Origin of the sequence: Rahnella sp. Larv3_ips, assembly GCF_003697865.1 — a bacterium.
GTDB classification, from domain to species: domain Bacteria; phylum Pseudomonadota; class Gammaproteobacteria; order Enterobacterales; family Enterobacteriaceae; genus Rahnella; species Rahnella rivi.
In genome coordinates, this window is sequence record NZ_MJIB01000014.1 from 464082 (window position 1) to 521752 (window position 57671).

Below are 57671 nucleotides of genomic sequence, written 5' to 3' on the forward strand. Positions count from 1 at the left end.
CACACCTCAGTCCCCTCCAACACAGGTGGTCTATCGATTTGATGACCACCGTTTTTTAGAGCTGGTCGGTTACAACTGTGAAGGAGCACTCTGGTTCACTGATACCAAATTAGTTATCCACTCTCAGGTTGAAGAGCAGTTTTATCGAATTTTTAGTAATAAATACGTGCATCCTTCAGAACGATATATCGCCATAACAATGTATGAAGGCTCTGGATTTTATATCTCGAAAGATTACGGCAGAACATGGGATATGGCGAGCTATGCACCAGGTAGTGGAGCTGTAAGATACGGTGCCTCAAACCCAGAACGCGAAGATATCGAATCATTCACCGTCGTCAACGATCAGGGCTTTATGCTCACAAAAGCCGGTGATATCTACATGAGCTCTAAGCCCTTTGATGACCCACGTCTCTCACCTGGCGGAAGCGGGATTGCATATACTTTTCTTGATCACCGCGGGAACTTAAAACAAGACCGGTTAATGCCAGGTAATTCTGGGTTAGATTGGGGCAGAGAGTATTTATCCTGGAATTCAGTGAATAGCCCTAAACCCTGGGTTATCGATGCCTTTAAACCTAACTGGCAGAATATTCCTAATAAAGTCCCCGAAGTCAAAAACTATACCGGATGGGACCATATGCGCTGTGACCCGAATTTAGGATTGGCTTCAAAATGATGCTTATTCAAAGAACTGGCATAGCCCTTATGGCGGCCTTAATCAGTGCATGTCAGGCAGCACCTCAGTCCCCTCCAACGCAAGTTGTCTATCGGTTTGATGATCATCGTTATCTGGAACTGACAGGATTCAATTGTCAGGGGGGATTACGGTATATCGATACTCAACGAGGTATCCAACATCAGATTTATGACGTTTCAGATGGGTATCGGATTTTCACCAAGAAATTTGTTCATCCTTCTGAACGCTATATTGCAATTACCTCATATGAAGGAGGCGGGTTTGCCATTTCAAAAGATTATGGGCAGACGTGGGATGGTGCTCGTTTTTCACCTGGTGGTGGAGCAATACGATATAAAGGCTCTAATCCTACTCGTGAAGAAATTGAGTCATTCACAGTAGTCAACGATCAGGGATTTATGCTGACCAAGTCCGGTGATATCTACATGAGCTCCAAACCCTTCGATGACCCACGTCTTGAGCCTGGAGGAAGTGGGATAGCGTATGACTATCGAGATTATCGCGGGAATATTAAACATGACAGATTAATGCCCGGTACTTCAGGATTAAAGTGGGGTACAGAGTATTTATCTTGGAATTCAGTCAATAGCTCCACACCTTGGGTTATTGATGCGTTTAAACCTAATTGGCAGGGCATTCCTGACAAAGTACCCGCAGTCAAAAACTATAGTGGCTGGGATCATATGCGCTGTGACCCAAATTTAGGGCTGACATCAAAATAAAATAGTGCGTTTGCGAAGCGTCTCGCTCACAGCGTGCGAACATTCTGCTATCAGGGAAGGTATAAGTGATGAAAGGTGTCATTCGCCTAGGCGATCCCCATACACACGGCGGCAACGTCAGCTCAGCATCTGGGGCATTATTTGAAGGTAAACCGGTGATGTTAGCCGGTGATACCGTCAGCTGTTCTCAACATGGCACAGTGCCAGTGAATCAGGGGCATCCGACCTGGAAAATGAACGGCAAAGCTGTGATTGTTGACGGTTGTGTTGCGCAGTGTGGTTGTACTCTCAAAACAACCCTGCCGAACGCCGGAGCACAATGATGAACTGGAGCCTCCCGGATATGGACCGCAAAACCCTGTCCAAACTTCCTGCCTGGTGGTGGTGGCTGGCGATACCGTCAGCATGTGTCGCACTCGCTGCTATCGCGTTGTTTTTCACCTGGCCGGTTCAGCGTGGATTTACCAACCTGCGGTTCTGGTTCTGGCTGTTACTGTTGCCGGTGTTGGTTTCCAGCGCAGTGATGGCCTTAGTGCTCAGTGCGGCTTTACAGGTCCGGCGTGAGACTGACTGGCGACATCTGTTTATTGACCGCAAATATGCCCACTGGCAGCACTGGGGACGCCGGTCTCTGCGGCTGGTGGCATTTCACTGCCTGACGCCGGAACCGGATATCGCCAGCCGGGAACTGGGTCTGGAGGGTCAGCCGCCGCAGGCCCCGGCGAAACCGGCAGAAATCATCCCCGTTCAACCCTTGCAGTTGGGCGAATCCCCATTGAAAGATATTCTCTCCCAGACGCTCGAACCACTGTCAGAGACGTTGCGTGCGCAGTCCTCTATCGAAATATGGTTGTATGCAAACACGCCGGAAGAACAGGCCACAAACGCGGTCGAACAGTACTGGTCTGCCAAATTAAAAAAACGCCTGCCCACTGAGAACATCCACTGGCAGAGCATTGCCCCGGACGCCGCTTTGCTAGACAACTGGTGTGATGAAGACATTTCCATCCCACGCCTGGTGATTGCCCTGCATTTGCTTGACGGCAAAAGCCAGGCCAGTGCCAGCAGCTCCGCCCTGCTCTTCCAGAGGTCTTCCGGGCCGGTGATAAAAGCCCCGCCTTTCCGCCCGGTATACCTGTTCCGCCCGCTGGTGACACAGTCGCACGACCTCGATGCGGACTTCCCGCGATTTCTTGCCGCCGGTCAAACCGAGGCCAAACGTCTGAGCCATTTGTGGGATGCCGGGTTGCACAGCCGGGAGCGCGGCGCCCTGCTGGCCTTACTGGATGAACACGACGTGATGCTGCCGGCCCAGGGGCGTCACGATCTGTCCCTGTTACTAGGCCCTGCGAGCCCGGCCTCCTTCTGGCTTGCCCTGTGCCTCGCGGCGCAGGGATGCGATTTAGGCCAGCGCGGCCAGCTGGTCGCCGCACAGTCCGGGGAGTCCATCAGCCTGGTTCAGCTCAGCACCCAGCCTGCTGCTCCCGTGGACATGCCTGTCGATACGATTTCACGCTATCCGCTGGCCTATCTGTCGGGAATTGTGGCTGTGATGCTGGCCCTGATATTACTCCCCGCCGACCGTGATACGCAGATGGGCATGCTGCCCTGGCTGGGCGGCGGGCTGATGGTGGTCGCGGCCTTACTGAGTTTCTCTGTCCCTCTGGCACTGCGCTTATGGCGTAAGCGGCTCGATGTGGAATGGCACCTGCTGGAACAACAACGTCATGACTAAAAGCCTTCACCTGATGCTGGTGGTGATGCTCGCCCTGGCCCTGAGCCTCCTGTGGCTGAACGCCGACGGAGAAACCCTCACCCACGGCGTGGCCTGGTGGGTAACCGGCGTCATCCTGCTGAGCTATTTTCTGCTGGCCCGCTACGCCTTCGCCCTGGAATTGCTCGATTTTAACCGCCCGCCCGAGGCACAGGACGACGCGCGCATCACGGCGTTTGATACCCTGCGTTTCACCCTGCGTCACCGCTATGGCTGGCACTGGAAGCACAAGCAGCCGTGGCTTTTGGTCACTGGTGAGGCGGCGATGGTGGAGAAAGTCGCCCCCGGCCTGACGCAGGCGCGCTGGTTGGAAAGCCAGAATGCCGTCCTTATCTGGTGTGGCGAAACTGATGCGCTGGATTTAGCCGCCGTGACGCAGTTGCGCAACATGCGCGGGCGCCGCGCCTTTAACGCCGTGCTGTGGGTCACCGATGTGACGGCTGAACCACAATACCTGTGGACTAGGCAGCCGGTGCCTAATCAGACGCTGCCAGCGGACAACAGCGACGCCGTCTATCGGCAGTTTATCGCGCTCGGGCGCACCCTCAGCTGGCGTCCGCCGGTGTTTGGCGTGTGCCTGAGTGAACCGCAGTGGGAACAGGACGACCGCCCGGTGCAGAGTATCGGCTGTCACTGGCCGGCTGGCACGCCGGTCTCACTTGATGACCAGCTCAGTCAGCTTGCCGCCACGCTCATTCCACAGGGCATTGCGCAGCTGAACGAGAACAAACACTGGGCCTGGCTGCTGCAGCTGTCAGGGGATCTGAAACACCACACCGGCGCGTTGCTCAGGCAGCGTTTTCAGACGTGGCTCGGTGAGCATCAGCGCGTGCTGGCCGGCGGCATCTTCTTTATGCCTGCTGCCCCTGAACCGGTTTCTGTTCAGCAACACTCCCACGCCTGCTATTTATCCCCCGCCTGGAACGGCGTTATCGCGCAAAGCCGGACGCAGCAGGGTCGCCGCGACCATCTGTCCACCGGTGACAAGCTGGCCATCGGCACGCTGATGCTGGCGGGGCTGTGGGTGCTCGGCATGGGAATATCTGCCTGTGCCAACCGCACGCTTATCGCCAACAGCCAGGCGCTGCTGCAGGCGACCCGCACGCCGGCCCCGATGTCCGACACGCTGACCCGCAGCGTCGCCCTGCAGGACAACATTGACCGCCTGCTGTGGTGGCAGCAAAACGGCTCGCCGTGGCTGCACCGCTTCGGCCTTGATCAGCGCGATGCGGTGATTGAAGCACTGTGGCCCGCCTATACCCGTCAAAGTCAGGCGCTGCTGATAACGCCTATGGTTAACGCGCTGAAAGACCGGCTGCAGGCGTTTGTGTCACTGCCGCCGGGCTCTGCCGAACGACGTCTGGCCGGGAAAGTGGCCTATCAGCAACTAAAAGCCTACCTGATGCTGCTGCATCCTGAACACGCCGATCCGGCCTTTATGCAGCCGGTGCTGTCTCCTCTGTGGACGGCGCAGGGCGGCGTGGCGCCCGGAGAATGGCTGGCCCGTTCGGACAAGCTGCTCGGCTTTTACCTGCAGCAGCTGCCGCGCCATCCGCAGTGGAAGTTGCCTGCCGATGACCAACTGGTGGCCAACGTGCGTACCATCCTGCGCAGCCAGAAAGGTATCAGTAACAGCGAAAACGCGCTGTATCAGCAGGTGTTGCTGAGTGTGTCGCCGCACTATGCCGACGTCACGCTCGACAGCCTGCTTGGAGAGTCTGCCGGCGGTCAGCTGTTCTCCACCGATAACACCCTGCCCGGCATGTTCACCCGTGAAGCCTGGGAGGGGGAAGTCAGCGACGCGATGGATAAAGCGGCGGCGGCACGCCACGTCACCTCCGACTGGGTGCTGGATGATAAAGGCGAACAGCAGCTGCTGACCAAAGACCAGCTGCAGTTCCGCCTGACCGAGCGCTACTTTGCCGATTACACCAGCGCCTGGCTTAATTTCCTCAACAGCATCCGCTGGAACACCAGCGACTCGCTGAGCACCTCGCTCGATCAGCTGACCCAGCTGGCCGATGCCCGTCAGTCGCCGCTGCTGGCCCTGAGCCGCACCCTGCGTTATCAGGGCGCCGCCGGCCAGCACCGCGAAGCGATGGGGGATTCCCTGCTGAAATCGGCGCAAAAACTGGTGTCGAAAACCACGCCGGACGCCGGATTCACCGGCGGCCGCAATGACCCGACCCGCGTGCTGAACGAGACCTTCGCCCCGCTGCTGGCCGTGTTACCGCCGGAGAGCCCGGCGGCAGGTGAAACGCAGACTACGCAAAACACCGCCGGCGTTTCCCTCAGCAACTACCTGCTGCAGGTGTCACAAACGCGATTACAGCTGATGCAGGTGGCCAATGCCTCCGACCCGCAGGCGATGGCACAAAGCCTGGTCAAATCTGCCTTCAGCAATGTTGACACCACGCTGTCGCAGGGGCGCCACTACGCACAGCTTCTGGCTGCCAGCCTTGGCGGAGAGTGGAGCAGCTTTGCCGATGCCGCGTTTATTCAGCCGCTGGAACAGGCGTGGAACGGCGTGATGGCTCCGGCGCAGCACGGGATCAACAATGCATGGCAGGTGCAGGTGCAGAATCCGTGGCAGGCGGAATTTGCCGGACGTTACCCGTTCGATAACACCAAAAACGACGCCGACTTCACCCAGCTGGCTCACTACCTGACGCCGGATACCGGCCTGATTGACCAGTTTATTACCCAGCAACTGGCCGGCGTGCTGGAAAAACAGGGTGACAGCTGGGTACCTAATCCGCTCAACACCCAGGGAATGAGTATCAACCCGGACTTCCTCAGCGCGGTTAACCAGCTTAGCCAGCTCGGCCGCCGCGTCTTCCCGCAGGGTAAACCCGGCGTGACCTTTGAGCTGCAGATCCGCCCAACCCGCAACGTGGTAGAAACTGACCTGCAGATAGACGACGCCACCCTGAAGTACTTTAACCAGCTGCCGGGCTGGCAGACGTTCCGCTGGCCAGACGCCGCAAGCTTACACCCGCAGGTGTCCCTGACGTACTCACCGGTCGCGGCATCAGGGAAAAGCGCCGACACCTTCCAGAGCTATTTTCAGGCGGACGGCGGCTGGGCCTGGCTGCGTTTACTCGATAAGGCGCAGGTTGAACAGCTCGACAGCAGCCGCTATCGCCTGAGCTGGCAAACCGCCACCAAAGAGACGCTGAACGTGGTGTTACGCACTCAAAGCGGCGGCGGCCCGCTGGAACTGCTCGCCCTGCGCCGCTTTAAACTGCCGGCCCAAATATTTACCTCTCCGGGCATGGCCACGGACAATGCGGAGGACACAACGCGCCATGACGCCCAATAATTTCCAGCGAGTAAGACGCGGCACCGTGCTGTTATTACTGCCCTTACTGATAAGCAGCTGCGGCCTGACGCAGCGCGTGGGAAACGGCGCTTCTGCGGTCGCAGATGCCGTGCTCTACCGTAAAATAGACATCTTGCATCTGAAGCTGACCTCCCGCGCCGCGCTCAACAGCAACGAAGGCGGCGAGGCGCTGCCGACGGTGGTGCGCGTTTATCAGCTCAAAGACCGTAAAACCTTTGATACGGCCAGTTATACCGCCCTGCTCAGGCAGGACAACACCGTGCTGGCCACAGACCTGCTCGACCGGCAGGTTGTCCAGGTGATGCCGGACGCAGGGGCGACGGTGGCCGTGCCGCTGGATGCCGACGCACAGTTTGTCGCCGTGGTGGCCCTCTTTATGGCACCGGATGTCACAAACAACACCTGGCGGCTGGTTCTCGAACGCAATGACCTCGATGACAGTAAAGACCGGATCGTTGAGCTCAATGACAACCGGCTGCAGCTCAGGAAAAATCAGTAATGGAAGACAATTTCTTAAAATATTTTGACGGCGAAATGCGCTATCTGAAGGAAGCCGGGCTGGAGTTTGCGCAAGAATTCCCGGAACTGGGACGTGCTTTAGGCCTGGACGGCACTCCGGTACCCCGCGATGACTCCGTCGAACGGCTGTTTCAGGGTTTTTCGCTGATGATGGCGAAACTGCGGCAGAAAATTGACGATGACATTCCCGAGCTGACCGAGCCGCTGCTCTCGCACCTGCTGCCGGTGATCAACCGCACTCTGCCCTCCACGGCGATCGTCGAACTGACACCCGCCGCGCCGGATCTGCATGTGCGGAAAGAGCTGTTACCCGCTGAAAGCGAGCTCTTTACACAACAGCTCGGCAATGATCGCCAGCGTTGTGCGTATCGCACAGTACGGGATCTGGAAATCCATCCATTTTCGCTGGAAACCGTCTCGTTATTCACCCTGCAGGAAGGCCAGCAGGCACTACGGCTGCGGTTCTCACTTCCCGCACTGATTGAAATTCGCCCCGCAGACTGGCAGAACATCAGCCTGTATCTCAACGGCGACCGCGTGCTGCAGTCGGCGCTGTCTCTGGCCCTCAGCCGTCAGGTGAAGCGGGTGAACGTTCGGTTCTGGCAGGAATCGACAGAGCTGAAACCGGCAGATGTGCAGTTTTTGCCGCGCTGGCAGGCAGAGAACGACGCCTCAATCTGGCCGGAGAGCGACAGCCCGGCCCTGTGCGGCGAAGTGCGCCCGTGGCTGGAGTATTTCACTTCCGCAGAACGTTATTTCTTTATGCAGCTGCGCGGGCTGGAGGCCCTGACCTTCCCGTCTGACACCACCTCCTTTGATATCGAGCTGACGCTCAGCGAACGCTGGCCATACGATTTAGCCGTACCGCCGGACGCCATCCGCATGCACTGTGTGCCGGTGATTAACCTGTTCCGCCTGCTGGCCCAGCCGCTGAGCGTAACCACCGCGGTCAGCGATTACCGCCTGCGGCCGCACCGGCTCAGCGACGGCCATACCGAGATTTATGCGGTCAATGACGTGGCAGAGGTCGCCGAAGACAACGCTGAATTCAGCTACGTGCCCTACAGCCAGTTTCGTCAGAAAGGCGGCATGCTGAAATACGCCAAAAACTGGCCCGACCGTTATTACCACACCCGCATGTACCGGGGGACATCCGGCCTGAACGAGACCATTTTAATGCTCGGCGGGCGCACGCACGAGGAACAGAACGGCCTGAAAATGCGGCTGAACATGACCTGCACCAACGGCGCCTGGCCGCGCATGGCGTTGCAGGAGAGCGTTTTCGACGGCGAAACCGCCCTGGGTAATCTTGAACTGAAGTGTTCAACCCGCTTGCGACCCACTATGCCGTATTACCCGCCGACCACTGAGCTTTATCAGTGGCAGGTGCTGTCTCTGCTGCATCCGCAGGCCATCGCCGGGCTGATGGAAATCGACACGCTGCGTCACGCGCTCAGTCTGCTGGACTGGACGCATGACCCGGACAACGCACGGCGTATTGCGGGCATTACACAGGTGAGCTATACGCCGTCTCACTACCCTGCCGAAGGCTGGCACGGCGTGGCCATCCGCGTAACGTTGGATGAACATCAGTTCTGTGGTCAGGGCGATGCCCTGCTGTTTTGCGAGATCCTGGAGCAGTTCTACACCCAGTACGCCGATATCCGCCGGTTCACACAGCTGACAGTGACGCTCAGTCAGTCCGGGACACAATGGGCATGGCCGGAACGACGCTTTACCCGGATTTTATTCTGATGATGAAAGATTACGAAAAGCGCCTGAAAGAATTCTGGCAGGACAGTGAAGGCAACGACCGGGCGCATGCGTTTAACTTCTACCGGTTCTGCCAGTTGCTGGAGAAACAACTCTCGGATAACAAACCGCTCGGCAGCACCTTTTCGCCGAAAAACGACGCGGTGCGTTTTCGTCCGCATCCGGGGATGGGTTTTCCGGTCAGCGAGCTAAAAGCCGTCGAAACAAATGCGGAACGCCCGGACGCGCCGCCGACGGTGCGCACCACCTTTATGGGGCTGTACGGCGTGGATTCGCCGCTCCCGACCAATTATATCGATGACATCACCCAAAGGCGCGAAGGGCATGAGGCGCTGGAAGCCTTTTTAGACATCTTCAACCACCGGATGATGACGCAGTTCTACCGCATCTGGCGAAAGTACAATTATCCCGCCACCTTTGAAGACGGCGGTACCGACAAAACGTCGCGCAGCCTGATGGCCCTGACCGGTATCACCGACAGCGGCGACGTGCCCGCCTCGCGGTTACTGGCGTTACTTCAACCGCTGGTCAGAACCACCCGCACAGCGGAGGGGATTGTCAGCGTGATCCGCACGCAGGCACCAAATACGCAGGTCACAGTAAAACCGCATAAAGTCACGCAGATGCCCGCCGGGAAACGGGCAAAGTTCTCTTTTTCAGAACAACAACGGCTGGGGGATCATCTGGTACTTGGCAGCATGTCATCCGATGCCAACTACTGCATTGGCGTGGAGATGTTTACAGAAGATCCGGCGGAAGCCAAAAGCTGGTTACCCGGCGGAGAGCTGCGTGAAGATGTGTTCCGGCTGCTGCGCGTCTATCTGGGGTGTGATTATGACGCCAGCCTGACACTCACTATTCCTATGAAGCTGGCTCCGTTGCCACGTCTCGGCGACCCTTGGTTACTGATGGGATATAACGTCGTAATGGGTTTACGTGAGGATAATCTGGAAGAAATGCCTGAGCGGGTGAAAATGAAACTGGGGCAAATCCGCAGTAAATAGGTGATGAGGCAGAAGCTGCCTCACCCCCATCACATTTGATGCATCATGTTGTATACTCATCGCCGACGGTTTCTTCTCTATTCCGGGTGCGCGCACTCTATTGCTACGGTGAACATTTGAATTATCCCATCAGCTCGATTAACCACGCCTACCTGGGCAGCAGCGTGTATGCCACGCTGCGCGAAGCCCTGATTAGCGGCCGTCTGAAACCTAACGATCGTCTGCGCATCCGCGAACTGGCTGAGCAGGTGGGCACCAGCGTCACGCCGGTGCGTGATGCGATTTTACAGCTGGCAAAAGAGCAGGCGCTGGAAATGCGCACGCCAAAAGATATCCGCGTGCCGCAGCTTGATGAGCAGCAATATCACGAAATTCGTACGTTGCGCCTCGAGCTGGAAGGCCTCGGCGCGGAGAAAGCAGCGCAGTCGGTGACCGTCTATGAGCTAGAGCGCATTACGCAAAACATTGAGGCCAACCGCAACGCCATCAGCAACGAAGATTTACCCGAAGCCTTGCGCCTGAACAGCGAGTTTCATCTGATGCTGGCAGAAAGTGCGCGGATGCCGTTGCTGAGTAATTTTATCGACAGCTTATGGATGCGCACCGGCCCGTTGATTGCTCAGGCTTACGCCCATTTTTCCCAGCGTATGGCTATCGAGCATCATCAGGAGATTCTGCTGGCGTTGCGTAAAGGTGATGGCGCGGCGGCGAAACGGGCGATTCAGGAAGATATTCTCGACGGCAGCCAGAAAATGGTCGAATTCCTGGCGGCCAGTCGTGAAGGGTTTGAATAACAGCACCGCGATCAGCGCGCTGATTTAGCGGTTACAACAGATCTCCGTAAGGCATGTGGTGCTCGGAAAGCATTCCGGTGAGCACCACATTGGCGGTACGCGTACCCTGTAAACGGTCATACATTTTGTACATTTTCTGCAAACCATTATCGACGGCGTGGATCACCGTTGGCGTAAACACATCCTCATTCCAGCGAATTATCATTCCCCCTGTATTTGGATCGAAAATAAAGATTTCATCGCCGGTGCCATAAAATGCGATGCCCATGTGATTCATCGGATATGTGCTGCGTTTTAAATAGGCGCAATTATCTCTGCGCTTGTTAATTTCTCCGACAGATAAAACCAGTAATACCAGACCACATCCCCTTACAAAGGGTTTTTCGGGAAGAATACATCGTGAATATTGGCTTTGCAGATGAAAAATTCTTTGACGAAAATCCTGAAACCCTGGTGGGATTGTATTATCTAAAATATTCCCCGACGCCCGTACCGCACTCAGGTACTCCTCTGCGTAATCAAACACTTGCCTGGGTGTCAGGGATGTGTCTGCCCCGTCAGCGCAATCAAGAATATGCGACACCAGAGCCACACTGAGCCCACAGCAAAATCCCCCCTGAGTTTGTAATTCGGACTGACGGCAGCGAAAACGATTAAACTCCTGAACAGACATTTCTCTCTCCTTTTAAAAATATACATTCACACAATTATTTTTATTCATTGGCAACATAGCTAAAACATATAGCTAAATAAGAAAAACTGAATAAGGAATACTTCATTAACTTATTCCAGAGAAGTTATTATACAGAAAATAATGGAATTATTATTTTCATATCAGATATTTTTTGAGACAGATCCCGCACAGGGAATAATGAATGAGTTGATAAACTCATTCATTTTAACGTTCCCAGAATGTTGCCAGGGCGACTTATTGCGCAAGATCATGGGCGGCTTCCCCGAGGACCTCTGCCAGCGTTTCCAGCAGCAGCGCCGCGTGCTCCGGCTGAAAGACCAGCGGCGGGCGTATTTTCAGTACGTTGGCCGACGGGCCGGTAGCGCTGATTAAAATCTGTTTACGCCGCATCGCGTTGACCACGTACGCGGCCTGTTCCGGTGCCGGGGTGTTGCGCTGATCGCTCACCAGTTCCACGCCGATGAACAGCCCCTCGCCGCGCACATCGCCGATCACCGGATAACGCGCTGCCAGTTTTTGCAATCCTTCGCGCAACAATGCGCCGGTTGTCTGCGCGTTCTGCTGCAACGCCTCACGCCGTAACACCTGCAAAACCGCATGCGCCGCCCGGCATGACACCGGATTGCCGCCGAAGGTATTGAAATAACGCTGGCGACGGCCAAACTCCGCGAAGAGTTCCGGTCGGCCAACCAGTCCGGCCACCGGATGCCCGTTACCCATCGGTTTGCCGAGGCTGACCAGATCGGGAAGCACGCCGTAGCGGGCAAATCCCCAGCGCGAACTGCCGGTGCGGCCAAACCCCGGCTGTACTTCGTCGGCGATGAATAATCCTCCGGCGGCGCGCACCTGTGCCACAGCGCGCTGTATCTCCTGCGGCGGCGGACTGAATATTCCGTCGCTGGAAAAAATGGTGTCCAGCAGCAGCGCCGCCGGTTTTACGCCGGCCTGCTTCATTTCCTCCAGCGCCCTTTCCACACCCGCGCCGAACGCGCCCGGATGACGGAAGGTGTCAGGTGCGTCAATCAGCCAGACAGTTTTTCCCTGCACAAATCCTTCGCCCAGCGAAGGCGACAGTTCAGCCAGCGCGCTGGTGACGCCATGATACGCCCAGCGGGTCACCAGAATGCCCTGCCCGCCGGTGACCAGGCGGGCAACGCGCAGCGCCAGATCGTTGGCTTCGCTGCCGGTGCAGGTCATGGTCAGGCTGCGCAACTCTGGCGGAAACTCGGTCAGAAAATCTTCGGCAAACTCGACGATGGCATCGCTCAGATAGCGGGTATGTGTGTTGAGCTGCGCGGCCTGTGCCGCAATCGCCTCAACCACCGCCGGATGACAATGCCCCACCGACGCCACGTTATTATACGCATCGAGATAACGACGCCCTTCGCTGTCATACAGCCAGACACCCTCTGCACGCACCACGTGCAGCGGCTCCTGATAAAACAAACGATAACCGCCGCCAAGCCACTGCTTGCGGCCTTCTGAAACCTGTTGCTGAGTGAGCATCCGCTGGCCTCCCGTTACATCAGTGATGAAGTGCAGGACTGACGGAAAATCGCGTCTGTCTGCGTAAAGGGTTGTTGCATCAGCCGTGAAAGGCTGCGCCACGCGTGCGTCTGATTGCGCAGGATATAGTCACGGTTCAGCGGATAAAGTACCGCACGGTGCTGGGCGATCAGCAAACTCAGCGCCAGCCGCGATGCCACCAGTTCCGGCAACACCTGAAGCTCAGCGTCGGTCAGCGGCTGCCGGGCGGTGTAGGCTGCAATCAGCGGGCGGCAATACAGAAACAGGTCGTCCCCGTTGCTGTCCAGCTGATAGGCCAGAGCGGTCGCCAGTTCATTGATAAGTGGAGCGTGAAGGGCATCGCCGAAATCGATGATACCGGCGATCCGCTGCGCATCGGCGCTGCACACCAGCACGTTGTGCGTGTTCAAATCGTTGTGGATCACCTGTCTGCGCAGCAAAGGGCTGGCAGGAACCACCTTTTGCTGATGCGTTTGCAGTACCCGCGCGATTGTGCGGCGTTGCTCCGCGTCAGTCAGGTGCGGCACCCAGCCCTGCATCCGTGACAGATCTGTGATATCCCACAGCAAATTTCGGTGCGCGCCCGCATGTTCAAAATCACTCAGCGCGATATCCAGACGCGCCAGCGTATCGCCCAGCGCCTGCATCAGTTTTTTGGATCGCGGCACCTGATACTGCGCCGTACCCGGCAGATAACTGACCGCGCGCAGGGTGAGGTTTTGCCCGCTGACGTTCACCTGCGGGGTGAGTTCTCCGCTGCGGCTCTCCTGCAAACGGGGAACCGGCAACGCGCTGTCGCGCAGCGCCAGATGGCTGAGGATGGCCGTCTGAAAATCCACTTCGACAGGCACTTCCGCCGGGTTAACAAAACGTAGCATGTATGCCCGGCCTGAAAGCGTGGTCAGGCAAAAATTGCTGTCGCGTTCGCCGCCGAGGATCTCCGCCGTGCCTTCCAGCCCGTAAACCTGCACCGCAATTTTCTCTGCCTGCAACGGCGTTACGCGCGGGACTTCTGTGGTCAGCAGTGAAGACGTCTCAGACATGTTGACCGCCGTTGACGTGGATCTCCGCCCCGTTGACGTAAGAAGCGCCGGAGGTGCAGAGGAAATAGATCAATGACGCCACTTCCTCCGCTTTGCCCAGACGCTGCAACGGCACGCTGCGTTCCACAATCTCTTGTGTGCCGGGCGAGAGGATGGAGGTATCAATTTCGCCGGGTGCGATAGCGTTTACGCGCACGCCGTGAGGCCCGAACTCGTGCGCCATCTCGCGGGTCAGCGTCGAGAGCGCCGCTTTAGAACAGGCGTAAGCCACACCGGCAAACGGATGCACTTTGCTGCCGGCAATCGAGGTGACATTGATGATGCTGCCCTGCGCCGCTTTCAGCTCATCAAACAGGCCGGTGGCCAGCATCGCGGTGGAGAAAAGATTGACGTTAAACACTTTCAGCCAGGTGGCGTAATCACTGTCGAGCACGCCGAGGCGACCGCCGGTGGCCGTTTTGGGTGACATCCCGGCGTTGTCTACCAGCGCATCCAGCCTGCCGCCGAGACGTTCTTTGATCATCGGCAGGGCATTCTGCACGCTGTCGATATCTTCCAGATCCAGATGAATATGGTTCAGAAAACCTTCTGCCCACGGACATTCATCCACCCAGTTCTGGCGCGAGGCCGTAAAAATCCGCCAGCCCGCCGCGTAAAAATGTTTGACCGTCGCGTGTCCGATACCCCGGCTCGCGCCGGTCAGTAACAATGTCTTTTTTTCGGTCATGGTGATTGCCTCGGTTGCTTTTGATATTTGATGCATCAGGAATAATCAAAAAAAGAGGACCTGTAAAGTCCTCTGATGAAAAAGTGGCTTAATGCGTGGCGCCGGAGTGACGCAGACGTTCGCCGCGACGGCGCAGCAGTTCCATCACCACCAGTAAAATCAGTGAGGCGCCTACCATCAGTGACGCCGCAGCGGCTATGGTCGGATCGAGATTTTCGCGGATTCCGGCGAACATCTGGATAGGGAGCGTTCTCTGGCGCGGGCTGGCGAGGAACAGTGTCACCACCACTTCATCGAATGACGCGGCAAACGCAAACAGCGCACCGGAGAACACGCCGGGGGCGATAAGCGGCAGGGTCACTTTGCGAAACACGGTCAGCGGCGAGGCCCCCAGACTGGCTGCGGCCCGCAAGAGATTACGGTCGTAGTTTTTGAGAATCGCCGTGACGGTGATCACCACAAAAGGCACGCCGAGCATGGCGTGGGCCAGCACCAGCCCGAGGTAGCTGTTGAGCAGTGAAATACGTGCAAAGAAGAAGAACATGCCGACCGCGATGATCACCACCGGCGCAATCATCGGCGAAATCAGGACAGCCATCACCAGTGATTTACCGCGAAACTCACCGCGCACCAGCCCGACCGAGGCCAGTACGCCCAGCACCGTCGCCAGAAGGGTCGCCAGCGGCGCAATCAGCAGACTGTTCCCCAGCGAACTCAGCCATTCATCCGAATGAAAAAAGGTGTGGTACCAGCGCAGCGAAAATCCGGTGAGCGGATAGCTGAGAAAAGACCCGGCATTAAACGACAGCGGCACGATGATCAGCACCGGCACAATCAGAAACAACAGGATCGCCGCGCTGTAGAAGTTGAAAAACCAGCGCCACAAACGCAGCAATAATGCCCCTTTCTGTCTCATTTGATGTTTCATTTTCGGGCTCCTTTAATGCGCGGCAACTTCCGCTTTGGTGCGCGTGACGCGGATATAAACGATGTACAGCAACACCACAATCACCAGCAACTGTGTGCCCAGCGCCGCAGCCATTCCCCAGTTCATCGTGCTGTTGGTAAAGAATGCCACAAAGTAGCTGACCATCTGATCGCCCGGCCCGCCGAGCAGCGCGGGGGTGATGTAGTAACCAATCGCCATCATAAACACCAGCAATGCGCCTGCGGTGACACCGGCATAGGTTTGCGGCACATACACCCGCCAGAAAGCAGAAAACGGATGCGCGCCCAGCGAAATCGCCGCCCGCACATAGTTAGGTGAAATGCCTTTCATCACCGCATATAAAGGCAGCACGATAAACGGCAGCATGATGTGGGTCATCGAGATGTAAACGCCCAGCCGGTTAAAAACCATGACCAGCGGCTGATCGATAATGCCGGTGCCGAGCAGTGCGCGGTTGATAAGCCCGCCGGACTGCAACAGCACAATCCAGCTGGCGGTGCGCACAATCAGCGACGTCCAGAACGGCAGCAGCACCAAAATCATCAGTAAATTGGCGCGCCCGGCGGGCTGTTTTGCCAGCCAGTACGCCAGCGGATACCCGAGCAGCACGCAGCACAACGTCACGACCAGCGCCATCCATAGCGTTCTGAGCAGCACATTGACGTACAGCGCCTGATCCGCAGGCAGCGCAACGATGTGGCCGGTATCGACATCGACCTTGCGGTCAAATGCCGACAACAAATAGAGAGAGGTGACGGGTTTTGCCGCACGCCGAAGGGTCTGCCAGGTGCTGACTTCGCCCCACAAAGGCAGGCTCTGGATTAACGTTTCGCGCACCGCGGTGCTGCCTGCCGGTACATGGCGTAACGTGCCGGTGATCAGGCTGCGGTAGCGGTTATCTTCGTAGCTTAAACGTTTGGCAATCGCCGCCATTTGTCCGCTGCTGCGGGCGTTGCGCAGGTCAGACACCAGGGCGTTGAATGTCGCTTCGTCGGGCACGCTGTTGCCATCCCAGCGCGATAACTGCGTCACCGTGCCCGGCAGGGTGTCCCCCAGTTCGGGGTTGGTGACACTTTTCACTAAAATCGACGCAATCGGAAACAGAAAGCTGACGATCACAAACAGCAGTAAAGGTGCAATCAGCAGTAAAGAGCGGCGGGTGTAAGCGGCCTCTGTTTTTCGCAGGCGTTGACGCAGGGTAGGACCCGATGTCCCGGCGTCCGGCACCGGTGTGGTCAGCATGTCGGTTTGGCTCATATTTTTCTCCCGCAGCGGGTGTTCTGATGTCGTGTTTCACAGGTGCTGAGCACAAAATCATGCGGGCTGAATCACGGCCGCGAGTCTCGCCGGTTCAGCCCGATAAATGAAGGGGAGTTACTTCGCAGCCCAGGCGTTGAATCGTTGCTCGAGATCTTCTCCGTGCTCGATCCAGAACTGAGTATCCACCTGCAATGCGCCTGCCAGGTTTTTCTCAGCCGTCGGGAGATTCTGCGCGTATTTTGCATCGATCATGCCGGTGACGGATTTTTCAGTCGGGCCGTAAGGAATGGTTTCGGCAAAGACTTTCTGATTCTCAGGCTTGTTGGCAAAGGCGATAAACTGTTCGGCCAGCTCTTTGTGTTTCGAGCCTTTGACGATCGCCCAGCTGTCCAGATCGTACAGGCTGTTTTCCCAGACCATTTTGAAGTCATGCCCTTCAGCCTGTGCGGCGCTGACGCGGCCATTATAGGCCGAGCTCATGACCACATCGCCGGATACCAGCCATTGCAACGGCTGAGCACCGGATTCCCACCACTGAATATTGGGTTTGATTTGGTCGAGTTTTTTGAAGGCACGTTCCACACCGGCCGGGGTGGCCAGCACGTTATAGATGTCTGCGCGTTTGACGCCGTCGGCCAGCAGCGCAATTTCCAGCGTAAATTTGGCACTTTTGCGCAGTGCGCGTTTACCCGGAAAATCTTTCACATCCCAGAAATCTGCCCAACTGGTTGGCGCTTTTTTCAGTTTGCTGGCGTCATAAGTCAGTACCGTTGACCACAGGAAGATGCCCGCGCCGCATTCGGTGACCGCGCCCGGTACGTACTGTGTTTTATCGCCGAGTTTGTTCCAGTCCAGAGGTTCAAACAGACCTTCATCACAGCCGCGGATAAGCTCCGGGCTTTCGACTTCCACCACATCCCAGCCGACTTGTCCGGTTTCGACCATGGCACGAATGCGTGCCATTTCACCGTTATATTCGCCCGGTTCGATGGTGCCCTTTCCGGCAGCGGCGAAGGGTTTGTAAAACGCTTTATCCTGCGCGTCCTTATTCAGGCCGCCAAATGAGATCACGGTCAGAGATTCGGCCTGAGCCTGAAAAAACAGACCGGCGAGGAGAGTGGTCAGTGCAATCTTCTTAAACATGCTGTGACTCCTGGTTAACTTAAAAAGTGCGGAAAGCGCTAAAGTAAACGGCGTGTTAAAATATGATGCATCATATTTTATTATGAAGCATAAACCATGCCATTCCTGTGGAGTCCGCCCGTGCGGCCTTACGCGCGATGCGCAATGCCGTACGGACAGGCTTTGTTGAGGCAATTTGTATTTTTTTTGCGCCTCATGACCACTCAGTTTCTTTTTATTGTTAAACCTTGCACAGCTTGTGTGCATCACTGCACGTTATCTGAACCCTTATCTGCGTCGGGGTGACGGATTACTCCGCCAGCTCGATGCACAGATATTTCATTTCCAGATAATCGTCCATGCCGTGACGTGACCCCTCACGCCCCAGCCCGGACTGTTTGATCCCCCCGAACGGTGCCACTTCGTTTGAAATCAGACCGGTATTAATGCCGACCATGCCATATTCCAGCGCTTCCGGAACCCGCCACTGGCGCGCCGCGTCACGGGTGAAAAGATAAGCAGCCAGCCCGAACTCCGTATCGTTAGCCATCGCCACAGCCTGCGCTTCGTCAGTAAAACTGAACACCGGCGCGACCGGGCCGAAGGTTTCTTCACGGGCAAATTTCATCGCTGATGTCACATTGCCGATCACCGTCGGCTGGAAGAAGGTTCCGCCCAGCGCGTGCGGTTCGCCGCCGGTCAGCAGCGTGGCACCTTGCGATAAGGCATCAGCAATGTGTTCGCGCACTTTCGCAATCGCATCATGATCGATAAGCGGGCCTTGCGTAACGCCGGTTTCAGTGCCGTCACCGACCTTCAGCTTTTGCACTTCTTCCACCAGCCTGGCGACCAGCGCAGGGTAAATCCCCTGCTGGACATAAATACGGTTGGCGCAGACGCAGGTTTGCCCGCTGTTGCGGAATTTCGACGCCATGATCCCCGCCACGGCGCGCTCCAGATTGGCGTCATCGAAGACGATAAAGGGTGCATTTCCGCCAAGCTCAAGCGAGAGTTTCTTCACCGTCTGCGCGCTTTGCGCCATCAGAATGCGCCCCACTTCCGTCGAACCGGTAAAGCTGAGTTTGCGCACCACCGGGCTGTCGCACAGCACTTTGCCGACATCGCGCGCTGAACCGGTGATCACCTGCAACACACCGGCCGGAATACCCGCCTCAATCGCCAGTTGTCCGAGTGCCAGCGCGCTCAGCGGCGTCTGTTCCGCCGGTTTGACGATCATCGCGCAGCCTGCTGCCAGCGCCGGTGCGGCTTTACGGGTGATCATTGCCGCCGGGAAATTCCACGGGGTGATCGCCGCGCACACGCCAATCGGCTGTTTCAGCACCAGCATACGTTGCGAGGCCTGAACAGGTGCCAGCACGCTGCCTTCGATGCGCTTCGCCTCCTCAGCAAACCATTCGATAAACGACGCGGCGTAGATGATTTCGCCCCGCGCCTCGGCGAGGGATTTACCCTGTTCTGCGGTCAGCAACGCGGCCAGATCGTCGGCGTGCTCCACCATCAGTTGCGCCCATTTCTGCATCAGCGCGGCGCGCTGTTTGCCGGTTTTCTCACGCCAGCCAATCTGCGCCTGCTCTGCGTAAACAATCGCCTGCGCCGTTTGCGCCGGGGTAATTTGCGGCACGCTGGCGATCACCGCACCGGTAGCCGGATTGATGACGTCTTCACGTTCGCCGTTTTCGCTGTCCAGCCAGTCGCCGTTGATCAGGCATTGCTGGCGCAGCAACCTGTGATGTTTCAGTTGCATAGGTTCCCTCAGTCAGCCAGTACGCGGGACAAAATCGCCAGTGCGGCTTTGAACTGAGCGTCGGGAATGGTCAGCGGATACAGGAAGCGGATCACGTTACCGTGTACGCCGCAGCTCAGCATCAGCAAACCGGCATCCAGCGCTTTGCGCAGATACTGTTTGGTCAGTTCAGGCGAAGGTTTTCCGGTGGCCGGATCGTTAAATTCAGCCGCCACCATAGAGCCGCGCGCGCGCACGTCCACCAGCGCCGGGCAGCTGGCTTTGGCTTTTTCCAGCACCTCAACCAGTTCAGCACCGAGACGGTTAGCACGATCGCACAACTTTTCTTCTTCGATGATATCCAGCACCGCCAGCGCAGACGCCACCGCCAGCGGGTTACCGGCATAGGTCCCGCCGAGGCCACCGGGTTCAGGCGCATCCATCAGCTCAGCCCGGCCAGTGACACCGGAAATCGGCATCCCGCCACCCAGGCTTTTCGCCATGGTGACTAAATCCGGTTTAGCGTCGCCGTAATATTCCATCGCAAACATTTTGCCGGTGCGCGCAAAGCCGCTTTGCACTTCATCGGCGATCAGCACAATGCCGTGACGGTCACACAACGCGCGCAATCCTTTGACGAATTCTTCCGGCGCAATGTTGAAACCGCCCTCGCCCTGTACCGGTTCAAACACTATCGCGGCGACCTGCTGCGGGCTGATGTCACTGCGGAAAATACGTTCGATGCTCTCCAGCGCCGCTTCTGTGCTGACACCGTGCTGCGCATTGGGGAACTGCGCGTGGAATACTGACGCCGGGAAAGGTCCGAAGCCCACTTTGTACGGCACCACTTTTCCGGTCAGCGCCATCGTCAGCAGGGTGCGGCCATGAAACGCGCCGGAGAACGTAATGATGCCAGGGCGGCCGGTGGCTGCGCGGGCAATCTTCACCGCGTTTTCTACCGCTTCAGCGCCGGTGGAGAAAAAGGTGGTTTTGGCTTTTCCCGCCACCGGAGAAATGGCGTTGATGCGCTCTGCCAGCGTGACAAAGCTTGCGTAAGGCACAATCTGATAGGCCGTATGCGTGAACTGATCGAGCTGTTTGCGGATGGCATCCACAATTTTCGGGTGACGATGGCCGGTATTGAGCACGGCGATCCCCGCTGTAAAATCGATGTACTCCCTGCCCTCTTCATCCCACAGCGTGGCATTTTCTGCTTTCGCTGCGTAGAAATCACACATGACGCCGACACCGCGCGGTGTCGCTTCTTTACGGCGTTTTTCCAGTTCGCTGTGACTCATCTCTTGCTCCTGCCTGAAGGCTGATATTTTGTAGGTTACGGGTAAAGGACATGTGAAATTTGTTATCCGCCCTTGTTTTTTATCCTGTCAGCGGCCCTATAATCCAGAACCAGTTCTGTTTATTTCGAGGATCCACTTTTGCGCTCTCTGCTTTCTGACCTCATTTTGCAACGGCTAAACGGCATTTCAGCGGCCTTACCCGGCACCCTGAATAAGCGGGTTTATCAGGCATTACAACAGGCTATCTTCGATGGCAGCATCAGCCCCGGCAGCCGTCTTCCTGCCTCCCGTGACCTTGCTAAAGAACTGGATATTTCGCGCAATACGGTGCTCGCCGCTTATGAACAACTGCAGGCTGAGGGATATATTCAGACCCGAACAGGCAGTGGGACATTCGTCACCGCCGATTTACCGAAAGACGGCGTCATTGCCGATAAAACGGCGACCCAATGTTCACCGGTTCGCAGCCACGTCACGCTCTCCCGGCGGGGGTCGCAACTGCTGACGCGCACCGGCGTAGCCTCACACCAGTGGGGCGCGTTCATGCCCGGCGTGCCGGATGTCACCCAGTTCCCGCATGATATCTGGCGAAAATTGCAAAACCGCCTGAGCCGCCGGCTGCATCCTGAGTTTCTCACCTACTCCCGCCATGGTGGCTGCCCGCCCTTGCAGCAGGCGCTGGCCGACTATCTGCGCGTCGCACGCTCAGTCGACTGCACTCCGGACCAGATCCTCATCACCGCAGGGACGCATCAGGCGCTGGATTTACTGGCGAAAATGCTGTGCGATCCCGGCGATGTGGCCTGGATTGAAGAGCCGAGTTACTGGGGGATTCGTAACGTATTGTCGGTGAATGGTGTAGAAACGCACCCGGTTGAGGTGGACGAGAACGGCATGAATCCGCCGGAATCCGCGCCCGAGAGCCGTGCGCCGAAGCTGATATGCGTGACACCGTCACATCACTATCCGCTGGGTTCGGTGATGAGCCTGGCACGTCGACAGAAGATTCTCGCGATGGCGCAGCAGCAGGGAAGCTGGATTGTCGAAGATGATTACGACAGTGAGTTCCGTTATTCCGGCAGCCCGATCCCTGCGCTGCAGGGGCTAAGCAGTGATGCGCCGGTGATTTATATCGGTACTTTCAGTAAAACGCTGTATCCCGCCATGCGCATCAGCTATGTGGTTTTGCCCCGCCCTCTGGCATCGCGCCTGAAAATCGCGCATTCCGAGTTATACCGGGGCGGCAACGGGTTAACGCAGCTGACACTCGCCGAATTTATCAGCGATGGACATTACGCCGCCCATATCCGCCGGATGCGGCTGATTTACGGTAAACGTCGCAGCGCGCTGACCCGCTTGATCGAACAGGAACTTGGTCCGGAATTTGTGTGTGAAAACAGTAACGCCGGGCTGCACCTGATCCTCTCACTGCCTGACGCGATTGACGATGTGGCCTTAAGCGCCGAACTGGAACAAAAAAATGTGCTCACCCGACCGCTCTCCGCCTACTACCTGCGCCCCGCTCCGCGGCGTGGTCTGCTGCTGGGCTACGGGTGCGTACCGGAAGAGGACATCGGCCCTGCTTTCGCACACATCGTTGACTGTCTTAAGCGCAGGCTGCAACGCCAAGGTGCAACTCGGCATGCTGAGAAGGTGAAAACTGAACCGGACGCAAACTTGCCTGATCCTGCATAACGCCGTTGTGAACGTGCTAGCAAAAAGCATTCGTAATTTAAAAATAGCAATAAAATTCATAAGCCTGCGAGATTTCTCTCAGGCTATTTTTTTGCGCTAATTTGTCCGAAATGACTTGTTTGGCTCAGATACGGGTGGTAAAGATTTTTAATAACACCGCGCAAACGATCCTTCAGAGGATGTTTTATGCACAATCCATGCCGGTTTCTGCTGTCGCGTAATCGCGTATTTTTATCTGTGGAGTGTCTGTGATGAGAACGTATGTGAGCTTCAAAAATATCAAGAAGAGCTACGATGGCGATAAACTGGTGGTTAAAAACCTCAATCTCGATGTTCACGAGGGTGAGTTTCTCACCTTGCTGGGCCCGTCGGGATCGGGCAAAACCACCAGCCTGATGATGCTCGCTGGTTTTGAAACACCGACACAGGGTGAAATTCTTCTGCGCGACAAGCCCTTGCACAACTTGCCGCCCCACCAGCGCGATATCGGTATGGTTTTCCAGAATTATGCGCTGTTTCCGCACATGACAGTGGCTGAAAACCTGGCGTTTCCGCTGACCATTCGCCGTCTGAACAAGTCTGACATCAAAGAGAAAGTCGACCGCATTCTGGACATGGTCAAACTGAAACCCCTGGCTGACCGCTATCCGGCGCAGATGTCCGGCGGTCAGCAGCAACGTGTGGCGCTGGCCCGCGCACTGGTATTTGAACCAAAGTTGGTTCTGATGGATGAGCCACTTGGCGCGCTGGATAAACAATTGCGTGAACACATGCAGATGGAGATTAAGCAACTGCACCACATGCTCGATCTCACTATCGTGTATGTCACGCATGATCAGAGTGAAGCGATGACGATGTCTGACCGGGTGGCGGTGTTTAATGACGGCGTTATCCAGCAGATGGACAGCCCGAGCGTAATTTATGAGAAACCTGATAATGCTTTTGTCGCGCAATTCATCGGTGAAAATAACAGCCTACTCGCCACGCATACATCAGCAGAAGGTATTTTTTACCGCGCATCACTTGATGACGGTACTGAGTTACGGGCTGTCAAAATTCGCCCAAGTTCGCCAGGCAGAAAAATCCTGTTATCAATTCGGCCCGAACGCATCACCGTAAATGATCATCAGCCGGGCATGGAAACGGTCAAAGCCAGAATCAAACAGTTTATCTATTTAGGCGATCACGTCCGCATGATCACGGAAGTGGCAGGACAAGATAATTTCATGGTGAAACTTTCTGCCGCCACGTTGCGTCCGCAATGGCAACCGGGAACTGAGGTTATGCTTTCATGGCAACCCGAGCACCTTCGTGCCCTCGATGTCATCACGCATTAAATCCATAGAGGTATCATCCCGATACCTCTATAATCTCAACATCTCAACATCTCAACATCTCAACATCTCAACATCTCAACATCTCAACATCTCAACATCTCAACATCTCAACATCTCAACATCTCAACATCTCAACATCCTGTAATTCTGTAATTCTGTAATTCTGTAATTCTGTAATTCTGTAATTCTGTAATTCTGTAATTCTGTAATTCTGTAACCAAGTTAATTCCATGCTCCTGGAATCCTTTGATTATTGAATCCACTGTTTTTAAACACCTTTAAATCCCATCATCTCAGGATGGTGAAATCTCAGGATTTAATTACAGAATCATCACATCCCCGGATACCACCATCGATCTGGCTACAGGATTCTGAAATCCCGAGATTAAATCCCTGAATCCTGCAATCCCAATACTCCCGCCTGATAATCTCATGATACTGTAATCATAGAATTGCATCCCAGGATATTATAATCCTCAACAAATCCCATAATCATTGAATCCCAACACCAGATAAGATAAAAATACATATATATTACATACAGATATGCATCATCAGTGAGAATCCTGAAATCTCATAATCACTCAACAATCCCAAGATTTCAGGATTATCGCATAATCATACAATCTCATAATTACGCCTTAAGGTTATGCTGAATGTAATGATATCAGCATCCTGGAATCTCAAAATCATGGTGGTTATCAGGATGTTATAATTCCAAGATTATCACGTAGCGACGGAATCCTGCCATCCTGACTATGCTGTGATTCCGTGCATTCCTGAATCCTGAAATCTTAGGATTCTACTGTACTGTCAACCCAATGGGCTACTCACAGAATCATATGATAACCTAATCCTGGCATCCCATAAGGATAAGGGTACAAGATTTCAGGCTGTTGGATTCAATGATTTCGGAATCACAGAATCATAAAACCTCAGGATAAATGAATCCCCACACTTCCAGAATCCTGCCATTCAATAATCACAGGATAGTGAGATAGTGAGATAGTGAGATAGTGAGATAGTGAGATAGTGAGATAGTGAGATAGTGAGATAGTGAGATAGTGAGATAGTGAGATAGTGAGAGCGTAACGGTTCCGTTTTGTCTGTCCAGACTATTTTTAGAGGTTAGGACATTATCGCCTGTGACTGTGGGATGACTCCTGATCACATTGAACATACGAGAATTGTGGGATTATCTCATCCTGAGATTTCGTGATTCTGAAATCCTTGCATCATAAAATCTTTGCCACCTGTGATAACAACAAATCTCATTTCAACCTTACGCCTGAGCGCAAACTTTAGAATTCTATAATCCTGTAATCACAAGATGTCACAATTCGATAATCCTTAAATATTGTAATCCCTGGATACAAACCTTATAGTATCACCTCAATCCTGTGATTCATGGATTAGTAAATCTCAGAATCCTATGATTACAATATTTTTGAATCCTGAAATCTTAGAATTTTAGAATTTTAGAATTTTAGAATTTTAGAATTTTAGAATTTTAGAATTTTAGGATGCAAGCAACTTACCGACGCTTCATCAAGAGGATGTTATGGCAGCGAAAATTATTTCCTTCCTGAACGGGAAGGGCGGGGTAGGGAAGACCACGACCTCCATTAACATTGCTACCTGTCTTGCAAGACAAGGTCATAAGGTCGTGATGGTCGATACCGACCCACAGGGAAGCATCAGTAACTGGTACGATGATAGCAAATGTCAGTTCGATCTGGCCGAAGCAGCATCTGAGAAAGAAGTCTATACCGTACGTAAGCAGTTGAAGGAATATGATTACGTCGTCATTGATGGGGCAGCGGCAATTTCTGCAATCTCATCGGCTGCGGTGATGGTCAGTGATTTAGTGCTGATCCCCGTGACACCGTCACCTTTAGACTTTGCAGCTTGTGGCGCAATCCTGGCCGTCGTTGAGGCCCGTGAAAACCTTCAGCCCGTCATTGCTCGTTTCCTGATCACCAAAAAAGTCGCCTCGGCAAAAATGCTGGAAGTCCTTAAAGCATCCATCGCTGACACTGGCGTACCTGCGTTACGCACCGGCACCACTCAGCGCCAGGTTTACATTCGCACCATGATGGATGGCGGTACCGTTTTCGATACGACAGATGGTAACGCAAAGGGTGAGATAGAAATTATGACCAAAGAAATCACGGAGTTGTTGAAATGAAAATGAAACTTGGGCAGCACAGACAGCTGACTACCGCACTGGACGCCGTAGCAAAGCCACCCGCTTCAGTGAAAAAACTGCAAACCAATATCGATGAAGAGTTACATCGCCGGTTTAAGACCAGCTGTTTCCTGCAAGATCGTGAAATGAAAGACGTGCTGACGGAGTTAATCCAGGGCTGGCTTATCAATAACGAACGTTCGTGATCTGAAGATTTATGCCGGAGCGGGTCTGCGACAAGATCCGTTCTGGCAGATCCTCTCTCAACCCACTGACAGAATGACACTTTCCCTTCCGCCTTATCCTTTCCTGAAGCCCCTTTGCACGGTTTAGAAGATCCAAAGATCAAATAATCTTTTGTTTCTTTTTTAAGTTTAGATCTTTCTCTTTAAGACATGTTTTTCACTAGATAAATTAGCAGGTTACAAGCGCTATCGTGGAGAGTTTTCCTGTCTGCGGTGGAGATCGTTCCTGTTAGATGTGGATCCTTTTCATGATCAATGTAGAGTTTTTTCCTGTGGATAATTTCTTTAGGGATCAGATAATTATCAGCGTGGAGAGATTTTCTGTTGATATCTTGCTGTGGCAGGTGTTCGTACGCTCATTCTAACGTTTCTCCGGCTAACTTACTGCCAGAAAGCGTTTTTCCTCAAGGGTGGACATATTTCCTGATCCCCGCACAATCCCGCATATGTGGAATAATTTCCTGTGACAGCGTCACGTTACCCTTTTTATGTCACTTTTGGATCCCATTACCGGCAGCGGCAGGGGATCGGCATCAGATTTTTCACAGCAAATGAGCATATGTGGAAAGATTATCTGATCCCTGCCGGAGCATATGTGGAAGGATTATCTGATCTTAACCCGCCTGCGTTAGTCACTCGCGTATTTCTCATATCATATAAATCAATGAGTTAGACAATAAGTGACAATGTCACACGACGATATGTGGAGACATTATCTGATCATTCACGTGGAATGAGTGCTGAACAGCGTGCACTCCAGCGCCGGTTTTATCGGACAGGTGGAGAGATTTCCTGATCCCTTCCCACTCTTTATGTGGAAACTTTTCCTGTGATCCCCGGAATCGCCAAATGTGGAGACATTTCCTTGTCTGATGATCGCTTCGCCATACATGTGGAAAGATTATCTGATCCCACGACGACGCATATGTGGAGTTTTTTCCTGTTCAGGGGAGGGAGGAGGGTGATCCGCCGGGGTTGTATGAAGTGAGATACGGGTCACACATTGATTTCGTACGATTATTCACCTGAGAAAACGCTAATGTGGAAAGATTATCTGTAGTCATGGGGCTGATTTCAGGTGTTCTGGCGTAAAGTATCTGGGATCTGGCGGGTTGACCGACGTGTGCTTATGTGGAGTTATTTCCTGTAAAAAGAGTGATGATCCAACATGTTAAAAAAAGGATCCTTGCCTGTTCTGAAATCAATATGTGGAGATTTTTCCTGATCACACTTTTCGGATCCTTTGCTAATTCATTGAAATTAAATGAATAAATAACCCCTGTTTTTACTTTACGTCAGCATTTTTTATGTGGAATAATTTACCTACTTTCCACCTATGGATCCTGCTACATGGAACTGAATAAACTGACCGTAGTTCAGGGGAACGATCTTCTGGAAGGCGCTTACAGCGTCACTCTGGATGAAATGCGCCTGCTGAACCTGGCTCTGGCTCAAATTGATAGCAGGAAACCGCAACCAGACACCTTGTATCGCCTCTTCCCGCAGGATTACCAGCGGATCTACGGGGTGAACCCGACCAGCAGCCACCGGCAGTTGCGTGAAGCGGCGGAAAGCCTGATGAAAAAACCGGTGACGATCTACAAACCCGATGTCAAAACCGGCAAGGTTCGCACCGTCCAGTTATCCTGGTTCTCACGTCTCGAGTATGTGAGTAGTGACGATCACAGTGCCGTGGTGTTGCGGTTCGGCCAGGACGTTGCGCCGTATCTCTATGAACTTAAAGAATCTTTTACCAAACTGAATTTTGCGAACATCGCCAAACTGGATACGCCGTTCTCCGTGCGACTCTACGGGTGGTTAATCAAAGCCAAAAACCTCTACGGGCGTCGCAGCGGCAAAGCCATCGAAGTGACCCTGGATCTCAACTGGATGCGCGAGAAGGCCGGTTTGGCGGGCAAATACGAGGACTATCGTGACTTCCGCCAGAAGCTGCTTGAACCGACGATCAACCGGATCAACGCCAACACCGATATCTCCGTCGTCTGGGAGCCGGTCAAGCAGGGCAGAACCGTAGTATCGATCAAGTTCGCGTATGTGGACGAGTCCGCGCCAGAGGCCAGCAAACCGCTGCGCCCGCGCTTACCACGCCGTCCGCGGGCCGTGGCAGGCTCTGCGCTGGAAGGTGAGTGGGCACGCCGTTGTATCGCCATCTTTGAAGAGTATCGCGATAAACTCAGCGCCTACGATGTGGAAGAGAAGGCCACGCTGCCGGATCTGCGCAAGTTATCTGGCTGGTACAAGATGATCGGCGAGAAGAACAAGCAAAAAGAGATCCTCGCTGAGGTCAGCGCCCGCAGCAAGAAAGCCGCTGCCTGATTGCCTTAACAATAAATAAAAATGAACGGCGTATCTTCATCAGATACGCCGTTTTTCTTTGAGAAAAACACAGGCGGGCAGGAGGCAGAGCCACATACTGCAAGCCCTAATAAGTGAGTGAGTGCTTACTGGGTGATATCAGGAAATCTTTCCACATTACCCGTTTTGGTGGCTTTAACAGCAAGCTTTGGAAAAGCTATAAGGCATGCTATTTCGTTGTTAGACAAGGCCAAACCGCATCCTTACTCTTTGTCATGTTTTGTAAACCGTTTGCACACTCATGATGAGGGATCTCTTTTGGCTACGTTATTACGCTCTGCACTCGCGCCAGCCGCAACACGCGCGCGACGTACTGCTTCTTTTAAAATTGCATTGCTGGCCAGCGCCGTGATGCTGTCCTCTTTCGCATTTGCTGATGATGTTTTAAAAGAAGGCATCACCCCGGCCACCGATGCCAGCCAGGTGCCTGCGGCGGCGAAACTGCGCACGGACACGGTGATCGCCGGGATCTCCGAACCTCAGGGGATTTTTAACCCGTACTTTTTCGTTAATGGCTGGGATGAAAACGTCACGAACGTGATTTTCGCCCGTCTGATCGACTGGGACAGCCAGGGCAAACTGGTTCCAGGTCTGGCGCAGAGCTGGACCGTCAGCCCGGATGGCAAAACCTACACCATTAAACTGCGCCCGGATCTGAAGTTCAGTGATGGTTCGCCGCTGACCGCCGAAGACGTCGCGTTTACGCTGACGGTGCTGTATGACCCGAAATACGACGGTGATACTGATATCACGCTGGCACACATTGCCGGAGGTGATGAATACAAACAGGGCAAAGCTGACAGCGTGAGCGGCCTGAAAGTGGTGGATCCTTTGACGTTGCAGGTCACCACCACGCAACCGGGCGCCACCACGCTGCAAAAAATCGGCGGACCGGTGCTCTCCAAAGCCTATTACGGCAAAGGCTATCAGCGCGGAAATCTCGATACGCTGCGCACGCTGCACGGCAAACCGCTGGGCAACGGCCCGTATGTGTATGACAAATACATTCCGGGGCAGGAGATCCGCTTCCACGCCAACGCCAACTACTATCGCGGCGTGCCGCCAACGCCCCGCTTTATCTATCGTGTGACGAATCCGTCAACTAACTTCCAGCTGTTCCAGACCGGCGATACCGATTATGACGCGTTCACTTCCCGTCCGGATGATATCGAACAGCTGAAAATGCTCGGCTTCGCCAACATCAACCTGTACGGATCCAGCGATTACAGCAAGATTGAATTTAACGTCCGTCGCCCGGCTTTGCAGGATGTGAAAGTGCGTCAGGCGCTGATTTACGGGTTGGATCGGCAGAAATTGATCGACGTGGTGTATCAGGGTTACGGCACCGTGGCGGTTGAGCCGATCGCGCCGATCTCCTGGGCGTACAACACTGACGGCGTGAACCCGTACAAGTTCGATCCGGCACAGGCGAAAAAATTACTGGATGAAGCGGGCTGGAAAGTCGGCGGTGACGGGATCCGCGTGAAAGACGGTAAACGTCTCGAACTGACACTGCTGGTCAGCAAAAAAGTGCTCAATGATGCGCTGATCCCGATTGCGAAAGAAGACTATCAGAAGATTGGCGTCCTCCTGAAACCGCAGGTGGTGGACTTCAACGCCCTGATGTCACAGCGTAAAGCGGGCAACTATGATCTGGCGTCGTTCAGCACCAGCACGCTTAACGATCCGCACGATGGCGTGTGGGATTACTACAGCACCGAGGCGACTGAATCGGGCTACAACAATCCTCAGGTCGATAAGCTGATCAACGAAGGGAACGCCACGCTGGATATCGAAAAGCGTAAGCCGATCTACCACGAGCTGTACAAAGTGCTGGCAAACGATCCGCCGGTGATCCTGCTCGGCAACCGTAAAATCCTTTCCGCCAGCAGCGCCCGCGTAACCGGTTTTAAACCGGATATCTATAACGGCCTGACCGGCAGTCTGCCGGACGTCAAAATCGTCAAATAATCAGAAATAACGACGCTGCCGGGCTATTCCGGCAGCTTCAATGAGAAAGTCATGAGAAATTTCATTCTGCGTCGTTTGCTTCAAACCATTCCGATGTTGTTCCTCGCTTCGCTGCTCATCTTCATGCTGTTTGCCAAAACGCCGGGCGATTTTATCGATGGCAATATCACGCTGACCGCGCAACGTGCTGCTGAACTGAAAGCCTTATACGGCCTGGATCAACCGCTGCTCAGCCGCTATCTGCACTGGCTGGGCAATCTGTTGCGCGGCGATCTGGGCTTTTCGCTGCAATATCAGATCCCCGTCAGTCAGCTGCTGAACCAGTACATCTGGAATTCGTTCCTGCTCGCGGCCATTGCGATGGTGTTGTACTGGGGGATCGCGCTGGCGGTCGGCATTGTCTCGGCGATGAAGCCGTATTCTTTGTTCGATCACGTGGTGAGCGTGGTTATCTTCGCCGCGATGTCCTTCCCGACGTTTTTCCTTTGCCTGCTGCTGATCAAATGGTTCGCCGTTGATCTGCACTGGTTGCCGGTGGGCGGCATGACCAATACCGGCAGCGATGCCACAGGCTGGGCGTGGGTGATGCAGGTGGCCGCGCATCTGGTGTTGCCGGTCTTGGCCCTGGTGATGCTGCAGGCGGGCAGCCTGACGCGTTATTTCCGTGCCAGCATGCTGGACGTCGTGCGCATGGATTTCATCCGTACTGCTCGCGCCAAAGGGTTGCGTGAGCGCACCGTTATCCTGAAGCACGCGCTGAGAAACGCGCTGCTGCCGATTATCACCTTGCTGGGGTTTGAGCTGCCGGGGCTGTTTTCCGGGGCGCTTATCACAGAAAAAGTCTTTAACTGGCCGGGGGCAGGGCACATTCATATTGATTCGCTGGCGGCGCGTGATTACCCGGTTCTGATGGGATTCACCCTGTTTCTGGCGGTATTAACCATTCTTGGCAATCTGATTGCCGACGTGCTGTATGCGTGGGCTGACCCGCGCATTCGTGTGAGGTCGTAATGTTTGGCTCTTTATTCTCCACCCAACGCCGCCTGCGCGAAGCGCACATTCCGGTGCTGGCACAGGTGACACCGTCACCGTGGCGGCAGGCCTGGCGGGCGTTGCGCCAGAACCGTCTGGCGATGTTTTGTCTGGTTCTGCTGCTGGTGATGGCGGTCTGGTGCATAGTGGGCCCTTACTATTCCCCCTGGCAGGATGACGCCACGGACGCGCTGATGATCAACAAAGCGCCCAATGCAGAGCACTGGCTGGGCACCGATTTCCTCGGGCGCGATGTCTATACGCGACTGCTGCTTGCAGGGCGTATCTCACTGATTATCGGTATGTTAACCATGCTGCTTTCCGTCACGCTCGGTTATCTGATGGGCGCGGTATCCGGCTATGTCGGCGGTATCACCGATAAGATCATCATGCGGTTTGCCGATCTGGTGATGACCATTCCCAGCCTGCCACTGCTGATCGTGATGGGTGCGATGCTGTCTGAAATGGATTTTTCGCCGGATTCCCGCGTGTACATGGTGATCGTCATGCTCAGTTTGCTTGAATGGCCGAAACTGGCGCGTCTGGTGCGCGGGCAAATTCTCTCCCTGCGCGAACGCGATTTCATGCTGGCGACGCAGGTGCTCGGGCTGTCCCCGCGCCGTCGCCTGTTCGGCCATTTACTTCCGAATACCGTACCCATTCTGGTGGTGATGGCGACGATGGCCGTGGCAAACGCCATTCTCAGCGAATCTGCGCTCAGTTATCTGGGTCTGGGCGTGGTGCCGCCAACGCCGTCGTGGGGAAATATGATGGATGCGGCCAACAGCCTGATCGATTTCCAGCGCCGTCCGTGGCTATGGATGCCGCCGGGTGTGGCGATCTTTATTACGGTGATTGCGATTAACGTGCTGGGCGATGGCCTGCGTGACGCGCTCGATCCTAAACTGAAACGGAGCAAAAAATGACGCCACCGTTAATCCGTTTTAACCAGCTTTCCCTGTCATTTTCCAGCGATCAGGGTCGCGTGCGCGCCGTGCAGGATGTGACGTTTGACGTTCAGCCCGGTCAGACGGTCGGCATTGTCGGTGAATCCGGCTGCGGAAAAAGCGTCACGGCGATGTCGCTGATGGGGCTGTTGCCGCCACAGGCCGCGCGTATCGATGGCGGCGAGATCCTGTTTCAGGGGCGCGACTTACTCAAACTGCGGCCTTCGCAGATGGCCGATTTACGCGGCAATGAGCTGGCGATGATCTTCCAGGAGCCGATGACGGCACTGAACCCTGTGCTGACTCTCGGTGAACAGCTGGTCGAGCCGCTGATCCGCCATCTCGGTGAATCACCGAAATCAGCCTGGGCACAGGCAACGCAGATGATCACCAACGTCGGGCTGGCGCGGGCGGAAAGCCTGATGAAAAGTTATCCGCATCAGCTTTCCGGCGGCATGTTGCAGCGCATCATGATTGCGATGGCGCTGAGCTGTAAGCCACAGTTGCTGATCGCCGATGAACCGACCACCGCGCTGGACGTCACCGTGCAGGCGCAGATCCTGCGCTTACTGCGTGAACAGGCGCAAAAAAACCATATGGCGCTGATGCTGATCACCCACGATTTGGGCGTGATCGCGCAGATGGCCGATCACGTGGTGGTGATGTACGCCGGTAAAATTGTCGAGCAGGGCGCGACCGCGGAAGTGCTGCGCAATCCGCTGCACCCTTACACTCAGGGGCTGATCGCTTCCCGACCGACACCGGGCGAGCGCCGCCGCCGTTTGTACTCTATTCCCGGTCAGGTGCCGGATCTGGCCGCGCTTCCGCCTTACTGCGCATTTACCGAGCGTTGTTCACGCGCCACGGAAAGATGCCGTCAGGGCATTCCGCCGCTGGAAGGGCAGTTCAGGCAGGCGGCGTGTTTTTACAGCGGGCTGAGTACGCCAGGTGAGACGAAAAACAGGGAGCTGCAGCCATGAACGCTGACTATCTGATTGAAGTGGATGGCCTGAAAAAGTATTTCCCGATCCGCGACGGCGTGTTCGGTCAGGAAACCGGGCAACTGCGCGCCGTGGATGGCGTCAGTTTTAACATCCGCAAAGGCACGATTTTTGGACTGGTGGGTGAATCTGGCAGTGGCAAAACCACCGTCGGGCGGACCCTGCTGGGGCTGTATGACAAAACGGCGGGCAGCGTGAAGTTTCGTGGCGAAGATCTGCACGGCCTGCAACCGAAACAACTGAAAGCGCTACGCCCGAAAATCCAGCTGGTGTTTCAGGATCCCTACAGTTCGCTCAACCCGCGCATCCGCATTGGTGATGCCATCGGCGAAGCGATGCTGGAACATAAGCTGTGTACGCGGGCGCAACTGCACGGGAAAGTGACGGAGGTGATGAAAATTTGCGGCCTTTCGCCGCTGCATTACAACCGCTTCCCGCACGAGTTCTCCGGCGGTCAGCGCCAGCGTATCGGCATCGCCCGCGCGCTGATCCTGCAACCGGATTTTATTATTGCCGACGAACCGATTTCCGCGCTGGACGTGTCAATTCAGGCGCAGATCATCAATCTGTTCTCGGATTTACGTGACGATCACGGCGTGACATTTCTGTTTATCTCGCACGATCTCGGGGTGGTGGAACACCTGTGTGATGACGTGGCGGTGATGTATCTCGGCCAGTTAGTGGAAACGGCCAGCCGCGATGCGCTGTTTCGCCAGCCTCTTCATCCTTATACGCAGGCGCTGCTGGCGGCGGTGCCGACGCTTGATCCTGACAGTGAACCGGTGGCGATGGTCAGCGGGGAAATTCCGGATCCGTCAAAACCGCCCGCCGGTTGTCGTTTTCACACCCGTTGCCCGCACGCCATAGCCCGTTGCCGGGAGGATATTCCGGCGTTACGTGAAGTGGAAAACGGTCACCGCGTGGCCTGTCATCTGGTGTAAACCCTTACCCGCCGGTATTCAGTCTTCCAGGATCCGGCGGGCTTCCATCTGCATTTTTTGCCCGACGCTTTTGGTCACGTCGATCACCTTTTGCGTGGCGGGGGAGAGAAATGCGCCTTCCAGCCAGGTAATGCCCACCCGGCGTTCCATCACTAACTGATCGTTATCGATACGGATCAGCCGCGACAGAAATTCTTCTTCCACCAGAATGTTCTCGGACAAAAAGCTCAGCAATCCGCTTTTCGCGATCAGCCCCGGCACCGAGGCCAGTGAACTGATTTCCACTTTAACATCCGGTGGCGGGCAGTGATTTTCATAAAACATTTTATCCAGCCACTGACGCATCGAGACGGTTTTCGCCGGTAATATCCAGCCATAGCGGCTCAGTTCACGCAGGCTGGCGGGTTTACCGGCCAGCGGATGATCGCGTGAGGCGGCGACGATCACCCGGTCTGCGGTCACCGGCAGCTGCACCACCGGGCTGTCGTAATTGACCAGTGGCCCGATGATCACGTCGATCGCATGACGTTCCAGCAAGGTGAAAAGCACGTCATTCATGCCGATCTGGATTTCCAGTTTCATATTCGGCACCTGCGATTGCAGCATTTTGCAGATTTCAGGCAGTAAGAATTGCGTGGCAGAACCGGAGACGCCCACGCGAACGATGCCGCCCGCGCCGCTGCTCAGTTCATTCATGATTTCCCCAAGCTCAAGATAGGAACTTTGCAGCGCTAAACCACGCTGATAAAGCACCCGCCCCGCTTCGGTCAGCTCCAGCCCGCGACCTGCCCGTTTGAACAGTTTGATGTTCAGTTCTTTCTCTAAACGGGTGATGGATTTCGAAAGTGCAGGCTGAGTTATATTTAAACTTTGTGACGCAAGTCTCAAATTCATTATCTCTGCGGCCGTCACAAAATACTCTAAGTCTCTGTTATTTAACATTGATTCCTGAAATTCATCGATTTGATAATAAAATATAGTAGAAGGCATGAGAGGCAGGGTCAATAATCACGCCAACGTTGCGACTGGCAAGCCGTTTTCGCAACACGAACGCCAGCGAATTTACCTGTTTTAAGTAAAATAAGAATCTAAGTGCATCTATGAAAATTGTTAATTTCACCATCAATAAAGACCACACCAAAAGCTTCGGCATCTTTCAGGCACAGGGGATTGTCGACGTCGGCAGCCACTCAGGATGCCGGGATATTAACGAATTCATGGCACGCCATTCTCCTGAAGAGCTGCAACGCTACGTTGAACTGCCAGCGGATCTTCAGCTGAACGACATCAGCTTCCTGCCGGTTATCGACCGTCCGGGCAAAATTTTCGGCGTGGGCATGAACTACGCGGAAAAGCGCAAAGAGTTTAACGAAACGAATCCGGCCCCCACGCTGTTTATCCGCTTTGCCGATTCTCAGGTCGGCCACAACGGCACCATCATCAAGCCGGCTTCTTCGGAGCAGTTCGATTATGAAGGCGAACTGGCGATCATTATTGGCCGTACAGGCCGCAATATTTCCGCCGAAGACGCGCTGGATTATATCGCCGGTTACAGCTGCTATATGGATGGCTCGGTGCGTGACTGGCAGCATAAATGGTACACCGCCGGTAAAAACTGGCCGTCAACGGGCGCGTTTGGCCCGTGGATGGTGACGCCGGACGAAGTGGGTGATCCGCAAAATCTGAGCATCAAAACCTGGCTGAACGACCGGCTGGTGCAGGACGATACCACCGCCAATATGATCCATACCATTCCGCAAATCATCGCCTACATCAGCACCTTTACCCAGCTTTCGCCGGGCGATGTGATCATGACCGGTTCACCGGGCGGCGTTGGCAAAACCCGTGTTCCGCCGTTGTTCCTGCACGAGAATGACAAAATTGAAGTGGAAATTGAAAATATTGGCCGGCTGACCAATATGATTGAGAACGAACCGCTGTCTGAGATTGCGCATTCAAAGACAGCGGCCTGACACGTCTCAGCGCGTTTGATTTACCAGAGGCACCCTTTGTTCGGTGCCTTTATTTTTGACCACCATCAGATAGGTCAGCGTAAACGACAGCCCCAGCGACAGCACCACACCCATCAGAATGTAGATAAAGTACGGGCCGATATAAGCGGGCAGGCTGAAAATGCTCGACAGTATATAGCCGTACAACCGCACGCCGAAGAACGCGATAAATGCCGACGCCACGGAACTGCTGATAGTGGTGGCGATAAAGGCTTTTTTGTAGCGCGTCAGCACGCCGAACAGCGCCGGTTCGGTAATCCCCAGCAGGCCGGAAATCGCCGCAGAGAGCACCACGGATTTCTGTTCGCGGGTTTTAACGTGGAAATAAATCGCAAAGGTCGATCCCGCAATCGCCATGTTGGCCATAAACATCATCGGCATCAGCATGTCCCAGCCCTGATCGGTGAAGTTCTGCAACGCAATCGGCGTCATCGCGTGATGCATCCCGGTGAGGATCGCCACCGGGCGGATCGCGCCGACGATAAATCCGGCAAACACCGCCGACACGTCGAACAATCCCTGAATGCCAAACGCCAGCAGCTTGCCGAGGTAAATCCCCGCCGGACCAATCAGCGTCAGCGACACCAGCGCGGCGATAAACAGGGTCAGCGTCGGTGTAAACACGGTTTTCAGCACGTCCGGCATGATTTTATCCACCCAGCGGTGGATGTAACTCAGCGCCAGCACCGAGAAAATCACCGGGATCACGCTCGCCGAATAGTTGAACACAGACACTGGCAGCACATCCATAAAGTACAGCGCGGTGGGTGCCCCGGCGGTATGGCTGGCGAGCGCTTTCGCCGCGTCCATCAGCGTCGGATACATCAGACAGGCGGCCACGGCGGCAGCCAGATACTCATTGGTTTTGAAGATCTTCGCCGCAGAAACGGCGAGGAAAAATGGCAGGAAGTAAAACACGCCGCTGGCGATCAAATCGATGATCATCACCGTTTCGCTTTTGGCCGATATCACTTTCAGGGCGATGAGTCCGGCCAGCAAACCTTTGATCATCCCCGCGCCCGCAATGGCCGGAACGATCGGGCCGAACACGCCGGAGACGGTATCCATGAACATCGACACCAGGCTTTTTCGTCCTTTTGTGGAAACATTTCCTGTTGCCGGATCGCCGTTAACGCTCACCGGATCCAGCTGCGAGACGATGGCCTCATACCAGATATTCACCCTGGGTCCGATGATGATCTGTACCTGATCGCTCTGACTTTGCGCGCCGAGCACGCCGGGCAGGTTTTTAATTTCCTCCCAGGCCACTTTATTTTCGTCGTGTAAATCAAAACGCAGACGGGTCATGCAATGCCAGACTTTATTGATATTTTCTGCACCGCCCACCAGTTTAATCACTGAATGCATTATTTCTGTATTCACCCTGAACCCCGCGACGACAAATTAATTATTCATTGTTAGATGGAAGGGGAGTGTAATGACGCGCCTTTTTAAAAACAAACCAATAAAACAGGATCTTCATCACAAAACTTCACTGCAAGGCACCATTTTCGTGCGTGTCAGCCAAATTGGTCTGTTTTTTAGTGATATTCAGCTGTGCTTTTAAACCAAAATAAAAGCCTCAATTTAAGGTTTACAAGCAGGCTAAAAATACGCTGAAATAACCCCAATACGAATATTCCCGCCGCCTTTTTTTTAAAACGGATCACGGTCTTTATTAAGGATTTATCATGCAGCCTGTGCTGATTACCAATATCGAATGTCAGATAACACGCCCGGATCGCCATAATTTAGTGGTGGTCAGAATTGAAACGGATCGTGGCGTTTTCGGCCTGGGCTGCGCGACGTTCCAGCAGCGCCCGCTGGCGGTCAAACTGATGGTGGATGAATACCTCAAGCCGCTGCTAATGGGGCGCGATGCCAATCACATCGAAGATTTGTGGCAGATGATGATGGTGAACGCTTACTGGCGAAACGGGCCGGTGATCAACAACGCCATTGCGGGCATCGATATGGCGCTGTGGGATATCAAAGGCAAGCTGGCCAACATGCCGCTGTATCATCTGTTTGGCGGTAAATCGAAAGATGCGGTGACGGCCTACAGCCATGCGGCAGGTGAAACGCTGGAAGAACTGTTCGGTCAGGTGGACCGTTTACTGGCCGAAGGTTACCGGCATATCCGCTGTCAGTTGGGCTTCTACGGCGGCAATGCGCATGATTTTCACACTACCCGTGAACCAACGGCGGGCGCGTATTACGATCAGGATCAGTACATCGACAACACGCTGGCGATGTTCAAAGCGCTGCGTGAAAAATACGGTCATCAGTTCCACATTCTGCACGACGTTCACGAACGGCTGTTCCCGCAACAGGCGGTGCAGTTCGCCAAAGTGGTGGAACAGTACCGGCCTTACTTTATCGAAGATATTCTGCCGCCGGATCAGAACGAATGGCTGGCGCAGATCCGCAGCCAGACCGCCGTACCGCTGGCGACCGGCGAGTTATTCAATAATCCGGCTGAATGGAAAGATCTGATTATCAACCGCCGGATCGATTTTATCCGCTGCCACGTTTCGCAAATCGGCGGCATCACACCGGCTTTAAAACTGGCGCATTTTTGCCAGAGTTTTGGCGTGCGCCTGGCGTGGCATTGCCCGCCGGACATGACCCCGATTGGCGCCGCCGTGAATACGCACCTGAATATTCATCTGCACAACGCGGCGATCCAGGAGTTTGTGGCGTATCCGGCCAACACGCAGCAGGTTTTCCCCGGCGCGCAGATGCCTGAAAACGGCTATTTTTATCCGGGAGAAGACGCGGGGATTGGCGTGGGCTTTGACCGGGAGGCCGCCGCAGAGTTTCCGGTGGTGTACCGGCCGCACGAATGGACGCAAAGCCGCCTGCCGGACGGCGTGATCCACACACCTTAAGTCTGGCGGAAGGCCAGATTGTCCTGATTAAACGGGATAACGTAGGTGCAGGAATAATCGATGTCGATAATGTCGCTGAACGCGTAAACCTTGCCGCCCTGCAAAATGCCTCTGTTGGTAATGTGCATGGCGGCAATGCCTTTTTTGCATCCCAGGATGTGTGCCTGTTCTTTGCTGACTGTCACCGCCTGATAGCGGGTGAGAGAATGTGAAATCGCATAGCCCTTGCTCAGCACATATTGCTGGATAGAGTGTTCAATGGTCTTCTGATTCAGATCGCCAAATTCACTGGCCGGCATACGCGAATATTCAATCTGTACGTTACGCTGGCTGATGCGCCGCAAACGGGTGAACGCCCAGATAAAATCATCGGCAGTCAGATCGAAAACCTGCTGCTCTTCTTTGTCCGGCCGCCGCTTGTGCAGCTCCAGCATTTTGAAACTGATCTCAGCGAATTTCTTTTCGGTGATCGAGTTATATACCAGCGGATTGCTGCTGACGCCGGGGTTAATGTAAATCCCCGAACCCTGCACAATATGCACCGCGCCAATACTCACCAGTTTTTCCAGCGCCTTGCGCACCGTAAAGCGCGACACCCCATATTCTTCCGCCAGCTGACGCTCCGGCGGCAACTTTTCCGGCAGGGATCCGCTGTGCTGATAAATTTTGCTCAGTAAATCCTGAGCGATAAATTCACTTTTCTTCATCGGCGCTTCTGTGAGATCGCAAAAACGATATTTGAACATGCGGCGGCGGGGAGGGCAATTGATGACTTCTATCCCTTGCAGGGGATATTAATTTTTTATCCGCCCTGGAGGATAGAAATTGATTTATCCCTTTTAGGGGATATACTAAAAAAATCCGCCATGGAGGATAAAATGAACATAACTTCGACAAAAATGTTGGCCAATGCCCTCCGCAATGAGCGCAAAAAGCGTAAACTGAGCCAGAGTAAAACAGCAGAAACGATAGGACTTAAGCAATCTACCGTTTCAGAATTTGAAAACTACCCGGACGGTACCCGGCTGGAAACTCTGTTTAAATTATTAGCAGCGCTGGATTTGGAACTGCAAATAACACCAAGGAACAGTAATCCACAGGATAAAACGACCTGGGATCAGGAGTGGTGATACATGGATAAGTTAACGCTCGCGTTGAACGGCATCATTGTGGGTACGTTAGAAAAAGCAGGCGGCGGGGAAATGTCATTTGTCTATCATGAAAGCTGGCTGGAACGTGCCGGCTCTCGTGCTATTTCACTTTCATTGCCACTGCAGGTAGCCAAATTCCGTGGTTCTGTGGTGTACAACTTTTTTGATAATCTTCTCCCCGACAATGAACACATCCGAAATCGAATTCAGGCACGTTTTCATATCCCCACCAGGCAACCCTTTGATCTCCTCTCCCGAATCGGCAGTGATTGTGTGGGTGCAATCCAGTTGTATCCGGAAGGTGAACCGGTTTCGCCGGTGACTGAAATCCATGCGCAGCCTTTGAGTGATACAGATATCGAGCAACTGCTACAGGGCTATAAAGAAGCTCCGTTGGGCATGGGGGCCGAAATCGACGATTTCCGTATTTCCATTGCCGGAGCTCAGGAGAAAACTGCGTTGTTGTGGTATCGCAACCAGTGGCATCGCCCTCAGGGGAGTACACCGACCAGCCATATTCTTAAACTGCCCATCGGATATATCGCTAACAATGGTATCGATTTGAGTGAGAGCGTTGAAAATGAATGGTTGTGCCTGAAGATTGCCGAAAAATTTGGATTTCCGGTGGCGCATGCAGAGATTGCGCGTTTCGGCGCCCAAAAGGTACTGATCGTTGAAAGGTTCGACCGCCGCTGGTCGCAGGATGCATCATGGTTGATGCGTTTGCCGCAGGAGGATTTTTGTCAGGCACTGGGTGTCGCGCCTGCGCTCAAATATGAGTCGGACGGTGGACCCGGTATTGCATCGGCAATGAAGCTGTTGCTCGGTTCGCAGCAGGTGGCAAAAGACCGCGACACCTTCTTTAAAAGCCAGATCCTGTTCTGGATGCTGGCGGCCATTGACGGGCATGCTAAGAATTTCAGCCTCTACATTGAGCCTGGCAGTGCTTACCGGATGACGCCACTTTATGATGTTATGTCGGCATATCCTCTGATGCATCCGCTGGGTATCCCGGCGAAAAAAGCGAAGATGGCAATGGCCTTGCAAGGCAGTAACCGGCATTTTCACTGGAGTAGAATTCTCCCGCGGCATTTTGTCTCAATGGCTCAACGCGTGGATTATCCGGGTGAAAACATCGTTCGCATGATGGCGGAGCTGAAAGAACAGACGGGATCTGTGATCGAAGAAGTGAAATCTCTGTTGCCTGATGATTTTCCCGAAAAAATCAGTAGCGCTATCTTCGATGGACTGCAGCGACAAGCGGACCGATTGCCGTAACTTCGCCAGGATCCTGGCGATGATCCCACCAAAAAAACGGCAGTGAAGCCTCTCATTTACCCTCTGCATGAAAGACAATTCACTGCCGCGTCACTCAGGTGTTGACCGTTTCACCGCCGCCAAAACCTATCTGCGCCGCCGCGCTACCCATTGCCTGAGAATGCTGTCGGCGCTGACGGTCAGGATGCCGAGCATGATAAGCATTGCGCCAAGAATGAAGTTCACTTTCAGCGGCTCATGCAGGAAAACTACCCCCGCGAGAATACCGAAAACCGGCGTCATAAAGGACAAGATCCCCAGCCGTGAAGCGTGATAGCGGCGCATCAGGCTGAACCACGCGAGATAGCTGGCGAAGGTGACGACCAGCGTCTGGAAAAGCATGCTGCTGACCGACACCGGGGTGAGGCGAAATTGCGTCTGGCCGGTCAGTAATGCCAGCCCGCCGAGCAGCACGAAGGCACCGGCCAGCTGGTAGAACAACGTCATGGTCGCACTGCCGGAAGAGAGCTTGCTGCGGCGTACCACCAGAGTGGTCATCCCCCAGAACGCACCGGCCAGCAGGCCGAAGAAATCGCCGAGCAGCATGTTGCTGGCCTGCGGCGAGTTCGAAGCATGGCCCCCAAACAGAAACGCCACCATCACGCCAAGAAATGTCACGCCGACGCCGGACCATTGCAGCCCGCTCAGCCGCTCTTCAGGCACCAGAAAATGCAGCCCGAGCGCGGCAAATATCGGCGCGGTGTAGAGAAATACCGCCATGTGCGCGGCGGTGGTGAACCGCAACCCCTCGGCGACGAACATAAATTCGATGGAAAAAAGCAGGCCGACCAGCAAACCGGGGCCAAGATTGTCCGCGCTGAACGGCACTTTACGCTGGCGCACCAGTAGCAACATCAGCACCGCCAGCCCGGCGATCCCGGAACGCAGCGCGACCTGTAATAACGGCGTGATATCTGCCGCAGCGCTTTTGATCGCCACCTGCTGCACGCCCCAAATAACACACAACACCACCATCACGCTGCTGGCAAATCCGTCCAGCGGTTTACGCGGATCCATTTCCTGTCACCCCTTAAAATTCGAGGCGACAGCTTAGCGCGATTTAGCCTTTCAGATAACGATTCAGTGTGCCATTGATGATTTTTTCCACCTCAGGCTGCTCAGCGTCACCGCCATCACCGACAGCACCGCCAGCGCGGCAGCAGGGGCGAAAACGCTCCAGCCTGCACGTTCGATGTAAGGCATTCCTTCGGCCAGCACGCGCCCCCATTCGGGAACCGGCGCCGGTGCGCCGAGGCCGAGAAAGCCGAGAGAGGCCAGCGCCAGCGCAATGCCCGGCAGCCGCAACATGGCATGGCGCACCAGAGGGCCTGAAAGGGCAGGCAGCACGTAAAACAGGGTGCGACGTACTGCACCGACGCCCACCACCGGCAGCATTTTCATATAAGGACGTGCCTGAATTTCTGCCACCAGTGCCGCTGTGTGCGCGGCAAGCGGTGCCCAGCTGACGGCGGTTACGGCGATGATCGCGCCGGTTGCGGTCGGCCCGTTCAACGCGGCGACCACCAGCCCGGCGATCACCGGCGGTAGTGCGTTGGTGACTTCAGTGGGGCCGGTCATCGCGCGGGGAAATGCCCCCACGATGACGCCAATCGCCAGACAAATCAGCGAAACCACCAGCGCCTGTAAACAGGTATTCAGCGTTCCGTGGGCGACGCGGGCGAGAAGATCGCGCCCCATGGCATCCGCCCCAAAAGGCAGCCCGAATGACGGCGGCTGTAACCGCACATAGTCAGACGACAGCGGATCCCGTCCGTAACCGGCCAGGACCATCAGCAGCAGAAGGCCCAGACAGACCAGCGGGATCCACACCCTTTGCCGGTGCGCGGGGGCGGCCTGCGCGGGCACCGGGACGGCACCGAGCGTCAGGGCGCGGCCAAGCAACAGTCGCCGAGCCCCGCCCGCCAGCATGCCGATCACCGAGGCCAGCAGCAGCAGGATCAGCACGCCGGTTTGCAACGCCGGTAAATCTCCGGCGGCAGCGGCGCCCAGTGTGGCGCGCCCGATGCCGGGGATCGCGAACACTTTCTCGACGGCGACCGCGCCGCCGGTGAGTGCCACCAGCACCAGACCGGTTAACGGCATCACGCCCGGCAGCGAACGCAGGATCACTGCGCGCGCCGTATGACGACGCCTGATCCCCAGCACGCTCCAGGTTGTGATCCAGCTTTCGCCGAACGTGCCGGTCAGCGCATCGGAATAAATACGGCCAAGATAGCCCCCCGCAGGCACCCCGAGCGCCAGCGACGGCAGTACGGCGTAATGCCAGCCCTGCCAGCCGTAAGGCGGAAAAAGTGGCAGCCAGACCGCGCCGGTAATCAGCAACAGCGAAGCCAGTAAAAACTCGGGCATCGCGGTCAGCATCGCGGCCAGAAAACTGGCCGGACGCGGTGTGCCGCCCTGCAATCCGCGCCTCAGGGTGCCAGCACACAGCAGCAGCGCGATGACCAGCGCCACCAGCGCCGAACAGGCCATCAGCGTCAGCGACACGCCGGTCGCCCGCAACATGCCGGGTAAAACCGGCAGGCCTGAAATCCACGAAAGCCCTGCATCACCGCGCAGCAGGCCGCCCAGCCAGTGGGCCAGCGCGTGCCACGGCCCCTGATCCAGCCCGAGCGATAAACGGATGGCATTGAGGGTTTCCGCGGTGGCTTCCTGATCGCCGGAGCGTGCGCGCAGCAACGACAGCGCGGGATCAGTGCCGGAAAGCCACGGCAGCAGGCCGATCAGTACCACGATAGCCGCCAGCGTCAGCAGGCGTGAGATCAGCGGTAACAGCGCTCCGCCGGGCTGGCGCTGACGAAAACGGCTCACCCCCGCGCAGGTGCGGCAATACAAGGACTCGCTCATCAGTCGGCCTGAACCCCGCGCTGGGTGGCGGCGTTAATCAGCGTGCGTTCACGCGGATCGCGCACGGCACCGCGCACATCCGCCGCTTCGCCCTGAATCACGCGTTCGTGCAACATCGGAATGGCGGCATCGGTCGCGAGGATCAGGTTTTCAGCCTGCATGATCGCCTGACGACGTTCCCCGCCAGCCGGAATAACAGCGGCCTGTTGCAGCGCCTTGTCGATTTCCGGGCGGCAAAGTTGCGCGATGTTGAACGACCCTTTACAGGCAAAATCGCTGTACATATAGGCCACCGGATCACCGGAATCGAGCACCGTTGCCCGCGATAAAATAAAGGCGTCGAATTTACCGGCCAGCGCGTCGGTTTCAATTTGCGAATACTCGCGCACAACCTGTCTGACGGTGAAACCTGCCGCCGTCAGCTGTTGCGCCAGGTACACCGCCACTTCCGGCAGTTCAGCGCGATCGCTGAAAGTGGCCAGCGTGATCGTTTCACCGGCCGGTTTGCGGGCGGCGACCGGATAATTCACCGGCTGACGCAGTTGTGCGGCCCAGGGCAACGCCGGGCCGAGTAACCCCTGTGCAACGTCGGCGCGTTTTTCGTAAACGTTATCCACCAGTTGCTGGCGGTTAAGCGCTTCACGCACGGCGGCACGCAGCGCCGGATCCTGCATCACACCCAGCCGCGTATTGAGATACAACGTATTGGTGCGCGGCATCGGCACTTCGTGAATGAGGTGCTGGTCAAGCAGCGGTGCCTGCGACACCGGAATGGCCTCGACGATGTCCGCCGTGCCGGTGCGCAGGGCCGCGCCGCGTGCGGTGCCGTCCGGGACGAAACTGACGTCGATGCCGCTGGCTTTGGCTTTTTCACCCCAGTATCCGTCGAAACGCTCCAGCCGTGCGCTGCTGGTGCCGTTCACCTGCACCAGTTCGAACGGGCCGGAACCGGTGTGGCGCGGGTCCACCACGCCGCTGGCGCTGTAGGCTTTCTGCGATAACACCGCCAGCTGCGGGCTGGATAAACGCTGTGGCAGAAGCGGATCGGGCTGCGCGGTAGTGACGATCACCGCATGTTCGCCGTCGGCCATGGCGGTCATCTCCACGCCATCGAGAATGCGCGGTTTAGGCGCGGCGTGTGCGGCGACGGTCAGGGCATTGACCACGGCAGCGGCGTTAAGCGCGGTGCCGTCGTGGAATTTTACGTCCGGGCGCAACTCAAACCGCCAGCTGTTTTCGCCGGTCTGCTGCCAGCGGGTGGCCAGCGCAGGCCGGGCTTCGCCGAGTTTATCGAGTATCACCAGCGTTTCTGCAGTGCTCCAGCGGGAGAGCTTGAACGCGTCGTCGCTCAGCGGTGTCAGGCCGGAGCGCGGCGGCTGTAACATCGCCAGACGCAGGCGCGCATCGCCGCTGTTTTCGGTGGTTTTATCGGCTTCATTGAAGCAGCCGGTCAGTAAAAGTGCAGCAAAAAGCAGCCCGGCCAGCGGGCTTATGCGTAACAGAGACATCAGAAGTTCCTTGTCAGATTGCAGGAGGAGGCAGCTGGCGGCAGATTCGCCACATCGCCAGTGCGCTTAAAAACGGAACGGCAGCCAGCGCCAGCCACGGGATCACCGCGCCGGGGGAAGGCACCAGCGCGTCATCGAGCAGGCCGCCGAGCAGGAAATTTCCCGCCAGCACGGCAATGCCGCCCATGGAGGAGAGTGCGCCATAATGGGCGCCGAGATTATGTTGCCCGGCAAAGCGCGGAATGAGATCCATCCCCACCGGCACTATCAGCATCTGCCCGACGGTCAGCAGCGTGATCAGTAACACCGAGGGCAGCAGCCGCAGCCAGCCTTCCGGCTGCACCGTCCAGGCAAACATCGCGACGGCGGCGAAGGCAGAGGACAGCAGCAGAAAACCGGCGGGCAGGATAATCCGTGCGCCGATGCGGCGGGAAAATCGTGCCAGCGGCATTTGCAGAACGATCACCAGAACCGAGGCCAGCACAAACAACGGCCCGAGATCTTGCTCGCTGCCGCCTGAGCGGCGCAATTCCACCGGCAGCGCCAGATACAGCTGGTTATAGCTGAACAGGTAAGCGCTGTAAGCCACAATGAAAGCCACAAACCGCGGCTGACGGAACGTCTGCCACCAGGGTACGATGTTCAGTCCGGCAGCGCGTTGCGGCGCGGCGGGCAGGGTGAAAAACAGCACCACCAGCGCCAGTAAAAACAGCCCGGAACCGGCCAGCGCCACCGGCTGAAAACCATAGCCGGAAAGCAGTGATCCGAGTAACGGGCCGAGCACCGCGCCCAGCTCTGCGCACACCGCCGAGAGCGCGAACCATTCTGCCCGGCTGCGTTTTCCCGCTTTCTCACTGTGCGTTCCGGCCTGTGCCAGCAAGGCTTCGATGGACGGCGAAAACAGCGCGCCGCCGATGCCGGTCAGACAGGCACCGATGATCACCGGCGTCAGCGTGTCGGAAAGGCCGAGCAGCAGATAGCCGGCGATACGCACCACGCAGCCGCACAGAATCACCACCCGCGCGCCGAAACGATCGGACAGCGCGCCGCCGAGCAAAAACATTCCCTGCTGTGAAAACGTTCGCAGGCCGAGCACCAGGCCGATCGCCCAGCCGGAAAGCAACATGTCATCGCGCAGGAAAATGGCAAGAAACGGCACCACCGCGTAAAAGCCGATGTTAAACACCAGATTACTGCCGAGCAGCAACGGAGGCCAGGGTGCGCCAGTGCGCGAAAGTGATCGGGTGAACATCCGGTTATCCATTAACGGTCAAAGGTAAATGTGGGATCGCCTGCAACAGCTGGCGGGTATGCGGGTGGTGCGGAGAATGCAGAATATCCTGTGTGGCGCGGTCTTCAATGATCTGGCCATCATGCATCACCAGCAGGCGTTCACACAGCCCGGCGACCATCGATATATCGTGCGTCACCATCATCAGGCCCATGCCATTTTGCTGTGTCACCTGTTGCAGAAGGTGTTTGATTTGCGCGCGCAGCGGCAAATCGAGCCCGCTGACCGGCTCGTCGGCAAGCAAAAATTCAGGGCGGATGGCGAGTGCTCTGGCAATCGCCACACGCTGCGCCTGCCCGCCGGAGAGCGCCCCCGCTTTGCGTTCAAGCAGGGTGTCACTCAGCCCGACCTGCGCCATCACTTCCCGCACCCGCGGGCCGACCGGCTCGCCCTCGCCGAGGCGTTTGAGCGGCTGTGCCACAATCTGACCGACGGTGTGATCCGGCGGTAACGACCCCGCCGGATCCTGCGGAATATATTGAACGCAACGCCGGAAATCGCGCAGCGAGCGGGCAGAACCGGGGCGAACCGGCACGCCGTGACAGAAAACCTCGCCGCTGTCCGGTGCTTCCATCGCCAGCATAATTTTCAGTAATGAAGATTTCCCGCAACCGGAGGCACCCACCAGCCCGACGCGCTCATGGCGGCCAATGCGCAGCGATAAATGCGAAAACAGCGTGTTGCGTTCAACCGGTGCCTGCCTTATGGCACGCCAGAAGGAGCGCGGCAGCGCGATATGACGGCTGACGTTGTGCAGATGCAGAAAAGGCTCAGTCACCAGATGCAGGGGAGAATTCATCAGACCGCCACTCCGCAGGCGGAGATGGCCGGAGAATGCAGTGTCGCGGCCTGTTTCGCGGCGTGAACCAGACGCTGGGTGTAAGGGTGTTGCGGGTGGCGCAGTAACTGCGTCATGGGCGCGGATTCCACCAGCTTGCCGTTTTCCATCACCAGTGCATGCTGACAAAGTTGTGCAGCAACCGCCACGTCGTGAGTGATAAACAGCAGCGCGCGAACCTCGCAGGCGTTGCGCATCACGTCTAAAACCCGTTGCTGGGTCAGCACATCGAGGGCAGTGGTGGGTTCGTCGGCAACCAGCAATGAGGAGGAAGATTGCATCGCCAGCGCGATACATAAGCGCTGGCGCTGGCCGCCGGAAAGCTCCGCCGGATAACGGGCCGAAAAATGCGGGATATCACCCAGCCCGACGGCACCGAGCATGGCGCTGATGTCACTTTCTCTGGCCTCGGGCAGGGCGAGGCGCAACTGTTTGCCCAGCGTCATCAGCGGGTTTAGCGCGGTGGAGGAGTCCTGAAACACCGTAGATACGCGGCCTGCCAGAGGGCGTGCCACCGGGTGTTTTCCGCAGACTTCCACGTCGTTGACGCGGATGCTGCCGCTGATTTTTGCCCCCGCAGGGGGAACGCCGGTGATACTTTTGGCGGTCAGCGATTTTCCGCAACCGGATGCACCCAGCAGACAAACGCGTTCACCCGCGTTCACGTGAAAGCTGAGATCGTCGATGCGTTTTTCCCCGGCGATCCACAGCGTCAGCCCTTCAACCGCAAGCACCGGTCGGCCATTTTTCATCCTGTCTGCTGTCATTCCCGTCAATCCGTCTTTCGCTGCTGATCATCTGATATGTGATAACATAACAAAATGTATCAATTTGATGCAAAAGGTTTTGTGATTTTCTTTCGTCAGCGGCACTGGCGCATTCTTATGCTCTCCGCCATGTCTTGTGCCACCTCGCGCATCAGCGACTGTTGCGCGCTGACCAGTCCGGCATAGCTTCCCCGCGCCGTTTGCTGATGTTGCGTGCGGCAGGTGAGGAGCTGTTCTTCGGCGGATCCTGCCGCAAAACTCAGCCGCCAGGTGACGGCAATGCTGGCGCGGTTTTCCGGCCAGGCATCGAAACGCTGAACCGCCACGCTGATGCCGACCACCGGTTTATCCTGCGGCGGCGTCAGCCCGCTGATCTCGGTGGTATTAAGCAAACGTTCCAGCTGGCCGGTAAGCGCGCTGCGCATTTCTTCCGGCAGCGGCGAGGCCCACAGGGCGTCATCGGACATCACCATTTCGCCGTCGCCTTTGCGCGTGACCAGTTGCGGCTGATTCAGCTGTTCCGGCACTGTCACCGGGTGAATGCGGATCACGAACGGCGCGACGGCCACGGCGGGCGGTGCGCTGTCGGCGGCGGTCACCAGCGTGTAATAGTGCGGCGGCGTGGAGGAGGCACAACCGCTGAGCAGCAGCAGGGCGCAGGCGGTGTTTACAGCAGCGGTAAGTTTCATGGGTGTTCCTTCGGGTCATTCTGTCTGCCGGTCAACAAAGCCTGCGGCTGACGCGTCAGTAAACCGCTCAGTGTGCGCAGGGAATAGAGCGTGCGCTGGAATTCGGCCAGCGTGCTGAAGAGCGGAGAGTCCGCCGCCAGCAGCGCCTGTGCGCCTTTCATCGTTTGATCCAGCTGGCGCAGGGTTTGCGTGGTTTGCGGCAACACCTGGCCGTTCACCTGAATCAGCGTCTGATTGAGATTGCCCAGCGTGGCGTTGAGATTATTGCCTATCGACTCAATGGGCATTTTCGACACTTTGCCGATGATGGTGGCGAGCTGTTCCTGCAAATGGTCGAAACCACCGTTCAGCGTCGGAATGCGCAAAGGGCGGGCGTTGAGATCGAAAGGCACCGGCGCGGCACCGGGAACAAAATCGAGCGAAATATACAACTGGCCGGTCAGTAAATTGCCGGTACGCGCCTGTGCCCGCAGGCCATGCTGCACCAGATCGCGCAGGAAAAAGGCCGCCTGTTTATCGCCATCTTTCTGCGGTTTAGGCAGCTTTTGCAGCACACGGCCTAAACGGTTCGGGTAAACCTCGAGCGTGACCACCGAAATAAAGCGTGAGCCCGCCGGTTCGAAATCCAGATCGATCGCCGTCACTTTGCCGAGCTTCACGCTGGAAAACTCCACCGGCGCGCCGGTTTGCATCCCGCGTAAGGACTGCTGAAAACGCAACTGAAGGATTTGCGGGGTGCCGTCCTGCGGGGCCATCGCCGAAGCCTGATCGTCTGCCAGATGAAAGACGCTGTGGCCGCCGGAAGGGAGAGACGCGCCACTTTCCGGCGGATTGGCAAACGCGATCCCGCCTGCTATCACCGAGGCCAGTGTCTGGGTTTTCAGCTGTAACCCGTCGGAATTCAATGACAAATCGACGCCGCTGGCATTCCAGAAACGGGTGGATGGCGTGACAAAACGGTCATAGGGGGCATCAATGAAAATATTCACACTCACGCCCTTGCCGTCCGGGCGCAGCGCGTAAGAAGAGACGCGGCCAACCGGTATCCGCCGGTAATAGACCGCCGAGCCGATATCCAGCGAACCCAGATCGTCGGCCACCACTTCAAACTGTTTGCCGGGCATGCCGTTTATCACCGTCGGCGGCGACTCCAGCCCCTGAAAAAGACTGCCGGATTTCTCAGAGGTGCCGGTGTCGAGACTGATGTACGCGCCCGACAGCAACGTATCAATGCCTGATATGCCGCCCATACCGACGCGCGGGCGAACCACCCAGAAACGGGTGTCGGCTTTCGCCAGATTTTGAGCATTCTTCATCAGCGATACCGTGACCAGAACGCGCTGGCTGTCAGGGCTTAACACAATAGATTTCACCAGCCCGACGGTAACGTCTTTGTATTTCACTTCGGTTTTACCGGCCTGTAATCCGCTGGCTGTCTGAAAGGTAATGGAGACTTCCGGCCCGGCGGACATCCAGAGCTGGATCAGCAAAAACAGGCCGGTGAACGCGGCGATCCCCGGCACCAGCCAGATAAGCGAGGGACGCCAGCGGCGCGGCAGGATCTCAGGCGGGGGTGAGTCGTGGTCAGTCATTCTTTTTATTTTCCCAAAGCAGACGCGGATCGAACGTCAGTGCGGCCAGCAGAGTGAACATCACCACTGCGCCAAAAAAAACAATGCCGATACGGGGTTCGGCGGTGCTGAAACCGGGGAACTGCACCAGCGCGGCGATGATCGCCACCACCATGACGTCGAGCATTGACCAGTAACCGACATGTTCCGTCAGGCGGAACAGGCGGGATCGAAAACGCTGGCCGCCGGTCTGCGGCCTTTTAGCCGCGATCAGCAGCCCGCCGAGGATCAGGAATTTGGCGCAGGGCACAACGACGCTGGCGACAAAAATGATCGCCGCGATGGCGTAATCACCGGAATTCCAGAATCCTGAGATTCCGCCAAGGATCGTGCTCTCCCCGCCGTGACCGGCAAAGCTGTTGTACATCACCGGCAAAAGATTGGCGGGCAGGTACAGCAGCAGACCGGTCAGCAGCAGCGCCCAGGTTTGCGACAGACTCTCCGGGTGACGGGGGTGCAGCGGCGTGTTGCAGCGCGGGCAGGGCAAATCCTGCACGGCCAGCACATGCTCACACACCAGCCCGCAGACAGGGCAGCGCACCAGACCCGCAGATAATGCCTGTCTGACCGGCTTCATCCGCGCTTCTCTTTCAGGGTTTTCAGTCTCCACAGCGAATGAAAATCCTGATGATTGATTACCGGGAGTAACAGGCATAATCCGAGCAGCGCCCAGGTGCCGGGGCCGGTGGTGATGTGCACCAGCCCGGAGAGTTTGATGGCGGCGATCAGAATGCTGAGCAGTGCCACTTCCGCCATGCTCCACGGCGCAAGCCCGGCCAGTAAACGCATGACGGGCGCGAAGCCCGGTGCGGTTTTATTCCGGCAGGCGTGCCACAGCACCCAGCCCAGCAGCAGGATTTGCAGGCACGGACAAACGATAATCAGCAACGCCAGCGGAATAGCCAGCGGCGAGGCGTAACTGTGCGCCAGCGCCATCGCAGTTTCCGCTAAGGTCGTCGCCTGCGACTGACCGTGAAACTGGATTTCCAGCACCGGAAACAGATTGGCGATGATAAAAAACACCGCCGCCGTCACCGTTAATGCCAGCCACTGTTCCAGACTCAGCCAGCTTCCCCGGTACAGCACGGCATGGCAGCGCTGACACCGCGCGGCCTCGCCGGACCGCACGGATTGTCGGGTATACAGGCTGTCGCAGTGTTTGCAAATGACCTGCTGCGGGTAGATTTTCATTCTGCGTCCCGTTTATTTCAGCTGTTCTTGCAGCTGTTCGGCGCCAATGTCGAGGCCGGTTTCAGCCGCGCTCAGCGCCCCCCAGCTCGCGCCGATGTTCAGCGAGTTCGGATACTGTTTGGCGATGTAAGCGCTGAGCAGCTGGTCAGACGTTGCATCGTAAATTTCCACCGCGTAACTCACTGAGCCGGTGAACGAGCCCTGTTTACCCCGGACGGACTGGACGATGTTGTACGGCCCGCCCATCAGATCGAAACGGGAAAACGTGCCCAGCACCGGCGTGGTGGTTTCGGCGCCGGTCAGCGTCAGGCGGATGCGCAAGGTGCCGGGCATCTTTGTCTGCGTCAGCGGGAAATGCTGACCGACACTTTTGCCAAATGCCTGGTGCATATAGTCCGCCAGCGCCTGCTTCTGTTCGGCGGAAACATCATCAAACTGGGCATCCGAACCCTGATAAATCACTACCGGATCGAGGATCGCTCTGGAGTATTTATTCCAGTCCGTCGGGATGCTGTAGCGGTATGAAATGTGGCCGGATTCATCCTGCGTATCAGGTTTCATCCGGGAGGAAGAGGTGACCCCGGTGTAGGGCACAGGCTGGGTGCTCGCGCACCCGGTGAGAAAAGCTAAAGAAATCAAGGCTGCCAAAGAATAGCCGTTCGTTAACGCAGACATTCGTCTTACCTTCTGTCAGGAGTCGCAGCGGGACGTCGGTTTGTTTTTACATCAAAACCGTACGGTACGGTATATTTATGAAGTAAGACTTTTCGTCTGTCAAGAAAATGTACACCCCGGTTCAGTTATGCACGGATTTCCACGCAGGCTGTGTTAAATCACTTGAAAGAAAATGTTTATTTGTGTAAATAAAAGCGTCAGACGTAATTGATAATCGTTTTCATTCAACTTGTTTTACTTATCCTGGGAAACTGAACTTCATGGCTGCACACACTCTTACCCTGCGCTCGCTGGCCTGCGCGTTGTCGTTCGCGACGCTGAGCCTCAGTGCTTCTGCTCTGGCAGAAATCAAAACCATTACCGACGTCATCGGGCGTCAGGTAAAAGTCGATCTCCCCGCCAAACGCGTGGTGGTGGGTTTTTATTTTGAAGATTACATGTCCGTCGGCGGCGAAAAGGCCTACGACTCGGTTGTCGGGATTTCACGCGAAGCGTGGGAAGGCTCGGTGCCGGCAAACTGGCAGATGCACGTTGCACATCGTCCGTCGCTGAAAGACATTCCTGACGTGGGCGAAGTTGAAGCGCAGAGTTTCTCGGTAGAAAAAGTGCTGAGTCTGAACCCGGATTTGCTGGTGCTGGCCGACTGGCAGTTTAAAGCGCTGGGCGGCGACGTGGCGCGCATCGAGAAGCAGGGCATTCCGGTGGTGGTCATCGATTATAACGCGCAAACCGTTGAGCGCCATGTGGCCTCAACCCGCGTGCTGGGCACGCTGACCGGGCAGGAAGCGCGCGCCGGTGAAATGGCGGATTTGTATGCCTCTTCCCTGAAAGAGGTGGCCGATCGCATCGCCGCCTCCGGTAAACCTAAGCCGAAAGTGTATGTGGAATTCGGAAACAAAGGGCCGGAAGAGTATTCGTTCACCTACGGTAAAAATATGTGGGGCGCGATGGCTACCGTGGCGGGCGGCGACAACATCGCTGCGCCGTTTGTTGAGTGGTGGGGGCCGATCAACCCGGAGCAGGTGCTGGCGTCAAAACCGGATGTGATCTTCATTTCAGGGCGTGAAAACAATAAAAATCCGTCAGCCCTGCCGATGGGCGGGGGCATCAGAAAAGCCGAAGCGCGTGAGAAGCTGAAAGGCTTTGAAAACCGTCGTGGCTGGGCTGAATTACCGGCAATCAAAAACGGCCAGTTGTACGGCGTCTATCAGGGCGCGTCCCGCACCCTCTCTGATTTCGCGATGGTGCAGTACATGGCGAAACAGCTTTATCCGGCACAGTTCAAAGATATGGATCCGCTGGCGAACTACCTGAACTTCTACAAAAAATATCTCCCTGTCACCCCGCAAGGCACGTTTGTGGTCGGCCTGAAAGACTGATCCTGAGGGGTGTGATACCGGGGCGCTGCCACTGAGCAGCGCTTCTTGCGTTTTCTGACAGGGGATTTTGATGACCATTTCCACCGGACGGAGCGAAGCGATTTCCGCTCACCGCGCACGTGAACGTAAACGCTGGCGCTACGTTCTGCTTTTTGTGCTGTTAACCGCCGTCAGCCTGGTGTTTGATATTGCCACCGGCCCGTCGATGTTGTCGCCTTCCGAAGTCATCCGCTCGCTGACCGGCATTGGCGAACGGGCAGCGATGACCGACGCCATCGTGCGTGAGTTCCGTTTGCCGATGGCGCTGATGGCGTTAGTGGTCGGTGCGGCTTTAGGCGCGGGCGGCGCGCAGATGCAGACATTGCTCAACAATCCGATGGCCAGCCCGTACACGCTTGGCATGGCCGCTGCGGCCGGGTTTGGCGCGGCACTGAGCCTGGCATTTGGCGGCTTCGGGCTGAACCCGATGATTTCCGTGCCGATCGGCGCGTTTATCTTTTCGATGATCGCCGCGCTGTTTCTGTTCATGCTGGCGTCAATGCGTACGGTCAGAACCGAAACCATCATTCTCGGCGGTATTGCCCTGCTGTTTTTGTTCCAGTCACTGTTGTCGCTGATTCAGTTTTTGTCGTCGCCCGAGCTTTCGCAGCAGATCTTATTCTGGCTGTTCGGCAGCCTGACCAAAGCAACCTGGCCGACGCTGGCGCTGACCGCGGTCACCACCCTGGTGTGCTGCCTGTTGCTGATGGCGGATTCGTGGAAACTGGCGGCGCTGCGCATGGGTGAAATGCGCGCGCTGAGTCTGGGCGTTAACGTCCGGCGGCTGCGGATGAAAATCCTGATCATCGTGGCGGTGATGACCGCGACGGCGACCAGTTTTGTGGGGGTGATCGGCTTTATCGGGCTGGTCGCGCCGCACATCGCCCGCATGATGGTGGGTGAGGATCAGCGCTTCTCTATGCCGATGTCGGTGCTCGCCGGGGCGCTGATGCTCTCGGCGGCATCGGTGTTGTCGAAGTCGATTGTGCCGGGGGCGTTATTTCCCGTGGGTATCGTGACGGCGATTGTCGGCGTGCCGTTCCTGTTGTGGCTTATCTTCGCACCGCGCAGGAGAACCCTATGATGTGGCTCGACAATGTGAATATTCACCGGCAGGGACGCACGATCATCGGCGGGGTCAGCACGCATCTGGAAGCCGGTAAAATCCATGTGATCATTGGCCCGAACGGCACCGGTAAAACCACGCTGCTCAACGCCATGTTTGGCGAACTGGCGCTGGCGGAAGGGCAGATCCGCTGCGGCGAACGCACACTCTCGCCCGGCAAAGTGCGGGGGAAATCGCTGCACGGCTGGCGTGATGCGATAGCCTATCTTCCTCAGGACACCACCGCCGATATCGACCTGACGGTGCTGGAAGTGGTGGTGCTCGGGCGGCTCGGCAAACTGGCGCTGCACATTGATGATGAAACGCTCGACGCCGCGATGCAGCGGCTGGAGCAGGCGGGCATCGCGCATCTTGCCGGGCGTGAAATCGCCTCGCTGAGCGGCGGGCAGCGGCAGATGGCGCTGTTTGCCCAGGTGATGATGCGTGAACCCGACGTCATGCTGCTGGACGAGCCGGTCAGCGCGCTGGATCTGAAACATCAGATGTCGTTGCTCAATCTGGTGCGTCGCGAAACCCGTGCGCGTGGCTGGGTGACGGTGATTGTGCTGCACGATCTCAATCTGGCCTGCCAGTACGCCGACAATTTACTGGTGGTCGCGCAGGGGAAAATTCAGGCCGCAGGTAAACCGCGTGACGTCGTGACGGCAGAGCTTATCGCACACACTTACGGCGTGGAGGTGGAGGTCTTGCAGGATCGCGCAGGAAATCCGGTGATCCAGCCGGTCAGCGGCGGGTAAAAGACATCAGACAGGGGCGGGGCGAACGCCTCTGTCTGACATTCGCCACAATTTACTTCATCACCTGCGTCATGATGTCAGTGACCTGTTGCATCGCCGGACCGGCGTCTTTCACGCCTGATACTTCCTGCCTGATCACCCAGTCGGCCTGAATCTCCCGATAACGCGTCACCTGTTGCCAGTGCGCCACTTCGCTGTGTCGCAGAACGCGCACCTTCGCCCCCTGTTTTCGCAGCGCTTCGAGCTGCGTTTCAAAGTGACTGTCCATCACTGAGCCGGCGGTTTGGTACGCGGTGCTGGCGGCGCGGGTGATGGCGTCTTTATCTTCCTGCGCCAGACTGTTCCAGACGTTCTGGTTCATCACCAGCAGATACACATGGCCGAGCCACAGCTCTTTTGAGACTAAAACGTCCGGTGCCATCTTGTGAATGTTGAGATCATAACCGCTGTCGACGTTGACCATAATGCCGTCCAGCGCGCCGGTCTTAAAGGCGTTAACCGTCTGTGCGCCCCACGGCATGGTCACCGGTTTTGCGCCCGCATTGCGCAGGAAATCCTGATGCCAGAAACTGGCTGAACGCCACGTGGTGCCGGTGATGTCTTCCAGATTTTTCAGCGGGTGCGTGCTGAAAAACGCCACCGGATAGCCGGTCGCAGAGAAGAGATTCACCACATTCTCTTTTTTAAGCTCCGCGCTGAATGCGGGGATTTCAGCAAACACGCGGCGGAAAAACGCGATCTGCTGAGCGCCCGAAGGCCCGACCGGAAAGCTTTTAAATATCTGATGCAGCGGTAACTGTTTAGCGGAATATTCCGGCACCACAATGCCGATATC

At 56.1% G+C, this 57671-nt stretch carries 50 protein-coding genes (1 of these 50 only partly in view); 26 read left to right on the plus strand and 24 right to left on the minus strand.

Translation table 11 applies throughout. The annotated features are described in order from the left end of the window. The 9 genes from ED901_RS18700 to ED901_RS18740 all read left to right on the plus strand — a co-directional run. Positions 1-679 (plus strand): hypothetical protein (locus tag ED901_RS18700; protein WP_240993969.1); only part of this gene is annotated, 679 nt, incomplete at its 5' end. After that, positions 676-1422 carry a hypothetical protein gene (locus ED901_RS18705; protein WP_122096844.1) on the plus strand — a complete coding sequence of 249 codons (747 nt, stop codon included), beginning with the start codon at positions 676-678 and terminating at the stop codon, positions 1420-1422. The genes ED901_RS18700 and ED901_RS18705, both read left to right, overlap by 4 nt. Before the next feature lie 68 nt (positions 1423-1490). Then, positions 1491-1745 carry a PAAR domain-containing protein gene (locus tag ED901_RS18710; RefSeq protein ID WP_014341782.1) on the plus strand — a complete coding sequence of 85 codons (255 nt, stop codon included), beginning with the start codon at positions 1491-1493 and terminating at the stop codon, positions 1743-1745. Next, positions 1742-3157, plus strand: a complete 1416-nt coding sequence (locus ED901_RS18715) for a hypothetical protein (protein WP_240993970.1) — start codon at positions 1742-1744, stop codon at positions 3155-3157. The genes ED901_RS18710 and ED901_RS18715 overlap by 4 nt, the downstream gene beginning before the upstream one ends. Then, positions 3150-6518, plus strand: coding sequence for an ImcF-related family protein (locus tag ED901_RS18720; RefSeq protein WP_122096846.1), 3369 nt, complete (start codon positions 3150-3152; stop codon positions 6516-6518). Before ED901_RS18715 ends, ED901_RS18720 begins: the two co-directional genes overlap by 8 nt. After that, a complete protein-coding gene (gene tssJ / locus ED901_RS18725) occupies positions 6505-7038 on the plus strand; it encodes a type VI secretion system lipoprotein TssJ (protein WP_122096847.1) in 534 nt (177 codons plus the stop codon). The genes ED901_RS18720 and tssJ overlap by 14 nt, the downstream gene beginning before the upstream one ends. Continuing rightward, complete coding sequence (tssF, locus tag ED901_RS18730) at positions 7038-8813, plus strand: type VI secretion system baseplate subunit TssF (protein ID WP_122096848.1); 1776 nt, start codon at positions 7038-7040, stop codon at positions 8811-8813. Before tssJ ends, tssF begins: the two co-directional genes overlap by 1 nt. Next, a complete protein-coding gene (gene tssG / locus ED901_RS18735) occupies positions 8777-9835 on the plus strand; it encodes a type VI secretion system baseplate subunit TssG (protein WP_371414329.1) in 1059 nt (352 codons plus the stop codon). Before tssF ends, tssG begins: the two co-directional genes overlap by 37 nt. A gap of 116 nt (positions 9836-9951) precedes the next feature. Further along, the gene (locus ED901_RS18740) at positions 9952-10629 is read left to right on the plus strand and encodes a GntR family transcriptional regulator (RefSeq protein WP_122096849.1); all 678 of its coding nucleotides are present in this window, start codon (positions 9952-9954) and stop codon (positions 10627-10629) included. A 31-nt stretch (positions 10630-10660) separates the two neighbouring features. Here ED901_RS18740 and ED901_RS25160 read toward each other — a convergent pair whose 3' ends face one another. The 9 genes from ED901_RS25160 to ED901_RS18785 all read right to left on the minus strand — a co-directional run bounded on the left by ED901_RS25160 (position 10661) and on the right by ED901_RS18785 (position 20993). Beyond that, positions 10661-11302 carry a hypothetical protein gene (locus tag ED901_RS25160; protein WP_162997901.1) on the minus strand — a complete coding sequence of 214 codons (642 nt, stop codon included), beginning with the start codon at positions 11300-11302 and terminating at the stop codon, positions 10661-10663. A gap of 255 nt (positions 11303-11557) precedes the next feature. Then, the gene (locus ED901_RS18750) at positions 11558-12829 is read right to left on the minus strand and encodes an aspartate aminotransferase family protein (protein ID WP_122096851.1); all 1272 of its coding nucleotides are present in this window, start codon (positions 12827-12829) and stop codon (positions 11558-11560) included. Between the two features lie 14 nt (positions 12830-12843). Further along, positions 12844-13893, minus strand: coding sequence for a phosphotransferase (locus ED901_RS18755; RefSeq protein WP_122096852.1), 1050 nt, complete (start codon positions 13891-13893; stop codon positions 12844-12846). Beyond that, complete coding sequence (locus ED901_RS18760; RefSeq protein WP_056779705.1) at positions 13886-14620, minus strand: SDR family NAD(P)-dependent oxidoreductase; 735 nt, start codon at positions 14618-14620, stop codon at positions 13886-13888. Before ED901_RS18760 ends, ED901_RS18755 begins: the two co-directional genes overlap by 8 nt. 88 nt (positions 14621-14708) lie before the next feature. Continuing rightward, positions 14709-15536: an ABC transporter permease gene (locus ED901_RS18765; RefSeq protein ID WP_122096959.1), complete on the minus strand. Its 828-nt coding sequence runs from the start codon at positions 15534-15536 to the stop codon at positions 14709-14711. A gap of 24 nt (positions 15537-15560) precedes the next feature. Further along, positions 15561-16826, minus strand: a complete 1266-nt coding sequence (locus tag ED901_RS18770; RefSeq protein WP_122096853.1) for an ABC transporter permease — start codon at positions 16824-16826, stop codon at positions 15561-15563. A gap of 117 nt (positions 16827-16943) precedes the next feature. Then, positions 16944-17972: an ABC transporter substrate-binding protein gene (locus ED901_RS18775; RefSeq protein ID WP_056779699.1), complete on the minus strand. Its 1029-nt coding sequence runs from the start codon at positions 17970-17972 to the stop codon at positions 16944-16946. Positions 17973-18261: 289 nt separating this feature from the next. Beyond that, positions 18262-19716: an NAD-dependent succinate-semialdehyde dehydrogenase gene (locus ED901_RS18780; RefSeq protein ID WP_122096854.1), complete on the minus strand. Its 1455-nt coding sequence runs from the start codon at positions 19714-19716 to the stop codon at positions 18262-18264. Positions 19717-19724: 8 nt separating this feature from the next. Further along, complete coding sequence (locus ED901_RS18785; RefSeq protein WP_056779692.1) at positions 19725-20993, minus strand: 4-aminobutyrate--2-oxoglutarate transaminase; 1269 nt, start codon at positions 20991-20993, stop codon at positions 19725-19727. Between the two features lie 138 nt (positions 20994-21131). Here ED901_RS18785 and ED901_RS18790 point away from each other — a divergent pair, with 138 nt between their 5' ends. The 10 genes from ED901_RS18790 to ED901_RS18835 all read left to right on the plus strand — a co-directional run bounded on the left by ED901_RS18790 (position 21132) and on the right by ED901_RS18835 (position 34726). Further along, on the plus strand, positions 21132-22688 hold the full coding sequence (locus ED901_RS18790; protein WP_122096855.1) for a PLP-dependent aminotransferase family protein: 1557 nt from the start codon (positions 21132-21134) through the stop codon (positions 22686-22688). A 251-nt stretch (positions 22689-22939) separates the two neighbouring features. Then, positions 22940-24025 (plus strand): ABC transporter ATP-binding protein, encoded by a 1086-nt coding sequence (locus ED901_RS18795; RefSeq protein WP_122096856.1) that lies wholly within the window; start codon positions 22940-22942, stop codon positions 24023-24025. 1561 nt (positions 24026-25586) lie between these two features. After that, a complete protein-coding gene (parA, locus tag ED901_RS18800; RefSeq protein WP_056779683.1) occupies positions 25587-26213 on the plus strand; it encodes a ParA family partition ATPase in 627 nt (208 codons plus the stop codon). After that, positions 26210-26419, plus strand: a complete 210-nt coding sequence (locus ED901_RS18805; RefSeq protein ID WP_056779680.1) for a plasmid partition protein ParG — start codon at positions 26210-26212, stop codon at positions 26417-26419. The genes parA and ED901_RS18805 overlap by 4 nt, the downstream gene beginning before the upstream one ends. A 1389-nt stretch (positions 26420-27808) precedes the next feature. Beyond that, positions 27809-28795 (plus strand): replication initiation protein, encoded by a 987-nt coding sequence (locus tag ED901_RS18810; RefSeq protein ID WP_056779676.1) that lies wholly within the window; start codon positions 27809-27811, stop codon positions 28793-28795. 390 nt (positions 28796-29185) lie between these two features. After that, positions 29186-30805: an ABC transporter substrate-binding protein gene (locus ED901_RS18815; protein ID WP_240993983.1), complete on the plus strand. Its 1620-nt coding sequence runs from the start codon at positions 29186-29188 to the stop codon at positions 30803-30805. Positions 30806-30856: 51 nt separating this feature from the next. Beyond that, the gene (locus ED901_RS18820; RefSeq protein ID WP_056780137.1) at positions 30857-31816 is read left to right on the plus strand and encodes an ABC transporter permease; all 960 of its coding nucleotides are present in this window, start codon (positions 30857-30859) and stop codon (positions 31814-31816) included. Next, on the plus strand, positions 31816-32763 hold the full coding sequence (gene opp4C / locus ED901_RS18825; protein WP_056779667.1) for an oligopeptide ABC transporter permease: 948 nt from the start codon (positions 31816-31818) through the stop codon (positions 32761-32763). Before ED901_RS18820 ends, opp4C begins: the two co-directional genes overlap by 1 nt. Next, complete coding sequence (locus ED901_RS18830) at positions 32760-33764, plus strand: ABC transporter ATP-binding protein (protein ID WP_056779665.1); 1005 nt, start codon at positions 32760-32762, stop codon at positions 33762-33764. Before opp4C ends, ED901_RS18830 begins: the two co-directional genes overlap by 4 nt. Beyond that, the gene (locus tag ED901_RS18835; RefSeq protein WP_122096857.1) at positions 33761-34726 is read left to right on the plus strand and encodes an ABC transporter ATP-binding protein; all 966 of its coding nucleotides are present in this window, start codon (positions 33761-33763) and stop codon (positions 34724-34726) included. Before ED901_RS18830 ends, ED901_RS18835 begins: the two co-directional genes overlap by 4 nt. A gap of 18 nt (positions 34727-34744) precedes the next feature. Here ED901_RS18835 and ED901_RS18840 read toward each other — a convergent pair whose 3' ends face one another. Beyond that, positions 34745-35716: a LysR family transcriptional regulator gene (locus tag ED901_RS18840; RefSeq protein ID WP_371414330.1), complete on the minus strand. Its 972-nt coding sequence runs from the start codon at positions 35714-35716 to the stop codon at positions 34745-34747. Between the two features lie 110 nt (positions 35717-35826). Here ED901_RS18840 and ED901_RS18845 point away from each other — a divergent pair, with 110 nt between their 5' ends. Further along, positions 35827-36699 carry a fumarylacetoacetate hydrolase family protein gene (locus tag ED901_RS18845; protein ID WP_122096859.1) on the plus strand — a complete coding sequence of 291 codons (873 nt, stop codon included), beginning with the start codon at positions 35827-35829 and terminating at the stop codon, positions 36697-36699. A 6-nt stretch (positions 36700-36705) separates the two neighbouring features. Here ED901_RS18845 and ED901_RS18850 read toward each other — a convergent pair whose 3' ends face one another. Then, positions 36706-38106 carry a PTS transporter subunit EIIC gene (locus ED901_RS18850; protein ID WP_056779652.1) on the minus strand — a complete coding sequence of 467 codons (1401 nt, stop codon included), beginning with the start codon at positions 38104-38106 and terminating at the stop codon, positions 36706-36708. Positions 38107-38429: 323 nt separating this feature from the next. Here ED901_RS18850 and ED901_RS18855 point away from each other — a divergent pair, with 323 nt between their 5' ends. Continuing rightward, positions 38430-39629 (plus strand): enolase C-terminal domain-like protein, encoded by a 1200-nt coding sequence (locus ED901_RS18855; RefSeq protein ID WP_122096860.1) that lies wholly within the window; start codon positions 38430-38432, stop codon positions 39627-39629. Here the strand turns inward: ED901_RS18855 and ED901_RS18860 are convergent. Further along, a complete protein-coding gene (locus ED901_RS18860; RefSeq protein ID WP_056780134.1) occupies positions 39626-40336 on the minus strand; it encodes a GntR family transcriptional regulator in 711 nt (236 codons plus the stop codon). The two genes, ED901_RS18855 and ED901_RS18860, sit on opposite strands and share 4 nt — an antisense overlap. A gap of 171 nt (positions 40337-40507) precedes the next feature. On the opposite strand from ED901_RS18860, the gene ED901_RS18865 reads away from it, so the two are divergent. Continuing rightward, positions 40508-40759 (plus strand): helix-turn-helix domain-containing protein, encoded by a 252-nt coding sequence (locus ED901_RS18865; protein ID WP_056779646.1) that lies wholly within the window; start codon positions 40508-40510, stop codon positions 40757-40759. 3 nt (positions 40760-40762) lie between these two features. Beyond that, positions 40763-42058, plus strand: coding sequence for a type II toxin-antitoxin system HipA family toxin (locus ED901_RS18870; RefSeq protein ID WP_122096861.1), 1296 nt, complete (start codon positions 40763-40765; stop codon positions 42056-42058). 126 nt (positions 42059-42184) lie between these two features. Here the strand turns inward: ED901_RS18870 and ED901_RS18875 are convergent, their stop codons facing one another. The 11 genes from ED901_RS18875 to ED901_RS18925 form a co-directional block, all read right to left on the minus strand. Continuing rightward, the gene (locus tag ED901_RS18875) at positions 42185-43114 is read right to left on the minus strand and encodes a DMT family transporter (RefSeq protein ID WP_122096862.1); all 930 of its coding nucleotides are present in this window, start codon (positions 43112-43114) and stop codon (positions 42185-42187) included. Between the two features lie 63 nt (positions 43115-43177). Continuing rightward, positions 43178-44965 carry an ABC transporter permease subunit gene (locus ED901_RS18880; RefSeq protein WP_122096863.1) on the minus strand — a complete coding sequence of 596 codons (1788 nt, stop codon included), beginning with the start codon at positions 44963-44965 and terminating at the stop codon, positions 43178-43180. Then, positions 44965-46473 carry an ABC transporter substrate-binding protein gene (locus tag ED901_RS18885; protein WP_122096864.1) on the minus strand — a complete coding sequence of 503 codons (1509 nt, stop codon included), beginning with the start codon at positions 46471-46473 and terminating at the stop codon, positions 44965-44967. The genes ED901_RS18880 and ED901_RS18885 overlap by 1 nt, the downstream gene beginning before the upstream one ends. Before the next feature lie 13 nt (positions 46474-46486). Continuing rightward, positions 46487-47725, minus strand: a complete 1239-nt coding sequence (locus ED901_RS18890) for an MFS transporter (protein WP_122096865.1) — start codon at positions 47723-47725, stop codon at positions 46487-46489. A gap of 4 nt (positions 47726-47729) precedes the next feature. Then, positions 47730-48563, minus strand: a complete 834-nt coding sequence (locus ED901_RS18895; RefSeq protein ID WP_122096866.1) for an ABC transporter ATP-binding protein — start codon at positions 48561-48563, stop codon at positions 47730-47732. Beyond that, entirely contained in the window at positions 48563-49354 is a 792-nt protein-coding gene (locus tag ED901_RS18900; protein ID WP_371414331.1) for an ATP-binding cassette domain-containing protein, read from the minus strand. Before ED901_RS18900 ends, ED901_RS18895 begins: the two co-directional genes overlap by 1 nt. A gap of 110 nt (positions 49355-49464) precedes the next feature. Then, the gene (locus tag ED901_RS18905; RefSeq protein ID WP_122096868.1) at positions 49465-50058 is read right to left on the minus strand and encodes a membrane integrity-associated transporter subunit PqiC; all 594 of its coding nucleotides are present in this window, start codon (positions 50056-50058) and stop codon (positions 49465-49467) included. After that, the gene (locus ED901_RS18910; protein WP_122096869.1) at positions 50055-51650 is read right to left on the minus strand and encodes an intermembrane transport protein PqiB; all 1596 of its coding nucleotides are present in this window, start codon (positions 51648-51650) and stop codon (positions 50055-50057) included. The genes ED901_RS18905 and ED901_RS18910 overlap by 4 nt, the downstream gene beginning before the upstream one ends. Beyond that, positions 51643-52266, minus strand: a complete 624-nt coding sequence (locus tag ED901_RS18915) for a paraquat-inducible protein A (RefSeq protein WP_122096870.1) — start codon at positions 52264-52266, stop codon at positions 51643-51645. Before ED901_RS18915 ends, ED901_RS18910 begins: the two co-directional genes overlap by 8 nt. After that, entirely contained in the window at positions 52263-52880 is a 618-nt protein-coding gene (locus ED901_RS18920; RefSeq protein WP_056779598.1) for a paraquat-inducible protein A, read from the minus strand. Before ED901_RS18920 ends, ED901_RS18915 begins: the two co-directional genes overlap by 4 nt. 12 nt (positions 52881-52892) lie before the next feature. After that, positions 52893-53555: a DUF3313 domain-containing protein gene (locus ED901_RS18925; RefSeq protein ID WP_122096871.1), complete on the minus strand. Its 663-nt coding sequence runs from the start codon at positions 53553-53555 to the stop codon at positions 52893-52895. 260 nt (positions 53556-53815) lie between these two features. Between ED901_RS18925 and ED901_RS18930 the strand changes: the two genes are divergently transcribed. The 3 genes from ED901_RS18930 (at position 53816) to ED901_RS18940 (ending at position 56836) form a co-directional block, all read left to right on the plus strand. Further along, complete coding sequence (locus ED901_RS18930) at positions 53816-54934, plus strand: ABC transporter substrate-binding protein (RefSeq protein ID WP_122096872.1); 1119 nt, start codon at positions 53816-53818, stop codon at positions 54932-54934. A gap of 70 nt (positions 54935-55004) precedes the next feature. Then, positions 55005-56057, plus strand: a complete 1053-nt coding sequence (locus ED901_RS18935) for an iron ABC transporter permease (protein WP_056779587.1) — start codon at positions 55005-55007, stop codon at positions 56055-56057. Then, a complete protein-coding gene (locus ED901_RS18940) occupies positions 56054-56836 on the plus strand; it encodes an ABC transporter ATP-binding protein (RefSeq protein WP_056779585.1) in 783 nt (260 codons plus the stop codon). The genes ED901_RS18935 and ED901_RS18940 overlap by 4 nt, the downstream gene beginning before the upstream one ends. A gap of 52 nt (positions 56837-56888) precedes the next feature. Here the strand turns inward: ED901_RS18940 and dctP are convergent, their stop codons facing one another. Beyond that, positions 56889-57671, minus strand: partial view of a TRAP transporter substrate-binding protein DctP gene (gene dctP, locus ED901_RS18945; RefSeq protein WP_122096873.1) — the 3' portion only. The gene runs 255 nt beyond the window's last position; 783 of the gene's 1038 nt are visible here — the last part of the coding sequence; its start codon lies beyond the right edge, outside the window; its stop codon occupies positions 56889-56891.

Bases quoted from the DNA above. Each gene is read 5' to 3' on its own strand.
- ED901_RS18705 (WP_122096844.1), top strand. From the start codon at position 676: ATGATGCTTATTCAAAGAACTGGCATAGCCCTTATGGCGGCCTTAATC.
- ED901_RS18710 (WP_014341782.1), top strand. From the start codon at position 1,491: ATGAAAGGTGTCATTCGCCTAGGCGATCCCCATACACACGGCGGCAAC.
- ED901_RS18715 (WP_240993970.1), top strand. From the start codon at position 1,742: ATGATGAACTGGAGCCTCCCGGATATGGACCGCAAAACCCTGTCCAAA.
- ED901_RS18720 (WP_122096846.1), top strand. From the start codon at position 3,150: ATGACTAAAAGCCTTCACCTGATGCTGGTGGTGATGCTCGCCCTGGCC.
- tssJ (WP_122096847.1), top strand. From the start codon at position 6,505: ATGACGCCCAATAATTTCCAGCGAGTAAGACGCGGCACCGTGCTGTTA.
- tssF (WP_122096848.1), top strand. From the start codon at position 7,038: ATGGAAGACAATTTCTTAAAATATTTTGACGGCGAAATGCGCTATCTG.
- tssG (WP_371414329.1), top strand. From the start codon at position 8,777: ATGGCCGGAACGACGCTTTACCCGGATTTTATTCTGATGATGAAAGAT.
- ED901_RS25160 (WP_162997901.1), bottom strand. From the start codon at position 11,302: ATGTCTGTTCAGGAGTTTAATCGTTTTCGCTGCCGTCAGTCCGAATTA.
- ED901_RS18750 (WP_122096851.1), bottom strand. From the start codon at position 12,829: ATGCTCACTCAGCAACAGGTTTCAGAAGGCCGCAAGCAGTGGCTTGGC.
- ED901_RS18755 (WP_122096852.1), bottom strand. From the start codon at position 13,893: ATGTCTGAGACGTCTTCACTGCTGACCACAGAAGTCCCGCGCGTAACG.
- ED901_RS18760 (WP_056779705.1), bottom strand. From the start codon at position 14,620: ATGACCGAAAAAAAGACATTGTTACTGACCGGCGCGAGCCGGGGTATC.
- ED901_RS18765 (WP_122096959.1), bottom strand. From the start codon at position 15,536: ATGAGACAGAAAGGGGCATTATTGCTGCGTTTGTGGCGCTGGTTTTTC.
- ED901_RS18770 (WP_122096853.1), bottom strand. From the start codon at position 16,826: ATGAGCCAAACCGACATGCTGACCACACCGGTGCCGGACGCCGGGACA.
- ED901_RS18775 (WP_056779699.1), bottom strand. From the start codon at position 17,972: ATGTTTAAGAAGATTGCACTGACCACTCTCCTCGCCGGTCTGTTTTTT.
- ED901_RS18780 (WP_122096854.1), bottom strand. From the start codon at position 19,716: ATGCAACTGAAACATCACAGGTTGCTGCGCCAGCAATGCCTGATCAAC.
- ED901_RS18785 (WP_056779692.1), bottom strand. From the start codon at position 20,993: ATGAGTCACAGCGAACTGGAAAAACGCCGTAAAGAAGCGACACCGCGC.
- ED901_RS18795 (WP_122096856.1), top strand. From the start codon at position 22,940: ATGAGAACGTATGTGAGCTTCAAAAATATCAAGAAGAGCTACGATGGC.
- parA (WP_056779683.1), top strand. From the start codon at position 25,587: ATGGCAGCGAAAATTATTTCCTTCCTGAACGGGAAGGGCGGGGTAGGG.
- ED901_RS18805 (WP_056779680.1), top strand. From the start codon at position 26,210: ATGAAAATGAAACTTGGGCAGCACAGACAGCTGACTACCGCACTGGAC.
- ED901_RS18810 (WP_056779676.1), top strand. From the start codon at position 27,809: ATGGAACTGAATAAACTGACCGTAGTTCAGGGGAACGATCTTCTGGAA.
- ED901_RS18815 (WP_240993983.1), top strand. From the start codon at position 29,186: ATGCTGTCCTCTTTCGCATTTGCTGATGATGTTTTAAAAGAAGGCATC.
- ED901_RS18820 (WP_056780137.1), top strand. From the start codon at position 30,857: ATGAGAAATTTCATTCTGCGTCGTTTGCTTCAAACCATTCCGATGTTG.
- opp4C (WP_056779667.1), top strand. From the start codon at position 31,816: ATGTTTGGCTCTTTATTCTCCACCCAACGCCGCCTGCGCGAAGCGCAC.
- ED901_RS18830 (WP_056779665.1), top strand. From the start codon at position 32,760: ATGACGCCACCGTTAATCCGTTTTAACCAGCTTTCCCTGTCATTTTCC.
- ED901_RS18835 (WP_122096857.1), top strand. From the start codon at position 33,761: ATGAACGCTGACTATCTGATTGAAGTGGATGGCCTGAAAAAGTATTTC.
- ED901_RS18840 (WP_371414330.1), bottom strand. From the start codon at position 35,716: ATGCCTTCTACTATATTTTATTATCAAATCGATGAATTTCAGGAATCA.
- ED901_RS18845 (WP_122096859.1), top strand. From the start codon at position 35,827: ATGAAAATTGTTAATTTCACCATCAATAAAGACCACACCAAAAGCTTC.
- ED901_RS18850 (WP_056779652.1), bottom strand. From the start codon at position 38,106: ATGCATTCAGTGATTAAACTGGTGGGCGGTGCAGAAAATATCAATAAA.
- ED901_RS18855 (WP_122096860.1), top strand. From the start codon at position 38,430: ATGCAGCCTGTGCTGATTACCAATATCGAATGTCAGATAACACGCCCG.
- ED901_RS18860 (WP_056780134.1), bottom strand. From the start codon at position 40,336: ATGAAGAAAAGTGAATTTATCGCTCAGGATTTACTGAGCAAAATTTAT.
- ED901_RS18865 (WP_056779646.1), top strand. From the start codon at position 40,508: ATGAACATAACTTCGACAAAAATGTTGGCCAATGCCCTCCGCAATGAG.
- ED901_RS18870 (WP_122096861.1), top strand. From the start codon at position 40,763: ATGGATAAGTTAACGCTCGCGTTGAACGGCATCATTGTGGGTACGTTA.
- ED901_RS18875 (WP_122096862.1), bottom strand. From the start codon at position 43,114: ATGGATCCGCGTAAACCGCTGGACGGATTTGCCAGCAGCGTGATGGTG.
- ED901_RS18880 (WP_122096863.1), bottom strand. From the start codon at position 44,965: ATGAGCGAGTCCTTGTATTGCCGCACCTGCGCGGGGGTGAGCCGTTTT.
- ED901_RS18885 (WP_122096864.1), bottom strand. From the start codon at position 46,473: ATGTCTCTGTTACGCATAAGCCCGCTGGCCGGGCTGCTTTTTGCTGCA.
- ED901_RS18890 (WP_122096865.1), bottom strand. From the start codon at position 47,725: ATGTTCACCCGATCACTTTCGCGCACTGGCGCACCCTGGCCTCCGTTG.
- ED901_RS18895 (WP_122096866.1), bottom strand. From the start codon at position 48,563: ATGAATTCTCCCCTGCATCTGGTGACTGAGCCTTTTCTGCATCTGCAC.
- ED901_RS18900 (WP_371414331.1), bottom strand. From the start codon at position 49,354: ATGAAAAATGGCCGACCGGTGCTTGCGGTTGAAGGGCTGACGCTGTGG.
- ED901_RS18905 (WP_122096868.1), bottom strand. From the start codon at position 50,058: ATGAAACTTACCGCTGCTGTAAACACCGCCTGCGCCCTGCTGCTGCTC.
- ED901_RS18910 (WP_122096869.1), bottom strand. From the start codon at position 51,650: ATGACTGACCACGACTCACCCCCGCCTGAGATCCTGCCGCGCCGCTGG.
- ED901_RS18915 (WP_122096870.1), bottom strand. From the start codon at position 52,266: ATGAAGCCGGTCAGACAGGCATTATCTGCGGGTCTGGTGCGCTGCCCT.
- ED901_RS18920 (WP_056779598.1), bottom strand. From the start codon at position 52,880: ATGAAAATCTACCCGCAGCAGGTCATTTGCAAACACTGCGACAGCCTG.
- ED901_RS18925 (WP_122096871.1), bottom strand. From the start codon at position 53,555: ATGTCTGCGTTAACGAACGGCTATTCTTTGGCAGCCTTGATTTCTTTA.
- ED901_RS18930 (WP_122096872.1), top strand. From the start codon at position 53,816: ATGGCTGCACACACTCTTACCCTGCGCTCGCTGGCCTGCGCGTTGTCG.
- ED901_RS18935 (WP_056779587.1), top strand. From the start codon at position 55,005: ATGACCATTTCCACCGGACGGAGCGAAGCGATTTCCGCTCACCGCGCA.
- ED901_RS18940 (WP_056779585.1), top strand. From the start codon at position 56,054: ATGATGTGGCTCGACAATGTGAATATTCACCGGCAGGGACGCACGATC.